Below are 57671 nucleotides of genomic sequence, written 5' to 3' on the forward strand. Positions count from 1 at the left end.
ATTTATGACGGAAGTCTAATGAATAATAACAAATAATCCATTTATAAAAATGCAATTTCACAAAAAAATATTACTAAAAGAACAAATAATCAGTATGGTAAATAGTATCTCTTCACAATTTTAAGTTATCATCATTCCAAATTTACTTTTACTAATTCCATGAACATTCTTTCTATTTTTCGCTACACTCCTGAAAATACAATAAAAACAATAGCAAAAATAATTGCAAAGCTTGTAAACACTAAAAAAACAAGCGGTATGCTGTGGAAAACACGTATTAATCTTTCTATTTGCTACCCTCATTTATCTGATGAAGAACTCGAAATTTTAGCGAAGAAAAGCGTGATCAACCAATGTATAAACTATGCAGAATCTTTGAAGTGTTGGGCAATGCCAACAGATTGGAATATTAAACAAATTAAAAAGGTCCGCGGTCTAGATATTCTTAAAGATGCTTTGGCGGACCCTACAGGTGCTTTGATTATTACTCCACATTTAGGAAATTGGGAAATCATGAACCCGTGGGTACATCAATATGGCACACCAACCATTATGTACAAACCCATTAAAAATAAGACCATTGAAAATTTTGTACTCTCCTCTAGAGAGCGGCTCAATACCACTATGGTACCAACAGATGCTTCTGGGGTTAAAGCTTTATTTAAAAATTTAAAACAAGGGGGATTCAGCGTTATCCTCCCCGATCATGTTCCCGATCCTTCCGGGGGGATTGTTGCTCCATTTTTTGGAATTAATACACTTACAAGTACACTAGCCCCTAAATTAGCTCAAAAAACTAAGTGCCGATTGATTTCAATGGTATGTATACGTTCGCAAAGTGATGATGGATACAACATCTATATTAATGATGCAGGCTTACAATACCCAAAACTTTATGACCCAGATGCATACACTTCAACCGCCACTATGAATAAAGTAGTAGAAAACCTAGTTAATCAATTCCCTGAACACTATATGTGGGGATATAAACGCTTTAGAGGCTCAAAAGAAACTGAAAAACTGTACACTTTATAGTTAGGACCGTATATTTTTATCTAAGACCTTTAAAGCGCTTGTAAATTTTAAATAAAAATTTAACTTTGAGTATGCAATTTAATATAGAACTACTACTTACATAGAAATTAGTACACGTCGTTGTATAAAAGTTTCTATTTTTTCTTTTATGTTCCAATACAGAATATGCATGTTGAGCTTTTATAAAACTATGATCAATTTTCCCACCACTTTTATGTAGTAAATGGAAATCAATTACATAATTTTTATATCCCAAATAATTTGCATTTCTACAAATATCTAATCCATATAGATGGAATCCTTCCAAACCAAAGCTTGTGGATAGACTCACAGATCTATTTAAAACTAAAAAATTTTCATCAAGACTAACTACTTCTTCTGGAAAATTTCCAATTTTTGAATTATAACCATGAGGATCAGTAATTCTTAAAATTATTTCTCCATTTTCTTTTTTTCCAGCATTTCCAATTACTGCCCAATTAGGATCTTGTAGCTCCAGCTCAGCTATACACTCATCCAATTTGTCGATATTATCGAATTTAAATACAATATCCTGATGACAAAAAATTAAATATTTACCACGAACATTTTTAAAAGCTTGATTTATTCCACTAAACCCATCTTCGGAATTTTGGCCTATATTATCAATATAAAAATACTCCACATCCTCCCGATCAAAACCAGCTAATTTTGCACTTTGTATCATTTCCAAATATTCTTCAAAATTAGTAACTAAGGTACAGAAACTATACTTTTTTATAAAAGTACAAGTAGAGTCAAGTTTAGAGTAATGTGGTGTCACCTAGTAATCCCATGTATCGTATTTATAAATTTCAACTTCATCTTTATTAAATCATTAAAATATATTAATTATCTAATGATTTAATTCCTAAATATTAGATAACTCATTTAATAACAGATAAAATTTTCTTTCTCAATGAATTAAAACGGAACATATTTATCTTTCGCATAATAGATTCAATCAAACCAATTCCATATTTTGGACGTAAAAAGTTTTTTAAAATATTTATTCTTATCTCAACCTCATCTATTTTTTCAAAGTTTTGACATTCCCATACATCAAAATCATGTTTCACATCACTTAAATAAAACTTTTTTTCTATTTTATTTAAGTGGTTAACAACAAAGTCATTACGATTATATTTATATGAAATTGCTTTATATGTTGGATTCAAACACAGATAAACAGATAAAAGCCTTTCAAAAACAAATGGATAAAAACAGGCCTCCGATAAATCATATTGAGCATCATTAAAAATTTTAGTTTTCAAATTTTCATTTTCGTCAATTGTTTTCTCTAGCCTCTTAAGAAAGCATATAAAATTATCTATAAATTCTTTTTTTCCAACCCAATAATTACAATAGACTACCTGACTCTCAGTTTGGCGAGATAAAGAACTTGCTTTAAAATCTATACCAGATTTTTCAAACAATTCATCTACTATATTCAATATACCAGGATGATTAAGCTCCGACTGCTCCCACATATTCATATACTTATAAACCAACATAGGAAATGGGTTAAATAAGTAAACATCATACCCTTGATTATCGCTAATAAAGTCTTTTACCTGGTGAATTTTCAACCCTACTTTCTGCTCAAACTTTGGTGAAAATAAACCAAAATAATCATCATTATTTGCATGAACAATAAGCTCATCATAAAAGCGTATTAAATGTGCAGTTTCACGTTTTAAAAACTCAGGATTTTCCCGACAATCAAAAGTTAATAAACCTGAAGCATCTTTTGCAGCAGTGTTTTCATCATATTGGATTTGATATAAATTAATGTTCATTTCTTCTAATCTTGAATTTTGCTATCTAACTATTTGTAACCCTAATATAATACTTAGCTAATGTACAGTTTGATTTTTCAACCAATGAAACTTTCTATTCTTATTGTTAATTACAATACCGAAAAATTTATCTTAAATTTTTTAAATGATTTACATCAACAGACACTTGATCCAAGTATCTATGAAATTGTCATTGTTAATAATGTACAAAATAATATCTTAGAAAAAACTATTAACGACTCAGGATTAAAAAAGTCACTGAATATTAATTTAGTTCAATCCGAAAACAACATTGGCTTTGGTTGTGCCATGAACCTAGCTGCAAAAAATGCACAAGGTCAACATTTGCTCATCGCAAACCCTGACCTAAGAATGATGCAAAATGATTATCTAGAATCTCTACTACAACATACTAAATCAAACAAAGATTACGGTCTTATTACAACCCAGCTTATAAATGATGACCAAGAAGATAAATCTGAATTTTACGATTTCGAATTCCACGAGACATTTGGTTTTACAGATAAAATAGCTTGGTTTAGTGGAGCACTATTGCTAATCCGCACAGATACTATGAAAAAAATTCAAGGCTTTGACCCTGATTTTTTCATGTACTGTGAAGATGAAGATTTATGCTTACGCGTAAAAAAACTTGGCTTAAAACTTATAAAAGTTAATGATTTAAAAATGTATCACAAAGGTGGTTCTAGCGAGCCTTATCAAAACTATGATTTCTTTTATCGTTGGTATCGCTCTCAAATTTTATTCGCCTACAAACATTTTTCAAAGGATCAATTTGATCAACTAATTGAAAAACTTAACAAGAAATCAATTTGGAAATCCGCTTTATATAAAATTCTTAAAGTATTACTACCAACAAAACGTCATAAATTCCAATACGCTCAATGGTCTGCAATGAAAGATGTAACAAACAGAACTTTGAACGAATCTGTGGAATGGTTATACTTTAAATTATAATTGAATCATTATTCTATTGGGAAATCACTTGAAAGCTTACGATATTACGCTTTGCTTAACTATTGGCAAACGACCAGAATTACTTCGTCAAACATTAAATAGTTTGCTTTCAAAAGCTCAATTTAAGCAAATTATTGCAATAAATGATTTTCGTGATGAAGAAACCAATCAAGTTTTTAAAGAACTTTGCCCTGATGGATTACTCATCACCCTCCCCAATCAAGTTGGTCATCATAAAGCAGTAGATGAAATGTACTCAAAAGTTCAAACAGAATACATATTTCACTGTGAAGATGACTGGCTATTTGACCAATCTATCGAATTTGAAAAATATTTTGAAATACTTAAAGAAAATCCTAAAGCAACACAAGTATGCTTTCGCAAATGGACTGATTTTCCCTTTTCAGAAGAGCAAAAATCAAAAATTCAATTTATTAAGTCTTCACCACTGAACTTAGCAAGATTTGATAGCATGCATGATCAATGGCATGGCTTTACTTTCAATCCACATCTTGCCTCTATTGAATTATGGAAAAGCATGCCAAAGGGCTTTAGCGAGTTTAAAAAAGAACGGCACGTTTCACGTTGGCTTCGCGCACAACAACGTTACGTCCTATTTCTTGAAAATGGTATTTGCCACCATATTGGGGAAGATGATAGCGTTGCAAATGCTTCGAAAAAATCTTGGTTTGCAAAATGGAAAGGTAAAATTTTCGGTTAATTAAAATTTATTCGGATCAACCAAAATTTCTCTCTTCACTCCAAATCCTAAGTATTGCAATTGACGAAGACCTAAATTAATTTGGGTCTTTATTCTCCTCATTTTGAATTGTGATTTCTCATTTGTAGTTAAATCAAAATTCAATTTATTCTTTACTTGTGCAATCACAGACTCATGAATATATTTACATGGGACTTTATATTCAGGGCACTTGTCACTTTGTAATAATGCTGCAGGTTCAATTTGATAAGCTTTTAATTCATAACAACTATGAATAAACTCATCAGATAAGCCAATGGCACGTTTACCCATAAAATCTAATAAAATTTTAGCTCCAGTCGGATATAACACATACCCTCCCGTCCCACTTCGATCGATATAAATTTCAAGAAGGTTGTAGTTATTATTAGCCAGAGAATATGTCGATTTTTTTGCAACTGTTTTCTTTCGACCATGTACTTCTAAATTCACATAATCTAATTCTTTGAGTTGCATTAAATCATTTAAAATATTTTTGAAATCTTTAACTAAAATTGCATCATCTTCTAAAACAACACAAGGTTCATTATGCTCAACAATATAATCCCATGCTTTTTTATGGCTTAAGAAGCAAGCTAGTTCAGACTGTTTCAAAGGACGCTGACCACCAAAGGCTATACGCTTATATTCCTCCTCTGAAAAATCATTAATTGATATAGCTGGTAAACGCTCGAACTCCAAACCTAAATCTTTAAATTGAGCTTGTTGTTGAGCTAAACGATCTTTTGATTGATCTAAATTAATTAATAAAACTTTCATCTTTTATTCAATCTTTAAGTCGAACAAATTTTATTTTTTAAAGCTTTCAATTTATTACCCCACATTCTTTTTTGACGTGGCCAACGCTTACCTACACGCTGTCTAACTGCTGTTGAATTTACTTTAACAGCATCAATATCACTTTCAGCACCATTTGGTTGAACTAATGGAGGATAAATTGAATATCCTTTACTTAAATCTGTTAACCAACTTTGTAAAGCAACATCAATAGGCGCATTAATTTGAATCAAATCATGCTGAAATGCTTGAGCACCCTCTCGCGACCAAACCAACCCTAAAGTTAATACAGGGAAGTAATAGGCTTTTAAAAGCTGATGTTGCTCAATTTGATGCATCTGTTTGCTTAACTTGCGCTTAGTACTACCAATATTAATGAGGTACCAACCTTTTTGATTTTGCTCTAGCCATTGTACTGTCTTCTTAACTGTCGCAACTAAATCAGAAATCACTTCAAGATCATCTTCAACAACAATGACAAAGTCATAATCAGAAGCTAAAAACTCAGATACACATCGTTTATGGCTTAAATAGCACCCGATTTCAGCACCTAATAAATCACGGCCCATAAGCGCATTCGCTTGTGAACTATTATAAGATTCATACGTTTTAACATCTAACTTACGGCCATCAACAGCTGAAATACGTTCAAACTCAATATTATGCTTTTTTAACTCGGCTGATGCTTGCGCTAAACGATCAGTACTTGAGTCTAAATTAATTAAATAAACACCTAGTTTCATTTTTAATTCCATTTAGACCAATTATTGCCAAGCATCTTTAATCCACTGCGAAGGCAGCACGTAACGATACCATTTACCACCACCGCCATTAATTGCATCAGGTGGATTAATTTCACCATGAAATACAATAACCTTTACACCTTCTGGTTTTACAGGTGGCTTAAAAAACGCCATTGGAATTTTTTGTAAGCAGTGATATTTGTAACTTTTACACCAACTATCAGGCCAATACGTTTGCTTACCCTCTTTATCTACATACCAAGATAAATAAGCTTGTTCATTGCGGAATTTCTCGCGTATTTCATCGAAATTTTCACGAAAATACGGAAGTAACCCCGGGAAAGCACCCAACTTAAAACGATAAACAGAACTATTACCTGTAATACGCCAAGGACGTTTCCAATCGTGGATAATTAAAAAATCACCGGGATAAGTGAAAAACTCATCCATATTGTCTACAATCACAACATCTAAATCGAGGAATAATGCATTCCCTTTTAAACCATACAAATCCGGCTCAAATGTAGAAAGTTTATTCCAACCACGTTCAGGACTGCCTTCAGGTAATGCAAGTGGTGGAATTGGGAAGCATTGAACTTCAGGATTAATTCCTTCTGTTCTATCCGTCAAACAGACCATTTTAAAGTCAACAGTCGTGTGACGCTTTACCATGTTGTACAAACGATTGACGTATTCAGAACCATATTTAGTTCCCCACTTCATGCACAACACAATATTTTGATCTTGTTGTTCTGTTGTACTTATAACATCATCATTTTCATGTAAAGACATGCTTATAAACATCCACCTATCTAGTGCTAAACATCATATCACAGTCTTTTCGCGTTTTTATTTTTGAAATAAGAAAACCAGATTACCTATCAAATTTTCTAGAATAAAAAAGGACTCTTCCGAGTCCTTTTTTATTCTGTTTAAACTTATTTTACGTAAGTTAACCAGTGGGCATATTTAGGGTCTTTGCCTTGAACAGCATCAAAATAAGCTTTTTGAATTTGTGTTGTGATTGGACCACGTACACCTTCGCCAATTTGACGGTCGTCATATTCACGAATAGGTGTTACTTCTGCAGCAGTACCTGTAAAGAATGCTTCATCGGCAATGTAGAACTCATCACGAGTAATACGGCGCTCTACAACATCATAACCAAGATCTTTTGCAATTGTGATAATAGTTTGACGTGTAATACCGTCTAATGCACCACCAGCAACATCTGGTGTATGAATCACACCATCACGTACCATAAATACGTTTTCACCAGAACCTTGGCACACATAACCTTGTGGATCTAAAAGCATTGCTTCATCGTAACCTGAATGAGCAACTTCTTGATGCGCAAGAATAGATAATGTGTAGTTACCAGATGCTTTTGCTTTACACATTGTCACGTTAGGATGATGGTGTGTAAATGATGAAGTTTTAACACGAATACCCTTCGCCATTGCTTCTTCACCAAGGTAAGCACCCCAGCTCCAAGCAGCAACAACAGAGTGAATTGTGTTATCTGTTGCAGCAATACCTAGCTTTTCCGAACCAATAAAAATAATTGGACGTAAGTAGCAAGATGCTAATTTATTTTCACGAACAACGTCGATTTGCGCTTGTTCTAATGCCGCTTGATCAAATGGAACTTTCATTTGATAAATTTTTGCAGAATTTAATAAACGCTTAGTGTGTTCTTTTAAACGGAAAATAGCCGTTCCATTCGGGGTTTCATAAGCACGGACACCTTCAAACACACCCATGCTGTAATGCAAAGTATGTGTTAATACGTGAGTTTTCGCCTCACGCCAATCTACTAATTGTCCATCTTGCCAAATAAAACCATCACGATCAGCCAAATTCATGAAACACACTCCAAATTTTTATACACAGTCATTTTTATCCAACGCTATATTTGCAGTTGGATCAATTAATCTTTGCCACAATTTGCAAACGACCTTTCGGGTATCAAGCCAGTCCGCAGCATTCACTTGCATGGATTGATTTGCAAGGGCTAAACGGTGACTCTCGGCGCGTTCACTTAGATAAGCTTGAATCAATGCTGTCGCATCGTCACTGGATAAGTAACTTGTTTTTGCGGCATCCTCAAGGATTCGTACGTTGTCGGAGTAATGGGCGAGATCTGGATTCGACCCACTCCATGCCAATACAGCATACTGTGCCATAAATTCAATATCAACGATACCACCTGCATCCTGTTTTAAATGAAAAATTCCATCTTTTTTTTGCTCTTTAGATGATCCAAGATGGTCTTTCATTTTTTCACGCATTTTTAAAACTTCAGCACGCACATTTTCTTCATTTCGCTCGCGTGTCAAAATATCACAGCGTAATATCTCAAATTTTTCTCTTAAACTTTGTTCGCCTGCAATTGATCTTGCGCGTACCAATGCCTGATGCTCCCACACCCAAGCACTTTTATTTTGATATTGTTCAAATGCTTTTAGACTTGTAACCAACAAGCCTGCTTCACCCGAAGGACGTAAACGAGTATCGACCTCATAAACACGCCCATCCAAAGTTTGTGTTGTCATGAGTGAAACAAACTTCTGTGCAACTCGCATCGCAAATTCAAAGCCACTAATTTGCTTTTGACCATCTGTATCTGCTTGTTCATCCATATAATGAATAAAGACTAAATCTAAATCTGAACCATAACCAAGTTCAATTCCGCCTACTTTTCCATAACCAATCACAGCAAATGCAAGATGATCTAAAGAACAACGTTGTCCATCTAAACATAATGGATAACCATGTTTTTTCGCAGTAATTTGATAAGCCAAATGCAATGTTGCATTAACAGAAACTTCTGCAATATCAGTTAATGCATCTGATACTTTCATAAGCGGACTTTCAGCAAGTACATCACTTGCAGCCACTGTCAGCACATTCGACTTTTTAAATAAACGCAGTACTCGCATTTGATCTTCAACCTGATCAATTTCAATACGTAGTAATTGCTGACGCAAAGAATCTTCCAAGTCTTTACGTTTTGGTAATTCAAAATCCATCGATAAAAATTCATCAAGAAGCACAGGATAATGTGTTAGTTCCTCACAAATCCAAGGACTTACTGTTGCCATTTTAACTAGACGCTGTAGCGCACCTTTACTTTCAATGAGCATGACCAAATAAACTGTTCGACGCATTACAGATTCAACCAAAGGCATTAAGCGAACCAAAGCCATTTGCGGTTTATCGGATTGTAAAATAGCTTCAATTAAGTGAGGCCAAAACATTTTTAAGCGCTGAACAGCTTTTGCAGGAAGTTTTTTCAAAGCATGCCCATGCCAAAATTCATAGACTAAATTCTTGGCATTTTCATCTAAAACTTCATCTAATTGTTTTTCAATTTGAGCAAAGCTTTCAACTAAAGGATCTACTTCTTTTTCTTTAATTAAGTGCTCAAATTGATAAATGACTTTTGAACGCTTTGAATTTAAGACATGAAGAAAATCTTCCCAAGATGAATAACCTAAGGTTTCAATCATTCGGGCACGTTGATCAGGCTCTGTTGGTAAAGATTGTGTTTGTTGATCGTTTAAAGCTTGAATCGCATGTTCTACACGGCGCAAAAATAAATAAGCATCTTCAAGCTCTGCAACAGCTTGCTCATCAAGTAAACCAACCTCACCTAAATGATGCAGACTCACTAAACATTGACGATCTTGCAGTTCTAGTTTCGATCCACCATAAATAAGCTGAAAAACCTGAACAATAAATTCAACTTCGCGAATTCCGCCTGCACCAAGCTTAATATCATCTTCAATATTACGACGCTGAACTTCGCGTTCAATCATCGCTTTCATTTCGCGCATGGCTTCAAAAGCTGTGTAATCGACATACTTGCGGAACACGAACGGACGTGTCATGGCAAGCAAATCATCGCCATCTTCACCACCTGTCACAATACGTGCTTTAATCCACGCATAGCGCTCCCATTCACGACCATGTTGGCTCAAATATTTTTCTAAAGCGACATGACTAATTGCAAGTGCAGAGCCATCGCCCCAAGGGCGTAAGCGCATATCAACACGGAATACAAATCCATCTGCGGTAATGTGATCGAGCAAATAAATTAATTTTTGCCCCCACAAAATACAAAATTGCTGAACATCAATACATTTACGACCATTGGTTTCGCCTTGCTCATCAAAGGCAAATATCAAATCAATATCACTTGATAAGTTAAGTTCTTGAGCACCATGTTTCCCCATCGCAATTACAATAAGGTCTTGAACTTTCCCACCATAACCAATTGGTTCGCCATGTTTAGCAATCAATGCTGTTCGAGCATAATTTTTAGCAGCACAAACAGCTAAATCTGCAAAGTCTGACAGTTCTTGAGTCAGTTGTTTAACATTGGTTAGTTGGTTTGCATCTTGCCAAATCCAGCGAAACATAAGACGTGCGCGTAAAATACGAATTACGCGCATCCACTGATTTTCATCTGTTATTTCATTTAAAGATTCATCGACAATATTGGCAATTTGCGTGCGACTTAAAGGCTTGAAAAATGCATCAAAAGCATAATCATTTTCTATTAATTCTTTATGCTTTTCTAAAACGAGTTCAGCATATTGACTTGCGCGTAATGTTTTATGCAGTTGTTCCGAGTTCATTCCCAAACCTGAAGCCTTATATTTTTATTATTTATAGCAGTACTCGAAGCAAATTGGGAAAATAATTGGTTGAATATTTATTTTTATTCTTTGAGCTTTATGCCGCCAAAGCAGATTTTTTATTTTTAGGCAAAGATACTTTAAATGTTGTTCCTACACCCTCTTTTGAAGACACAGAAATTGCTCCATGATTTAAATCGACAAAGCGCTTGCATAATACCAATCCTAAACCCGTGCCTTTTTCACCTGAAGTTCCACGAATACTCACTGTGAAATTAGGGTCAAATATATTCTGCATTTGCTTTTCATTCATACCCAGCCCCGTATCTTGAACATAAATATGAACATATTGTTCATCTTCATCAGCACTCATAATGACTTTGCCATTGCCATCGGTATACGTGAATTTTAATGCGTTAGATACCAAGTTTTGAATAACTGATGTGATCATATTGATATCTGCATACACTTTTAAGTGTGGCGATACTTGACTAATAATTTCAATATTTTTCTTAGCAGCTAAACTTGCAAGAACATTTTGAACAATGGTTGTTAATTGTGTTAAATCGAAACAAATTGGGTGATAAACAAAACGCCCACCTTCTGCCATTGCCCACTGCAATAAATTTTCTAATAAGTTGTAAGTAGACTGTGACGTTTCCAATAAATATTCAGAAATATCTTGAACACCGTTTTCATCTAAAGTATTTCGCTCATGCGCCAATACATCTGCAAAGCCCATTAGACCATGAAATGGTGCTCTTAAATCATGTGCAATAATTTGGAAAAATTTCGTTTTACTCGCATTTAATGCAGATTGTTGCTCACACATTTCTTTAAGCTCTGCATTTTCAAGGCGTAACTTAATAATATTCACTAAACTTTGTACAAACTCTAAAACTATTTCTAATTGTTTATTTTCAATAATATCTGAACGCTCATCATATAAAACCACATGACCAATAGATCGCCCTTCGTACTTTAAACTCATGGTTACAAAGCGTTTATGCTCTACACCACGCACTAAAATATATTCTGAAACTTCTTTATAATTAGGATGATTTTCATCTATATAGGCTTGATCTAAAAAAAAGTGCTCATACTCTTCATGTGGTTGCGCCAAAAATGCATGGCATTTACCATCAGATTCAAGCCAACCATAAGGCTCATATTTAAAAACTAAAATCCCAAAATCCATTTGCAGCATACCGCATGCAAATTTCAAAAATTTAACAATTTGATTTTCTTCAGATAAAATACCCAAAAGCAGAGACAAACGACATGCGCCAAGCTGTTCAGTTTTTTCGCCTATTTCTAGTAATTCTAATTTCATACAGGCCCTACAGTCTCTTATGGATGTCCGAATCACTGCTACGATATTCACGAATAAAAAATAACAAAATATTACACATTTAACAAGACAAATGAGAAGATAACCATAAAAATGAAGAGTAAAGCACAGTTAAATAAACTAGATTTGTAATTTTATTTAATTATCAAAATAATCATTTTGATTAACGCTTATATAAATTTTAGTTTGTGAAAACTATAAGAAAGTTTGAATGAATAGTTTCGCTTAAAATAACACACCAAATGAATAATTTATCAATCTTTAATCTTCAAAACCACTTATTTCAGACAATAAAAAAAGGCTCTAAGTCTTAATGTGCTTAGAGCCTTTTTAGGTAGATGGTCCCGAGGGTCGGACTCGAACCGACACATCATCTCTGATAGTGGATTTTGAATCCACCGCGTCTACCAATTTCACCACCTCGGGATGCGGCTATATTACTCCGTTTCAAAAACTTGTCAACGCAAGTTTAAAACAATTGTATATTTTTAAATCAGTCTTATTTTTTTTGACTTATAATCACTCAATATCATCTATAAAACTTAAAAAAGCATATACTAAGCACAGTTTTAATATATGTGTTTGCTCTAATTAATCATGCAACTTTCCGACTTTAATTTCGATCTCCCAGATGAGCTTATTGCTCGCTATCCACTTGAAACTCGTAGTGCTTCTCGTCTTTTGCACTTAGATGCACAAGGTCAACATCACGACCTACATTTTACCAATATTCTAGATTTACTAGAGCCTGGTGATTTGCTAGTTCTTAATGACACAAAAGTAATGAAAGCACGCTTAAAAGGTAAACGAGCAAGTGGCGGTGCAGTTGAAGTTTTAGTCGAACGCATGCAAACACCTTTTGTTGCACATTGCCACATTAAAGCAAGTAATTCACCTAAAGCAGGTGCAGAATTATTTATTGGTGTAGATGAAGTTAAAGTGACTGTAACAGGTCGTCACGAAAATCTATTTATTGTTGAATTTTCTCAACCTATTTTAGATGTGCTCGATAAATACGGAAAACTTCCAATTCCACCATATTTTAATCGTGAAGCTGAAGACATTGATACAGCACGCTATCAAACTGTTTTTAATGATCCTACAAAACTTGCAAGTGTTGCAGCACCAACAGCAAGCCTACACTTCGATGAAGAGCTTTTAAGTCAACTTGAAGCAAAAGGCATTAATAAAACATTTGTGACTTTGCATGTAGGTGCAGGCACGTTCTTACCTGTTCGTACTAATGACATTGAAAACCATATTATGCATAGCGAATGGTGTGATGTATCAGATACATCAATGCAACTTATTAAAGAAACCAAAGCTCGCGGTAATAAAGTGATTGCTGTAGGTACAACAGCAACTCGTGCAACAGAAAGTGCGGCTCAAGCAAATGGCGGTGAGTTAAAAGGTTGGACTGGCGATACTCAAATCTTCATTTACCCAGGTTATGAATTTAAAGTAGTTGATCGTTTAATTACAAACTTCCATTTACCAGAATCTACCTTATTAATGTTGGTTTCTGCACTTTCAACGCAAGAAAACATTTTGAAGGCATATCATCATGCTGTGGCAGAAAAATACCGTTTCTTTAGTTATGGCGATGCCATGCTAGTTGATTCCACAGCAACGAAGTAGTTCTAATTATGCCTATAGATAGTGTTAGACACTCAATCCACATTCGCAGAAAAAAGAATGCGGTTGTTTTTAACAATATTGATAGGCTTAAAGAATTAGGTCGTCAAGCACGTAGCCATCAAGACATACTTGATGGCTTACACCCTTGGAATGCAAATCACACATTAAAGTTTGATAATAAACTGCCCCTCTTATTAGGTATTTTAGGCGCAATATTATCTCTTGCCATTTTTATATCACCCTCAAACATATGGGCACAGTTTTGTTTATTTGCAGGATGTTCGGCAATTTTTTGGTCATATATTACCTATGAAGATAACGAAGAGATTCAAAGCGTCACTTCATATTTAGAAAAAACCATAATTGCAAAAAAATATCAGCTCGAATTTAACAGACCGCCTCCATATCTTGGGCATACAATTAATGCTCATTTATTTACAGTATATTTAAAAAATCTTTTCCCTATTTTTAACCGTGGCTATCATTCGAATAATATAGATTCCTATGCCTCAACAACTTGGATTGATCATCAAGGTATTGAGCGCTCTGTTCTCATTTTTTCATATAGTTACGTAACCGAAGCTATAGAAAAACAACAACATGGTGTGACTCTAAAAACAACTGAAATTGAAAAAAGGCTTTGGGGTGCTTTCATTTTTAATATCGATATTCAGGGATTAGCAGTCACATCTATCTCTAAAAAATTTAACTATCCTTATTTGCATGAATGGCAAAGTAACTATATTGCAGCAAATAGAAAAATCGATTTCTTTGGCACAAGCGACATGCATTTAGCAAAAACACTAACGCCTGTGCTTACGCTAAAGCTTGCTAACTTTTTTAATCATCAAAATGGCGAATTGCTCTTTCACCCAGATAAAAATGTAATGTGTTTTATGGGCGCGAAAAATCTATTCCAAATTTCTAAAAATGATAAAACTGTTGAAGATATCTCTGCTTTACGTGGTCATTTACGTACATTTAAATTACCGCATTTAGAGCAACTACAACGTGATTTAATGCTCTTCTTAACTAAAGATTAAAACAAGGAATATATTATGGGGATGATTATTGTTTTATTGGTTCTAATTACAATAACTGTAGCTATTATTATGATTAGAAATAATATTGTAAGACATCATAATGCTTCAATTCGGGCTTGGTCAGATGTAGCAACATACGAACGTCAAAAAATAAAAGTATTAGATGATTTAGCACCTCTAGTTGAACAATATTCTAGCTTTGAAAAAGGCACTTTAGAAAAAGTAACTGAATTACGTCAAAACATTTTGAACCTCAACTTAAATACAAGTGATGTCTCTCAATTACAACGTGTTGAAAGCTTAAGTAAAGAATTAATGCGTAACTTAAATGTTGTTGTCGAAAATTATCCTGAATTAAAAGCCAATGAACTTTATCTAAAAATGATGAGTGAAATTGAAGAACAAAATGACAATGTTTCTGCTGCTATTACCATCTTCAATAGAAATGTTGAGCTGTTCAATAATCATATTCAAATTTTCCCAAACAATATTATTAACACTGCAACACTTGGGAAAAAGAAGCTTCGCCCATTTAGAGATAATCAAGCTTCTCAAAGTTTCGATTATCGTCCAAATTTTTAACAAGCCACATTTATTTCAATAAATGGTTTATGACAGTAACTTTAGATTTTCATAAACAAAAATTACAGAGTTAAAACTCGATAAAGCTAGCGTTTCATACAAGAATCTAGGAAAATATTGGACTTTTAGCACATTTAATCAGCGAACTGTTTTTTCGCCATGATTTGGACATTTTATGAAGTTTGAAAAATTAGGGCAGTCGGGCCGCGCTCGACGTGGTCGTTTGACCCTAGAGCATGGTGTTGTTGAAACACCAATGTTTATGCCTGTTGGAACTTACGGTACCGTAAAAGGTATGCTCCCACGAGATATTGAGGAAATTAAATCTCAAGTTATTCTTGGCAATACCTTTCACTTATATTTACGCCCTGGTTTAGATGTAATCCGTGAACACGGCGGCTTACACGGTTTCATGAAATGGAATAAACCTATTCTTACGGATTCAGGCGGCTTCCAAGTGTTTAGTCTTGGCGCTATGCGTAAAATTAAAGAAGATGGCGTAACGTTCCGCTCTCCTATTGATGGTTCAAAAGTTTTCCTTTCACCAGAAATTTCAATGGATATTCAACATACATTGAATTCTGACATTGTAATGATTTTTGATGAATGTACGCCTTATCCTGCAACTCGTGAAGAAGCGCAAAAATCTTTGCAACTTTCTTTACGTTGGGCAAAGCGTTGTAAAACTCAACATCACGATGTACTGAAAAACCGTAATGCCCTATTTGGTATTATTCAAGGTGGTATGTACGAAGATCTTCGTGAAGAATCACTTAAAGGTTTGCTCGACATCGACTTTGATGGCTATGCAATTGGTGGTCTTTCAGTAGGCGAACCTAAAGAAGAAATGATTAAAGTATTGGATTATCTTCCTGAGCAAATGCCAGCAGATAAGCCTCGTTACTTAATGGGTGTAGGAAAACCTGAAGATATCGTAGAAGCTGTGCGTCGTGGTGTCGACATGTTCGACTGCGTAATGCCAACGCGTAATGCCCGTAATGGTCATTATTTTGTGACTGATGGTTTGGTTCGTATTCGTAATGCGAAATATCGTCATGATCAAAGCCCGCTTGATGCACATTGCGATTGCTACACATGCACCAACTTCACTCGTTCGTATTTATTCCATTTAGAAAAATGCGGTGAAATGCTTGCCTCTATGTTAGGGACGATTCATAACTTACGTTATTATTTGCGCCTTACAGAAGCAATGCGTGATGCTTTAGATAACGGTACATTTGATGAGTTTGTAGCAGATTTTTATGCTCGTCGTGGCTTAGAAGTTCCACCTTGTCCGCAAGATTAATATTTCAGTGTTTGCGCTGAAGAAAAAGACAAGGTAAATTGCTTACAAGTTAATTTATTATCATGTAGTTAATTACAGTTTTTTAATTTAGGAAAATCAAATGAGTCTTTTCATTTCTACTGCTCATGCAGCGGGCGAAGCTGCACAACAACCTAGCTTAATTGCTAACTTAGGTATGATTGCTGTATTCGTTGCAATCTTTTACTTCTTAATCTGGCGTCCTCAATCTAAACGTGCAAAAGAACACCGCGCGTTAGTTGAAAGCTTAGGTGTTGGAAGTGAGGTTGTATTTGCTGGTGGTCTTATGGGTAAAGTCCTTAAGATTGAAGGCGACTTCGCTGTTATTGAATTGAGCCGTGGTGTTGAAGTGAAAATTCAACGTGCAAGCGTGATTTCAGTTCTTCCTGAAGGCACATTAAATAATCTTTAATCAAAAATTAGTCGTGCGATTCGCACGACTTTTTTCATTTTAAGAAGAAAATAAATGCGTTACCCAGCATGGAAATATCTACTAATTCTATTTGTTCTTGTGATTAGTACATTATATGCCCTGCCAAGTTTGTATCCAGATGAACCTGCTGTTCAAATTTCTGGTGCCAAAGCTGGTACCCAAATTGATCAAAGCATCATACAAAAAGCAGAGCAAATTTTAAAAAGCGAAAAAATTGCCAGCCATGACAATAGTTTCACCAATAACGCGGCATTGTTACGTTTAGATTCATCTGAAGCACAATTAAAAGCAAAGGATGCATTACGTCGTGGTCTTGGTGACAATTATGTTGTTGCTCTTAACCTCGCGCCTACAACTCCAGAATGGCTTCAAAAAATTGGTGCGAAACCAATGAAGTTAGGTCTAGATTTACGTGGTGGTGTTCATTTCTTACTTGAAGTAGATATGGATAAAGCCATCAGCCAGCGCATGGAAACGTCATCAACTGATTTACGTCGTCAATTCCGTGATAATAAAATTAAGTTCAACAGCCTTTCGCTGAATAATAATGTCATCACAGTTCAATTCGCAGATAATTCAGATCGCGATGCAGCTGCAGATTTCTTACGCAGAAATGGCAATGAATATACGCAACAAGCTGTTGCGACGACTGACGGTTCAACTTTACGTCTTACTTATACAGATGTACGTAAACAAGAAATTCAGTCTTATGCAGTGAACCAAAACTTAACAACGTTACGTAATCGTATTAACGAGTTAGGTGTTGCAGAAGCACTTGTTCAAACCCAAGGTAGCAACCGTATTGTGGTTGAATTACCGGGTGTGCAAGATACTGCTGAAGCAAAACGTGTATTAGGTCGTACTGCAAACTTAGAATTCCGTTTGGTATCTGACTTAAATGATCAACACATCGACCCATATACAGGTCAATTGAAAGATCAAGCACCTCCAGGTACTGAAGCGTTTGCTTTCCAATCATTGGATAGCGGTCGTCAATTATTGCTTAACCGTAGCCGTATTTTAACAGGTGAACGTGTTCAAAATGCATCTTCAGGCTTTAGCCAAGATTCAGGCGGAGCAGAAGTTAACATCACCCTAGATTCTGCGGGTGGTAAGTTAATGTCAGATGCGACACGTAATGCTGTCGGCAAACGTATGGCTGTTTTGTTCATTGAGAACAAACAAAAAATTAGCTATGTTCAAGATCCTACAACTGGCGCACAAACTGAAGTACGTACGCCATATACAGAATCTGTCGTGATTAATGCTGCAACTGTTCAAGCAGTATTAGGTTCACAGTTCCGTATTACAGGTCTAGATTCTCCTCAAGAAGCAGGCGAACTTGCATTGATGTTACGTGCAGGTGCTTTAGCTGCACCAATGTACTTCGTTGAAGAACGTGTTATTGGACCAAGCTTGGGTCAAGAAAACATCGATAAAGGTGTTCTTTCTACGCAAATTGGTTTCTTACTTGTTGCTATTTGGATGGTGGTTTTCTTCCGTCTATTTGGTTTAATTGCAAACTTTGCGCTTGTACTTAACCTTGCCATGATTTTAACGGTTATGTCTTGGATTGGTGCTTCCCTCACCCTACCAGGTATTGCAGGTATTGTGATTACCATTGGTATGGCGGTCGATGCCAACGTACTGATTTGTGAGCGAATACGAGAAGAAATGAAGTGGGGTGCATCGCCAAAACAAGCCATTGTGGCAGGTTATGACCGAGCATATAACACCATTTTCGATTCTAACTTAACGACATTCCTTGTTGCGTTTATCCTATTTGCAATCGGCTCTGGTCCAATTAAAGGATTTGCCGTGACTTTAATGATTGGTATTATTTGCTCAATGTTTACTGCAATTACAGTAACACGTGCAATTGTCCAAATCATTTATGGCAAAAAACGTAACTTGAAAAAGTTGAGCATTTAGGAGATCGATGATGACTGATAATACTCAACTAGATTCAAAAAAATACGGCCGCCCTGAAGAAGAACGTATTATTCCATTTATGAAAGTTGCGATGCCTATGGCATTAATCTCAATTCTCATTACAGTGGCAAGTATCTTCTTTATTGCAACCAAAGGTCTAAACCTTGGCTTAGACTTTACAGGCGGTATTGCTGCCGAACTGAACTATGCTAAACCTGTACAAGCGACTGATGTTTCTACTGCCCTAGCAAAATCTGGTTTCCGTGATCCTGTTGTACAAACACTAGGTTCAAACCGTGACTTGATGGTGCGTATGCCAGTGCAATCAGAAATGAGCGCAGAAGACCTAACCAATGTCATCAACAAAGCGGTACAACTTCCTGATAATGCTGCTGTTGTGCATAAAATTGATGTTGTAGGTGGTCAAGTTGGTAATGAGCTTTATATTCGTTCTGCTGGAGCGGTCGCTTTAGCTTTATTACTGATGTTGGTTTACGTTACTGTTCGATTCGAATTTAAACTTGCGATGGGTGCAGTACTTTCATTGTTCCACGATATTGTGGTGACTTTGGGTATTTTCGCTATGATGCAGTGGCCATTTGACCTTACTGTTCTTGCGGCATTACTTGCGATTATTGGCTTCTCTCTCAACGATAACATCGTTGTATCTGACCGTATTCGTGAAAACTTCCGCAAAATTCGTGGCGCTTCACCATTAGAAATTATCAATATTGCATTGACTGAAACCTTACGTCGTACCATTCACACTTCTATGACCTTATTGCTTGTTGTTATTGCAATGATGTTGATGGGTGGTGATGGTCTAAAATGGTTCTCTGTTGCCATGTTTGTGGGTGTCTTTGTAGGTACATATTCATCTATCTACATTGGTACAGCATTCGCCTTATGGCGTGGCATTAACCGTCAAGATTTCATTGTGCAAGTTAAACCAGAGTTTGATGAAGAAGAAGTTCAATAATCTATTCTTTTTAGAACTCAATAAAAAGCCCATCACATGATGGGCTTTTTTAATGCTGATGAATGTGTATTTGAGGTAAATTAAAACCTTTACAGGACTGCTCTGATCGCCAAGCAACCGTTAACACAAGATGAGCAAGCTGATAATTTTGATAAGCAAACGTCCCTATTTCAGGGTGATAACACATCCCGCCATTTTGTTCAGCATGAACTTGTGTATCGAACTCATTTAAATTAATTCGAATACCTAAACCGGCTGCTTTAAGTACAGCTTCTTTGGTTGTCCAAACCTTAAACCAGTATTCTTTTTCTTGTTCTAAACTATTCCAAATCGCTAATTCATTCGAATGAAAAGCATGCTTTGCCAATGCCTCAAAACGTACTTTTCGATCTAAATCTTCAACATCTACCCCTACATCTTGAATGGAATGGCTGAATGCCAAAGCATAATTTTTTTGGCTGTGACTATGATTAAAGTTTAATTCTGGATAATTTTTTAAATAAGGTTTACCAAACTCTGTCGATATAACATCTTCATTTTGAATTTCAGTATTTAATTGATGAGATAAATATTGATTACGCTGAACGTAAATTTGCTCTTTTTTATAATAGTTATAAGAGCGAATATCTGCAAAATTGGTTTTATCTAATGGAGCAAGCTGAGCCAATGAATGCACATGAATGGTGATCAATTTATGTTTATTCATTTGCCCAACTCAGCTTTCAACTTAGAATTTTACGATGTCGCCTTTTAATGCAACACCCGCAATTGCTGTACCTTTATGGCATTCATACGTTGTTGTACTTTTTGACGTGTTCGCTTTGTAATAACTGACAAGATTGGTTACAGCATTTGCACCGCGTGATTTTGCTGTATTTTGGAATTGAATCAGTGCTGAACGCAATGCATGATCACATGCATTTTCAGCAGATTTCGCAAAACCATTGGTCTTTTTATTTGTCACTAAGCCACGGTCAATCACTTTACCACCAGAGCGTGTGCCTGCTAAATAGAACTTTACAGAACCATCTAAAGTTCCATCAGCCACTGCTCGATCAACCGCTTCTTTAAAGTTAAAGTTATGTGCTTCATCTGCTGCTTGCGCTGAAGATATCCCAACCAAACTTAAGATTGTTGCAAGATAGATATTTTTTAAAGACATGATATTTCCCTCTAATTTTTTATTTTCAATCATCAACGTGCTTTCGCCAATTGAACATATACATATTTATCTAATCTTAATTTCCAAGCCATCGCATTCTTATGAATGACATCGCCTCTTTGATTTAGGTTTCGACTATCTGTAATTTGTGAATAAACTTGGCTACCGTTAATGAAATATGTCACTTGTAAATAATGACGACCATGAGTAAAACCTGCCGTCACTTTATTTTGATCGGACTTTTCAACATACCAACCTGCTCGTGTATTTCGTTCAACAGCAGCTCTAATATTTTGTTCAATATCTGATGCTGTTAAATTTCCACGCGCAATCATTTGCTTTTGTGGATATGCAGATATTCTAACTGCATGACTACACCCAACTAGAGTCAATATACTTAGCCCACAAACCATTGTCAAAATGGCTTTATTTAATTTCATTGTATGCCCCCACACACATGTTTATAATCACTTTTTAAAAATTAAAGATGTATTAATTCCGCCAAAGGCAAAGTTGTTGCTCATAATTATATTGGCTTGCATTTTTCGTGCTTCCCCAACGATATAATCTAAATCGCCACATGCTTCATCAACTTCATCTAAATTTAAGGTTGGCGTAAATTCATTACGTAACATCATTTCAATACTGAGCCATGCTTCAAGCGCACCACAAGCACCTAAAGTATGTCCAAAATAACTTTTTAATGAGCTAATTGGTTTTTTACCTAAAATTCGAGCTGTAGCTTGAGATTCTGCAATATCACCTTGGTCTGTAGATGTACCGTGTGCATTCACATAATCAATTTGGTCTGCTGTAACTTGTGCATCTTTTAATGCTAATTGCATACAACGTCCCATCATTTCTGAATCTGGACGTGTTACATGTTGACCATCTGTATTGCTACCATAACCAATAATTTCTGCATAAATTTTTGCACCACGTGCTTTAGCATATTCATATTCTTCTAGAATTAAACAACCTGCGCCTTCACCAACCACTAAACCATCACGGTTTTTTTCAAAAGGTCTTGGTGTTTTTTCAGGATGATCATTCTGCGCACTTGTCGCAAGTAGTACATCAAATACAGCCGAACCAGCGGCACTCAGCTCTTCAGCACCGCCTGCAAGCATCACTTTTTGTTTGCCATACTTAATGGCTTCGTATGCCTGACCAATTGCCATTGAACCTGAAGTACATGCACTTGATGTTGGTAAAGTTAAACCTTTTAAACCGAAATACACCGTCATATTCACAGCACTTGTATGTGACATCATGCGAATATAAGTTGTCGCATTGAGTTGATTCATGTTGTTTTCTAACAACATTGCACCAAATTCACGAACAGCATTGACACTACCTGCCGATGAACCATAAGCCACACCAGCTTCACCACTTTTTAAAATTGGGTCATTTAGTAAGCCTGCATTTTCCAATGCTTTTTCAGCACAAATCACTGACATCAGCGCAACACGCCCCATCCCTCGTGTGATTTTACGATTAAAATGACTTGGCACAGTAAATGATTCTACAGGACCACCTAATTTACTGCGTAAGTCTGAATAAACTTCCCAATCGGGCATATAGCGAATACCACTTTTGCCTTGATGGAATTGTTCAAAAATTTGATCTGCAGTTTCACCTAAAGATGTGATTCCCGACATTCCTGTAACAACAACGCGCTTCATTAGATTAATCCCCCATTCACTGAAATGACTTGGCGAGTGATATAACTTGCATCATCGCTACATAAAAATTTAACCACTTTAGCCACTTCTTCCACTTGCCCCATTCTTTGCAGTGGGATCATTTTTAAAGCATGTTCTTTGACTTCTTCTGTCACCATTTCGGTTTCAATTAAACCTGGTGCAACACAATTGACTGTAATTTTTCTTTTTGCTAATTCAAGCGCTAAAGCTTTTGTTGCGCCAATTAAACCTGCTTTTGCAGCGCTATAATTTACTTGACCTCTATTTCCCATGATTCCCGAAACAGAAGATAAAGTCACAATACGACCACCTTGTTTCAAACGAATCATTGGCATAACAAGTGGTTTTAATACATTATAAAAACCATGTAGAGATGTATCTACCACATGATCCCAATCTTCATCTGTTAATGTAGGAAAGGCACCATCACGTGTCAGCCCTGCATTTAATACAACACCATAAAATGCGCCATGGTCTGCAACATCTTGTTCTAATATTTGAATAATATTTTCACGATCATTTACATCAAACATTAATACATGGCTATTTTGCCCAAGTGATTTTACTTCTTCTGCAACTTGTTCTGCTTCTTGTTGTCTTGATCTTGCATGTACGGTGACATCAAAACCTGATTTAGCCAATTCAATTGCAATTGCCTTCCCAATACCACGGCTTGATCCTGTCACTAAAATTCTTTTATTCACGTTAACTTCCCAATAATTTGATCAATTTCTTGTGGTTCATAAACACTTAACATTGCATTAATTTGATGTTCTTTATAGTCAATTTTACATTGAAATTGCCCCAAACCTTCATGTAAATAAGTTTGTTCTATATGGATTCGAATCACATCATCCAAAGCAAAAAAAGGTACAGGAAGTTGCATTTTCCGTGTACCCAATAAAAAACCTATTTTAGGATTTGAACCCTTTTGACTGCCTTGAAATCCTGCATAAGCACTGACTGTTTGCGCCATGATTTCAATACTTGTCCACGTTGGTAAACCTTCAGGCTCACAAAACATTAACTCTGGTGTAATACGTAATTCCGCAGTCGCTTGAGTCTCATTTGCCTCTATCAGATGATCAACAAAAACCATCGGCTTTTCATGCGGAATAAACTTTACTGCATCCATCATTTAAAACTTGTCCCCAAAATCACACTAATATTGCTACCGCCAAAAGCGAATGAATTGCTCATTACATATTGAATAGGTTTTTCTAGACTTACATCTAAAACATAATTTTGATCATCTAAATCGGGATCCAAAACACCTGAATGATGTAAAGGCAACCATGTTTGATCGAGTAGAACTTGTTGACAAATATAAGCTTCAATCGCACCTGCCGCACCTAAGCAATGTCCTGTTTTATGCTTAGTACTACTGAGTGGCACATCAATATTTTCAAAAACACGACGAACAGCTTTAATTTCCATGGCATCGTTTTGCGGTGTAGATGTGCCATGCATATTTAAATAGCCAATATCAGAGGCTTTTAAGTTCGCCATATCCAAGGCTTTTTGCATCGCTTCTGCGGCACCTTTACCTTCAGGATGCGGTGCTGAAATATGCCAAGCATCCATAGACTCGCCCGCCGCTAAAAACAGAACAGGTGCTTGATCTTTAGATATTAAAAACAATGCTGCTGCTTCACCAATATTAATTCCATCTCTGTTTTTACCACAGGGTTGGCAAATATCATGTGACAAGCTTTCTAAGCAATTAAAACCATTTAAAGTCAGCTGACAAAGTGTATCTACACCGCCAACAAGCACAGCATCGACCAAGCCTGCGTTAATTAAACGCTGACCTGCCGCCATCGCTTTTGCACTCGAAGAGCATGCTGTAGAAATAGTATAAGCAGGTCCACCCCAACCTAAATATTGTTGTAGATCTTTCGCTAAACTGCCCATTTCTTGTTTTTTATGAACAACTTCAACATCTTCTTTATGGCGAAAATGCTGTTTCAATGTTGCTTCGTTATCGGCAATACCTGAAGTGGACGTTCCAATCACAACACCTAAACGAACTTTAGAAAACTGTTTTGTATATTCACGTACATTCGACTCAATTTTTTGCAATGCTGTCAGTGCAAATCTTAAATTTCGTGAATCTGAATTTTTCAAACTTTCTGGAACATCGCCAACAAGCTCAGATGTATAAGCTCCCACCCACACTTTTTTTTCAGCAATATATTCTGAGCATTGGGTAAATGTATTCACTTGTGTCGTCAATGCTAGCTTCATTTGCTCAGTATTTTCACCTACAGCAGATAAGCCCACACTAAATTGAATACCTACAGCAGGATGATCTACACCAATTTTATTGTGCATCTGAATCCCCATCATTTTCCAAGCTTTCATCTATTGAGCTAATTACCATTTGATATGGCACTTGTACATTATTTAACGCAATAGAATCTGCTTGTTTTACAATCTCTAAAACAGCATGTTGCTGAATAAATACTTTTTGTGTTGAATCTTGAGTTTCAACACGAATTTGTTCACCTTGCAACTTAGCAAAATTGGGATATGTCGCATAAAGAAGATCACGTACAACATATTCAAATGGCAATAACTTCATTTGATTAATACGCTGTTGTACCTCAACCTTTTTACCGTCAAAACTTAATTTGAAAAGCTGTTGCCCCGTTAAACTTAAAGCAACCATTTCCAAGTTTTGCCCCTTTTGTTGTTGATATAACAAAAAGCTAAAACTGTGCTTATTCCATTCAACTTCAATTTGGTCTTGGCGTTGGTAAGATTGAGCCACCCAACTTGGCGTAACCAAACCTTGAGCAGATGGAATAAATGATTGGCAAGCACTACAAAGCAATGCGGTTGCCAACAAAGTTGCTATAAGTTTCAAACGAGGCTTGAAGTACATTTCTGTCCTTTTCTTTATTGATCTTCGCGACAATATTCAGCAATTGTGCTTAGACGTTTTTTCGCATTTTTGTAAATTGGGTTTGTTTCATCCCAAGCATATCCTGCCAATAATGATGCAATCATTCGACGAACTTTATCATCTTGATGGTTCGAGAATACAACATCTTGGAACTCACCCGTATACCAAGCCTCAACATATGCACGGAACACTTGAATACCTGCACGTAGCGGTTTTTCATATTGTTCCATCCAATCGATGTTTTCACCTTGAATATATTGATCTACCAAAGGCACAACCATACTTGATGATTTCAATGCAATGGTCACACCCGATGAAAACACAGGATCTAAGAACTCGCCTGCATTACCTAAAAGTGCATAGTTACGCTGCGCAAGATGTTTTACATTTGCAGAATAACCTACCAGCGTACGAACAGGCGTATCGAATTTAGCATTACGAAGAACATGAGAAAGCGCTTCATCATCGGCTAAAATACGGCGTTGTAGAGCAGCAACATCGTAATCTTGACTGCCATCGAAGCCATATTTTTCAAAGAAGTCTTCTTCTGCAACAATACCAAAAGATGATCGACCATCTGCAAATGGAATAAGCCAGTACCAAGCACGTGGGTCTTTTTCGTGAACTGTAATTAAGATTTTTTCACGATCAAAATCTGGATCATCTAAAATTCCATCTTCAATGTGAGTAAATACAGCTCGACGCACAGGAAAATCTGATGGGCTTTCTAAGTCTAAATGCTTCGGTAAAATACGACCAAAACCGCTTGCATCTAATAAAAATTTCGCTTTAATTTGGTAGGTTTCACCTTGCTCAGTTTTTACATCTAGAACAGGTTGCTCTCCATCAACATTAACTGCCAAAACTTCATGACCAAAACGAATATCTGTTCCCATCTTTTCAGCTTGTTGCGCTAAAAGATGGTCAAAACTAGCACGGCGTACTTGCCATGTTGTTCCTGGCCCTTCACTAAATTTTTGGGTGAAATCGTAGAAGCTTCGTTTTTTTCCTTTTAAAAAGGCTGCGCCATTTTTAAATTGAAAAGCACATTCCTCTACATGCTCTCGCACGGTATCGAGTAATCCTGCTTCTTCCAAAAACACCATACATTGAGGTAGCAAAGACTCACCAATAGAAAACCTTGGAAAATGTTGCTTTTCAATAATGGTTACTTGATATCCCTTCTGCTTCAACAATGCTGCTGCTGAACTTCCTGAAGGCCCCGCCCCAATAATTAATACATCTGTTATTTGCATTGTGCTCATGCACTATTTCTCCACACCATCAGTTCTTTGACTGATATTGCTGAACTACAACATGTTTATCATCGGATGATGTAAACAATGTTGCGTAAATGAAAGCGAAAATTACACCAAGTAAAGCTGTTAAACCAAAGCAATGAATCGCATACGTTTGGCTAAATGAAAGCAAACCAAAACTAAAAAATGTCGACATCATACAAAGAAACAATGCCATACCCACCACTTGTGGATGATCATGTCCATGTCGATAAAAAATCGCATAATCCACGCCAATTCCCATAATGAGGAACGTGCCCATAATACTGAATAAGTTTATTTCAACACCTAGCCATACTTGAATGGCAAATGTCGTCATAAGTGCCATTGTCACAGGTAATACCAAAGGCAAAACCGATTTTTTGCCATAAATAAAACCAAGACCAAGCATTAATAAAATAATGGCTAAACCAAGTAACCACTGCGCTTGAATACGGTGTTCTTTAAATAATTCAGAGAGCTGATTCACAGGTTGAAGCAATTGCACATTTGCATTGACTAGCGTCTTGAGAGCTTGATTATTCTGAACGCCTTGCAACATCACCAAACGCTCTGTAGAACTCATTTGCAAAAATGCGAGTGGATGATCTGCAAAGATTTTATCTGTAAGTAAAGGCTGCTGTTTTAACTGATTCTGCCATGCCAAAAGATCGTTTGGATCTAACTGCATTGCTTGTGCATATTCAGTTAATGTTCCACGTGGAATCTGTTCTAAAAGTTGAATATTGTGCTGTTGTTGTTGAGTCGATGGTAGCCATTGACCTAAAGCTTGGAAACCATCTAATTTTCCAGAATTTTTAAGTTCTTCAAGTTTCAACAATAAATCTTGTTCATTTTTTTCAAGTTCTTGTGATGTTTTTCCACTGACAACAAAGTAATCGCTGCCTTGTTGTTGCATAAAACGATCACGAACATATTGATCTTCCTGTTTAAGTTTTTGATCCATACTTTGCAAATTGCGAATATCGTCATTGCTTTTCAGGAAAAATAAACTCGTTGTAGTTACCACTAAAATGACAAGAATTAAACCATAACGAAGTGGGTTATTGGCTTGTACAAAGCTACGAATTTTTCCAATAAAACTTAAGGTTCGAATTGCAGGTTCTGCATTTAAGGCAGGCAATCTTGGCAATAATAAAATACTGGTAATCCATGCAGCGGTTAAACCCACCATAGAAAATACAGCAATTTGTCTAAAGCCCGAAAATGGCGTAAAGCTTAGAACTACATACGCAAATAATGTTGTTAATAAGCCTACAAATAAACTTGGTAAAACAGGTTTTAAAACGCTAAATCCATCAATATGTCGATGCTGAGATTGCATTGCCATAAAATAAAATGAAAAGTCGACACAAACGCCTATTAAGCTTGCGCCAAAGACCAAAGTCATTAGATGGATTTCATCAAACACTAAATAAGTTGCAGCAAATGCAACCAAACATCCTGTTCCTACTGCCACCATTTCGGTCAACATTGGACGCACAGATCGAAAGCCAAACCAAACCAGTAAAAGAATGCCTAGTGTTGAACCGACACCAATCGTTGAAATTTCTTCTTGCGCTGAATTTGTTCCAAATTGGGCAAACATGAGCGTGCCTGTCCAATGTGGTTGCACCTGATATTGTTTTATTTTCAGGTTTAATTCATCAATAAAATGAGCTGTTTTTTCTTGGTATTCAATATTGTAAGGACTGTTTTTTAACTCTAAAACCAAAAGACGTGAAATGCCTTTTTCATCTCGTATTGTGGCAAAACCATCTTCCAGTTGAATATCTGTTTGGGTTTGCAATGCAGATAAACCCATCGCATAGCGTGGGAAAAAGAGTAATGGATCTTGCTTTAAAAGCTCTGCGGTAATGGGCATACCTGGGCTCATCATTTGCAACATACTTTGTTCGGTAAGTGCCTGATAGTCCTTTTGCTCGAGTAATGTTTTATCGCTTTCGTTTAATAAGCCAACCTTATGCTGATATAAAGCTTTAGCAAATTTTTCATTATCAAGCTGAGGCTTTAAAGGATGAAACAAATCACTTTGTTTGACTTCAGCTTGAATTTCCTGAGTGACATGATTTAAAGATGCATCATCTTTTGCATCAAGCACGAGAAAAATTTTGTCATTCAGCTTTTCACTTACATATTGCTGTGCTTTTTCTAAACGCTCATCTTGGTGCGTTTCGGGTAGTAGTGCAAAGATATTGGTTTGAATATGAATATCTTTATTTAACCATGCCACACCAAGCATAATGGCAATAATGCTCAGAATAATCAGCCAAGCGGCTGTACACTTATTTTGCCAATTGGAAAAGTGCATTTTCAGCTGCCGTTAAAGTTTGAGGTTGAGCCGTTTGCTGACTAAAACGAATGGTCGTGCTGTTATTAGCTTGCTCTTGAATCACAATACGGTCTACATAACGTTGACCTTGTGCATCCACTTTTACAAAAAGCTTTTTAAATAAACCACTTTTTGGCGTTAAGGAAACATTCCATTTTGTTGGTGTGTAACTTGCAGAAACCACATTAAAGTTTTTCGCCAAAGCTGTTTCATTACCCGACATCAACTGTAAAAACATCGTTGCTATAGAACCATAAGGCGTTTTATCGACTTCAATTTGGCTATAAGTACGTTGCGTTTTTTGCACAAGCTTTTTAGGTGTAACAATTAAATCTGCTTTTACAGGACTTTGAATTTGCCAAAGTACACCGCTATCTTTAGTAAAAACCACCGTACCTTTAGAGATGTAGGTTTTATTTAAAGATGCTAACTTTTTATGTTGTTCGAAATTAGCACGTATAACAGATGTTGCTGAAAGTTGACTAAAAATTTGTTTAAGTTCTGCATTTTGTGCATAAGTAGCTGTACTGAATAAAGCAAATACACTGAATATTGCAGTGATCAACATTTTCATAAGGCGATTACCTTTCATATTCATTTTATTGACCATCCTTAAATTCAGACCACGCTTTTAAGCAATCGAATAAAACTTGTGGAGATTGATAACACATTTCACGTGACTTCATATCTACCGCAACTTGTGATGTATAACCTTTGGTAAGGCGCTTACCCGATTCAGCATCAAAAATTTGATATTCAATTTTCAAACGGTTTTCCCATTCTTTTAAAATGGCGCGAACACGAATTTTTTGCTCAAATTCAATACCATGTGCATAACGAACATGACTTTCAATAACGGGCCATGCATACCCAGAATCACGCATTTGGTTGTAGTTATAGTGAAATTGATCGAGCAATTTACATCGAGCAATTTCAAAATACTTCAAATAATGCCCGTGCCAAACCACATTCATGGTATCTACATCATGAAATGGCACTTCAATAATTACATCGGCATGCATAGCAAATTCCTATTTTGAAACAGTCTTATGAATTGAATACTTGATTTAACAAATCTAAGTTTTCAAAACGATCTACAAGACCTTGCAGTTCATTCTGTAATGGTCGATCTTCTTCCACATAATTGAATGTTTGAAGAACCCACTGTTTAAATGCTGTTAATACATCGCTTAAATCTGTATCGACACCTTTGAGTTTAATCGCTTGAACACTTGCACAACTTAAAGCAGCAATCACCTGTTCTGTTAAAACAATCACACGCGCTGCATCACGTGCTGCAATAGTTCCCATGCTCACTTTATCTTGATTGTGACACTCTGTTGAGCGAGAAAAAATTGATGCCGCAAGTGTTTGTTTTAGTGCTTCAGCCGTCCAAGCAGACACACCAATTTGAACTGCTTTAAAACCATGATTTAACGGTAAACGATCGGCAGTTGAACCCGTTAAATTACGTGGTAAACCATTATTCATTTTATAGTCGACTAACTGTGCAAGCTGACGATCCATCAAATCTGCAATATTGGCAATCATAATTTTTAAACTATCCATGGCTTGAGCAATATGCCCGCCATAGAAATGACCACCATGTAAAACACGTAAATTAACAGGATCAATTAATGGATTATCATTACTTGAGTTCAATTCATTTTCGATGAACTGACGTAGCCATGTTTTTGAATCTTCAAATACGCCAATAATATGAGGTGCACAGCGTAATGAATAACGATCTTGTAAACGTGAATTTTGATGTTCTGTTTGCACTTCGCTGTTTAACCAATCACGTAATTGAGCCGCAATATTTTGCTGTCCTACATGTGGCTTTTGCGCAAATAAGACTTCATCAAAATGACTCGGGTTCCCTTCTAAAGCCAAAACATTGAGCGCAGTAATACAGGTACTTGCTAATGCAATTTGTTCTGCTTTTTTATAATTCAAACATGCGATTGCAGTCATCACGGCTGTGCCATTCATGAGTGCTAAACCTTCTTTCGGGCGCATCACATGAGCTTCAATACCCTTTTCTGCATACACTTGTGCAATAGGTACAATTTGACCTTGGTAATACACATCACGCTCGCCAACTAAAGCACCTGCAATATAAGACAATGGCGTTAAATCACCACTCGCTCCTACAGAACCTTCCGATGGAATCACAGGGATTACATTTTCATTAAGCATCCACGCTAAACGCTCAAGTAATGCATGAGATACACCAGAATAACCACGTGCCAATGAACACAAGCGCGTTACAACTACAGCACGTGCAGTCACTAAATCTAAATTTTGACCTAAACCACAACCATGGAAACGAGATAAGTGCAAAGGAAGTTCATTCACTTGATGTGCAGGAATTTCGACCAAGCATGAATCGCCATAACCTGTTGTTACGCCATAAATTACGCCTTCATCTTTTAAAAGCTGATCTAAAAAATCTGCACCACGCTGAATAAGTTCGCGCCATTCAACCGATGAAGGTAATGTCACTTTCATTTCTTGACGAGCAACAGCAACAACTTCCTCAATTGAAAGTGGCTTTTCTCCTATCACTAATACTTGCATTATTTCTTATTCCAAAAATTATAAAAATTAAACCATTGGTATGGAGCGCGTAAGCAATGTTTTTCCAACAGAACAACGTATTGACGCATTGTTTTTTGCATGTCTTCCATGCGTGTTTTTCTTGAAAACTGTAATTGATCTGTCATTTTATAAATATGCACTTCAAATTGCTGACAAGTACGATAACAAAACACTGCTAATACAGGAACTTTGAGTAAGCTGGCTAAAATCCATGCACCTTGAGGCCAATCTGCATCCTCGCCTAAAAACTCAACAGTTTGTACACGATTCGACTGCACAGGTATGCGATCTGCAGCCACAATAATCCATTCGCCTTGAGCTAATTTTTCTTGTAGTACTAGAGCTGTATCTACGCCTAACTCATCGACAGGAACTAAATTTACATCTGCATGTGAGTTCAATTTTTTAATAAATTGATTAAATTTCGTGGCATGTTTTTGGTAAACCAAAATATTAATTTTTTGCGGATTTTCAGACTTTATTGCGCGTAAAAGCTCAATATTTCCAAAATGAGAAACAACAATCACCGCCCCTTTTTGATATTGCTCGCGAATTTTCTCATGACCAAAAAGCTTTAACTCTGTTTCTGGAATATGCCCCAACCAGCCTTCTATTTTATCTAAAATACATTCTGCAAATTGCATTAAATGTGTATAGGTATTGGTTTGCGTAGGTGGTGATTTAAAAGGTGAGGCCTCACCTGAAAATTCATGTAGTTTCGTTAAGTAATTTAAAGAAGCTTGACGCGCAGTTTTGGAAAATAGCCAATACCAAAAAATCACAAATAAAAGTACAACACGACACAACCAACGCCCGCCTAATCGATAAAAGCCCAGCATAAGCATGAGCGGCAACATTCCGCCACGTTCTTTAATATTGCTCCATTTTTTCTGATCTAATGAGCTCATATTAATTTTTCACTTTAAAATATATAAGTTTTGGTAAGCGGATGAGCATGCCTGCAAAAAGTCGCGAATGTGCTTTAGTTAAACCAATATTATCTCGTAAAGCATTGAAGTGTGAAATGCCATCTTCAGGGTAGATAACATGTGTTGGTACATTTATGAAAGGTACATTTTCCCACTTCAAACGAACCAATATTTCAGTATCAAAACCCATTCTAGGTTGAAATTTTGCTTTATTTAAAACAGCAACAGTACTATCTAATGGATAAATACGAAAACCGCACATGCTATCTTTTATCTCAAAAGATAAGCTATTAATCCAAACCCATATATGGGTCGCATAACGTCCATATAGGCGTTTCTTTGGCACAGAAGCATCGAAAACTGGCTTGCCAATAATCATCGCTGATGGATTATTTTTTGATGCATCTAAAAATTTTGATATATCCTTCCAAGCATGCTGACCGTCGGAATCAAGTTGTAAGGCATGGCTATAACCAAGCTCCTTCGCTTTTAACAAGCCAGTGATTACAGCTTGCCCTTTGCCCTGATTGACTTCATGTTCAACCAATTCAACCCATGGGTTTTTACCCGAAATATCACGTAATAACGTAGTGCATTCAATATCACTACCATCATTTACCATAATAATTGGCAATTGAAATTCATTTAGATATTGAACCAAAGCTTCTAAATAATTCGGATGGTTATACACTGGAATCACAAAACAATGTTTCATATCAGCCACCTCTTTTTAATTTTTTTCAGTATTCATCGCAAATAATAAACGACCTGTTGCTATCGTTTTATCTTCCATCGACATTTCAAAATGCACTTTATGCAATTTGCGACTTAGCTTTAAATACAATACAGAATATGGACAAATAAGATCTTGAAACTTCAACTGTTCAAAACCATTACACCATTCAAAATCTTTCCAAATTTGTTTCGCAAAGTGCTGAACAAAGCCAATCTGCCCCACACCTGGAAAAATTGGATAGTGAGGAAAATGTCCTTTAAAACACTCTAGTTCTGGATTAAATTCGAGTTTAAAAGTCATGCCCAATTCATGCTGATGTTGTTCTAGAACCACAGGTAATAACATGGGTTGAAAGAATGACTTTAAATATTGCTTGTTCAGTTTCGACTGAGCATTTTGTGGTAACTGAGTAATAAAACGCCATTGCCTAGGAATTGCTATCGTTTCTAATTTATCTTTTAATTGCGTTTTTAAAGCTTTCACAAAAGAAGATTTCGTCGATTTTTCTAGAAATTCACGCGCATCATGATTAAGAACAACAACACACGCTAACATTTGGCGATGCTCTTTTTCAACCACCAAAACATGGCATTGCTGAACAGCATCTAATTCTAAAATTTTAAGTTCAATCGCATCTAAACTCAGACGTTTTTCTTCAAGTTTCACAATACGATCTAAACGACCAAGTAATTTAAATGAACTTTTAAAGTCGTTTTCCACAGCAAGCTCAATTTTATCACCTGTCAAAATCCAATCATGGGTACATGCATGGTTGGTTTTTACTTCAAGCTCATTGTACTCAGTCATTCGTACATCTACATTTTTAAATGGTATCCAAAGTGCATCATCTTCTTGGCGATACGCAATACCACCTGTTTCAGAACTACCAAAAACTTCTGTGATTGGTCTGTTTAAATAAGGGCGTACACCTGAATCTAATTTCCCACCAGAAGAATATAGGGTTATACAATCTTGTAAAATGACATCTTTTGTCCAACGTTTTAATAAGGCAGGACTTGAAACAACATAGTTTTTAATATTTAAAGAGACTATTTTCTTTTGAATATCAGCAATATCTTCTGGAAATGCGACTTGATTATTATAAAAACTACGACCACTTGCTAGTGGCCAAAGTAATTTGAACAATAAGCCATAAATATGTTGATGACTTACCGTTGCAATTGCAATTGCATATTCAGGCAACTCAAAACTTTCATCTAAACCTTTAACTTCATTGAATAGTTGTGCCAAATTACGTGGAATTTTTTTTGGCTGACCCGTAGAACCCGATGTATAGAAGTAAACTTGTGACTGCTCTAAAAATGCTTGATCAAAATTTAAAGTAACTTGATTGTGTTCAAGCTTATATTCTTGTCTTTCTAAGAAATAAATATCTTGTTCAGCAAGTTCTTTTTCTAAATCACTGATTCGATTTGGAGGAAGTAAAATATCTTTTTTAGCATTTAATGCTGCAAAGAATAAAACTAAAAATTCGTAACTGTCTTGTTCCCAAAGTGCCCATGTTTTCTCTGACAACTGCTCTATATGTAGTTTTTGCTGCTCAACATCTTTCCAGAAATTTGCAAATGTAATCGCACTTAAATCTGACTTTAAACAAAGTACATTTTGTGAATTTAGATGATTCTCAAAGTGACAAGACATAACAATCCGTTTCTATTTTGGCTTAATTCTATTTCTGCGCTTGATGCAACTTCTGTTGACGTTTACGCAGTAAATATTCCCCAAGCAATAAAATTCCCATCAAAATATAGGAAATAAAACCGTTGTATAACACCCAAATTTTTGTAGATGCTAACAATACTGTCATTAAAGCAATGACAGCATTTACAACAAAGAAGCCACACCAAATAAAAGTAACTTTCCGAGTCCAAATAACCCCTTCTAAAGGTAAATCTGGCTCTGCCAAACGTGCAAAGCGTTCTATCATTGATGGTGGCTTAATGAGTGTTGTGGCAAAAATAATAAATGCCCCCACACTCATAAAAACTGGATAAAGCTTTAACCAAGCATGATCTTTAAGCAATAAGCTCAAACCGCCACATAAAATAGCAAATCCAGTTAAAGGCCATAGCAAAGCATTTCCTTTACTAAATAAACGAATTAGGCCAAATACAATCAACAGGCAACTCACCCAGATATATTGACCATTTGCTAAGCTATAACCTACTAAAAAGGGATAGAGAATCAAACCGATTGCGACAATCCCTTTTATAAGAAAACTCATTCAGATGTCATATTCTGAATAACAGTCACAACATCCTGAATGGTACGGACGTTTTTAAAGTCCTCAGGATTCACTTGCTTACCTGTTAACTCTTTAATTTTTACAACTAAATCAATTGCATCAATGCTATCCACATCAAGGTCTGTTGCAAGGTTTGAATTTAATTGAATATCTTCAGGAGCAATTTCAAATAGTTCTTCCATCCACTCGCGTAGTTTTTCGAGTACTTGTTCTTGAGTAAGCATGAATGCCCCTTATGCCGTTTGTTGCGTTTCAACCAAAGTAACTAAACTTTGAATTGACTTAAAATATTGCTTAGTTTCAGTAGATTCAGCACTCAAATGAATGTTGTAACGCTTCTTTAAAGCTAAACCTAGCTCTAATGCGTCAATAGAATCTAAACCCAACCCATTCCCAAACAATGGTGCTTCTGTCTCGATATCTTGAACAGTAATATCTTCAAGTGCGAGAACATCAATAATCATTTGCTTTAATTCATCAGCAAGATTGTTCATTTTAAGATAACTCTTGGTAAAAAAATTGATGAAAATAATGATTTAAAAGACGTACGTTTTTAGGATTAATACTTGTGTCTTCTAAAACATCCTGAATATTAAAGGCATCTAAAACCTTTATTTTGACATGAAACGGTTCCGATGGAATATGATACCACTTTTCATTTTTTGTCAGTGTGGATGGCGAACATGTAATTAAAACTGGTCGTATCGGCACATTTGCACGTAATGCAATATTTGCTGCGCCACGTTGAAATTCATTAAGCACTTCATCTTTTTCAGTTCTTGTTCCCTCAGGGAAAATCACCAATGAAGGAGCCTGATTCTTCGATAATCTATCGACACAATCTTGAATAAATTGCTCAGAACCCGCATTCAAAATATAACCCGCACCTTGTACTGGTCCACGCGTAAAGGGATTTGACCACAGTGCCTGCTTCACCACGCAATTTGCTTGATCCATCAAACCAATCAACATTACAACATCGATAAGCGTTGGATGATTTGCGATAATTAATTCTTGATGACTATTTTCTAACTTTTCCAAACCCTCAACTTCATAAGACATTAGCCCTAGTTTAACCATCATATTGGTAAAACCTTTAAAGGTATGCTTGATTAGTTTTTGAGTCCGTACTTTTCTTAATTCTTCATTTTTAGTTGTCAATTTAACAATAGGTGAAACAACACCACCAATAGCAGCACCGCCTACACCAAAGCTCACAAAGCTAAGACCTGTTGCGCCAACTCGCCATATATAATTCGACTTTTGCTTAATATTTTTTATGCTTAATATTTTTGCCATGCGAATAACTTCATCTCACTGGCATTTTGCCAAAAATTATAAAAATCTTGTGCTTCCAAAGCGGCACAGTGTACAAGCTCTCTCTCTGATAAATTCAAAGAAATATTATGATCATCTAAAGAGAATATTGCCGATAGTGAAAGTGCCTCAAAATTTTGTTGCTCATTATAAACATTCGGAAGTGGTTCATCATAATAAACGATCAACACTTTTGCATTGGCTTGATGGGTTGTTTTCAACCAAGAATATGCTTCAATGACTGCATCTGCCCAAGTTCCTGCTAAGCTGGTAGATAAAGTGGCATCTTCACATAAAATTGAATATAAGCCTGCAATCGCATTATGAACTGAAGTAGAAAATTGTGTTGGTGATGGTGTTTCGTCGTTTAAAACATCTTCCAAAATTTTAAATGTTTTATGTTCATCACCATATTGCGAAACCCACACAATATAATCGACGTTATTATTTTCTAATGATTCTATCGCATTATTTAATGCAAGTTTGGCAATAAAGGATAAACGGCGGCGCTGCATCGCTGGAATTCTTGCTAAGCCCTGAAACGTAGAGTCCGATTGACTTATATTCAGCTGAGTTAAATTCAATCTGACCATATCTACTTTATCCCTACTCACAGATACAACATCCAGCATTATTTGCTAATCTTCAGCCAAGCAATTATATCACCTGTCAAAAAAAATCTACAAAAAATATATTGCTTATAAATTTTTCTTTATACCAGTGAACTTTCAAGTAAATATCTTTACTGACATCAATAAAAAAGCCTGCATAAAAGATAATGCAGGCTTTAAAAAAAAATATGATTAACTCCCCTGAACTAAGCGACGTGCGCTAATAATCCCAGGTTGTTGCTCTAAACGAGCCAATAATTTAGATAACTGAGCCAGACCTTTTACTTCAATCAATAATTTCATATTGGCAATACCATCTGCCTCTGAAATGGTATTTACCTGACGAATATTAATTTGATCCGAGAAAATCACCTGTGTTAAATCTTTCAACAACCCTCGTCGATCGTAAGCTTCAACCACTATTTGTACGCTTTGACCACGTGTAGGCTGCATCTCCCAATCGGCTTCAACAGCACGTTCGGGTTCTTGACCAATCATGCGAATATAATCTTGGCAGGCTACTTTATGAATACTCACACCACGGTTTAAAGTAATATAACCCGCAATGGATTCACCATGTACAGGCTGACAACATTGCGCAACATGTAACTCCACATTATCTAAACCATCAATCAAAATTCCATGTGCAGATAAAGTATGACTTGCACGTGGATTCAACGTCGGTTTTAGAACTAGTTCAGGCTCATCCTGATCTAGATGCATGTGACGATTCACCTGATTAATTAAGGCATGTAAACTAATGTCACCATTCACCAATGCAATCAGAATATCTTCACCCAATTTCACATTAAAATGATTGCAATAATCACTTAAATCGATACTTTTAGGATGAATTGCAAGACGCGCCAACTCTTTATTTAAAAGGTCACGTCCTACTTCTAAATTCTTACTTCTATCCTGCTGACGGAACCAATGACGTAGCTTGTCACGTGCACGTGCCGTTTTAATATAACCCAGAGAGTTCACCAGCCAATCACGATTTGGCTCACGATCTTTTTTGGTTAAAATTTCAACTTGCTCACCTGTTTTAAGTGCGTAAGTTAAAGGTACATAACGTTGGTTTACACGTGCTGCATAACATTTATTACCTACTTCTGTATGAACATGATAAGCAAAATCTAAAACGGTAGAGCCACGTGGCAATTCTTTAATATCACCATCACGGCTAAAGACATATATTTTTTCGAAATCTTCAAATTCTTGAATTTGATCAAAGTTTTCCTCATCTTTTTCATCTTTATGCGCACTAGCATCAGTACGTTCTTGATAATGCTCAAGTACAGAACGTAAAGAATGTAAACGATGATTAAAGGAATGATCTGTCGCTTTCGCACCTTCTTTATAGTTAAAGTGCGAACACACACCAAGCTCAGCTTCTTCATGCATGCTCGTTGTACGAATTTGCACTTCTAAAGATTTGTTTTCAGCAATCACAGCCGTATGTAATGAGCGATAACCGTTGGCTTTTGGGTTGGTAATGTAATCATCAAATTGATGCGGAATATGACGCCAAATTTGATGAACAATCCCTAAACTGTGGTAACACTCTGGTACAGACTTAACCAAAACACGCAATGCACGAATATCATAAAGCTGATCGAAACTGAGGTTTTTACTTTTCATTTTTCGATAAATCGAATAAATGTGTTTCACTCGTCCGTTAATTTCAGCTTCAATTTTATGATCAGCCAATTCATTTTTAAGCTTATCAATCACAAATTGAATATATTGCTCACGCTCTAAACGCTTTTCATTTAAAAGTGTCGCAATTTCTTTATAACGATCTGGTGCTAAATAGCGAAAAGCTAAATCTTCAAGCTCCCACTTTAACTGCGCAATACCTAAACGGTGCGCAAGTGGTGCATAAATGGTTAGAATCTCTCGCGCAACACGTTCTTGACGCTCTTTCGATGAATGAGCCAATTCACGCAATGCATAGGTACGTTCAGCAAGCTTAATGAGTACAACACGAACATCTTCCGTTACGGAAATAAGCATTTTATAAATGCCTGTTAAATGCTCACGCTGATTATTATTAAAATGATCTTCTAAACGCTTATTTTTTTCAATAAGGTCTGACAAGCGCCCCATTGCTAAAGTGCCTTTCACCAAAGCAAAAACAGGCTCACCAAACAAACTACGAATTTCATCTATAGAGACAAGCCCTTCTCGAATACTTCGATAAAGGAAAGCAGCAGAAAGCGTGTCTTCATCGGCATGTAAATGAGCAAGAATATCTGCCATTTCAATACCCGCATAAAGCGTATTTGAACGATGTTTGACCGTCGTTTCTAATTCTTTTTGTAAAATGTAGTTTGCAACTTCTTCGAGTCGCTTGAGTGCAGCCCCATCTAATATGCCACGTACACGATTTAACCACTCGGTAATATCTTGTCGTGCTTGTTCGGCATGTTCTACAGTCGTTTCCTCAGACAATTCATTAAAATGTCCGGGAAGCTGTTCACGTACTGTGACCATACCTTTCTCCTACCTCTATATATTTCATTATTTGTTAATCGTTTATTACGAGTTCTTTCTCAAACAAAGCAATGGATTCAACATGTCCTGTATGTGTAAACATGTCCATAACACCTGCTGTTTTCAATGTATACCCATGCTGTTGCAACACTTTTGCATCCCTTGCGAGTGTCGCTGGATTACACGATACATAAACGATTTTTTTTGCACCAAACTTAGGCACATAACTCATCACCTCTTCCGCACCTGAGCGAGGCGGGTCAATCAATAATGCATCAAAACCTTGATTTGCCCAAGAATGATGCGAAAAATCTTTTGTTAAATCTTGTGAATAAAACTCAACATTGTCTAAACCGTTGCGTTTGGCATTTTCTGCACCACGCTGAACCATATCATCTGAACCTTCAACTGCAATCACTTTACCTGTCGCACCAACACTGCGCGCCAAAGGTAATGAAAAATTACCCAGTCCACAAAATAGATCGAGAACTCGTTCACCACCTTGGAATTGAAGCAATTCACATGCCATCTTCACCATTTGTGGGTTAATTGTTGAGTTTACTTGCGTAAAATCTAGGGGATGAAAAGCAAATTTAATGTCGAAATCATTCAAACTATAGTGCAAACGCATTGCTGCTTGTGCATCATCAACTCGATGAACCGATTCAGCACCTTCTGGCTGCAAATACAATTGCCACTGTTTATGTAACGTAAATTCCTTTAATACGTTGACATCAGCATCACATAATTTATCCGTATGACGAACCAATAGCGCAATTTCTGTATCACCCATGGCTAATTCTACATGACCAATATCAGCTTTGCCTCTTAGACTTTGGAGTAACTGCTTCAAACTTGTTAAAGAACCGAATTGCTTATCTAGCACCAAACAGCGGTCAATATTGGTTAAATGATTACTTGCTCGCTCACGAAAACCAACAACAAGCTTATCTTTGCTTGGAATATAGCGTACGCCTATACGTGCTTTTCGACGGTAGTCTTCACGTAAAGAACGCAATGGTGCTAACCATTCCTTAGGTTGAATTCCTGCGAAGTGCTCTAAATGCGACTTTAATACATTCTGCTTAAGAAAAATTTGTTCATCTTCTTGAATATGTTGCATATTACAGCCACCACATATGCCATAGTGTGGACATTGTGGCTCTGCACGTATTGCCGATGGTTCACTGAGTAACTCAATAAAATCGGCTTCTTCTAATTTTTTAACTTCACGCGTAATTCTTGCTTTTACTGTTTCACCTGGTAAAGCAGACCCAATAAACACTTTTTTTCCGTGCTTTTCTACAGGATGATCGGGATGTGAACCATAGTGTGCTATACCACGCCCCTCGTGTGATAGTGACTCAACCTGAAATGTATAAATGGCTTGTTGAGTAGTACGAGGTTTGGCTCTATGTTTCATGTGTACCTAATCTATGGGAGATGGGAAATCGGAGGAAGTAAATTCCGTATGCTGTGCGGTTTCACGCCAGACTTCTAAAAATTCTGCATGTTGCGGTTGTAACTGTAAATATTGAATGGTGCTTTGAATCCACAAACGGTGATCTTCAACGTTCAATTGTCCTTTTAACAAAAGCCAACGAATGTAAATCAGCCATGTATTTAGCACATCACCCTCACAATAGCTGGTTAACTTCAGCCATTGCTTAGTTTGAACATATTCAGGCACATGATAGCCCGAATCGCCACGCTTACCCGGAAAACCAAGTAAATGTGCCATATCATCAAGTTTCTGAAAATTACGACCATTAAACATTGCCATAACGTCCATTAAATCGACATGACGCTGGTGGTATCTGTTCTGATAGTTATTATAACGTTTTTGGCTGTCAATTTCGCCCTGATCGAACAAACTTGGTGCAGATAAACCATGATACATCGCACGGAATAAAATCACAGGAATATCAAACTGCGAACCATTCCAACTCACTAAGGTTGGATGACGTTTATCGAAAATAGATAAAAATTTTCTTAAAATTTCTGCTTCTGAATATTGTTCACGGCTAAATGAAAACATTTTCATTGCGCCAAGTTCATCAATCCATAAACCCGAAATACACACAATTTCGTGCAAAGCCAATCGCTGAAAATCCGTGCCTGTTTCTTGACGACGTAACTTTTTTAAAGCTTGATCAATATCAGCTTCAGGTAAATCTAGATGATACAAATGCGCACCCGATTTAAGATCGGTTAGAGTTTCTATATCAAAAATTAAAACAGGTAAGCGCATTTTTATCTCAAGTTTATTATTCAGGATCTACCACAGAGAATAACCCAGTAGACAAGTAGCGGTCACCTCGGTCACACATAATACACACAATCACGGCATCAGGATTTTCTTCTGCCAATTGAATAGATGCCCATACCGCACCGCCAGAAGATGTTCCTGCACTAATCCCTTCTTTACGCGCCAATTGACGTGCTGTTTTTTCCGCTTCAATTTGCGGAATATCCATAATACGGTCAATACGGCTACGATCAAAAATAGTCGGTAAATATTCTTCAGGCCAACGACGAATACCCGCAATATTTGAGCCTTCTGAGGGTTGTAAGCCTACAATTTGAATCTCTTTATTTTTTTCTTTTAGGTATTTAGAAATACCCATAATTGTACCTGTGGTCCCCATTGCACTGACGAAATGGGTAATTTTACCGCCAGTTTGTTCCCAAATTTCTGGGCCTGTCGTTAAGTAATGTGCTTCTACGTTATCTGGATTACCAAACTGGTTTAAAACTAGACCTTTGCCTTCTTTTTCCATTTGAAGTGCAAGATCACGTGCTTCTTCCATGTTTTCAGATTCAATCAGCTCCGCACCGTAAGCACGCATTGCATCTTTACGTTCTTGGCTTGAACTTGCAGGCATAATGAGTTTCATATTATAGCCACGCATGGCTGCAACCATGGCTAAAGCAATCCCCGTATTACCACTTGTTGCTTCAATTAACGTATCACCCGGTTTAATTTGTCCACGCTTTTCAGCTTGCATAATCATATTATATGCAGGACGATCTTTTACCGAACCAGCAGGGTTATTGCCTTCGAGCTTCGCTAATACTGTTGCTTGAGTGTGATTTGCAAGTCGCTGTAAACGCACTAAAGGCGTTTTGCCTACATAGTGGTCTAACAAAAATTCGTCTGCTTGAAAATCTGGAGATGTATTACTCATTGTTTGCACCTATATCGAGGTGCGCATATTGTATGAAAAAAACAGTTTTACTGCACTCTTTTAACTACTTTTTTAATAAACATGAATAAATAACAAACCCTTATGCCATTTAATTCTGTATATAAATATCCTTATTATTTATCAGGTATTATATTTTTGAATTTTTCATTCACTTTTTATTCACAGATGAAAAGATGAACTGCCGAAAAAAAAGCATGCTAAACTCAATCGCATAAAGAAAAACTTGATCTAAACATGTCAAATATCAACAAAAAGTTATTTAAGCGACTTCATTTAAATCATGCTTATGGGCAGCTTATCGCGCTCATTTTTGTTCCTATTACAATTTTGGCATGTGTAGGCGCGGCTCTTGTTTTGTCTGAAACATCAAATGCGGCTAAATCTCAACAAAAACAAATGGCTTTGGCTATTTTAACGCGCAATGAAGTTGCGGCTGAAACATTTTTATCTCAGCTGAATAGTCCAGAATTAGCACCTATTCAATCTCAGTTTTTCATGCAAAGTATTATGGATGAAAAGCATGTTGTTCGAGCCGCGATTGTAAATTCCAACAATAAAATTTTACTCAGTCGTGGCTATCAGCAACAAACACCTTGGCTAGATATTGTTAAAAAATCTGAGTTCATTGGACCAGTCAAAGCGAATGGCAACCATATTTATGGTTTAGAGATTAAAAATCCAGACAATAATAAAGCATGGCTTATGATTGAAGTCGACAATCAGCCCTTACAAATTGCACGCTATCGGGTTTTGATTGTTTTAGTTGCCACGGGGTTAACCACTTTATTGTTACTTTTATTGTGTTTGAATTTTTATTCACGACGTTGGATTGCCCCAATGTATGAAATTCGCATGCAACTGCAACGTTTAAATGCCGATACGCTCGATCAGCATATGATTATTAACAGCACGGGTGAATTACGCTTATTACAACGTGATATTGCCAATGTGGTTAAACGTTTACATTTTAGTTTTCTCGAATTAAAAGAACACACAGAACAAACTGAAGACGATTTAAGAAGAACACTCGATACATTAGAAGTTCAAAACATTACCTATCGTCAAGCACGTGACCAAGCCATTTCTGCCAATCAATCTAAGTCTGTTTTTCTTGCCAATATTAGCCATGAATTACGTACACCACTCAATAGTATTGATGGTTTTATTCATTTGCTCTTACGCCAGAAAAGCTTAAGTAATGAACAAAAACTTTATCTACAAACCATTCGTAAATCATCTGCACATTTACTTGCGCTAATTAATGATGTTTTAGATTTCTCTAAAATTGATGCAGGCAAACTTGAACTTGAAACAGCCCCTTTCGATTTAGAAGAAGCCATTTATGATGTGATGGATATGCTGTCACCACTTGCTGCGCAAAAGCATATCAATATGGCATTTTACTTTGCCAATGATTTACCAACACATGTGACTGGCGATGCTCTTCGCTTTAAGCAAATTTTAACGAATCTAATTTCCAATGCCATTAAGTTCACGCCAGATGGTGAAATTATTGTTCGCGCACGTATTGAACATGATGATATTGGACAATGTCTTGTTCATTTTAGCGTTCAAGATAGTGGCATCGGCTTAAGCGGAACAGATCGTAAACGCCTGTTTGAATCTTTCTCTCAAGGTGATGCATCTGTAACACGTCAATTTGGCGGAACAGGTTTAGGTCTAGCCATTTCAAAACAACTTGTACATTTAATGCAAGGGCAAATTGGCTTCGAAGATAATCAAGAACGCGCACCAACAGATAAAGGCTCAACTTTCTGGTTTACCGCAATGTTGGGTACAAATGATGATGAAATTACAGTTCATCCAAGTTTTGAAAATACCCAAGTTTTATCATTCATGGCACACCCTGCAACTGCCAATATTCTGCGTCATTATTTAGAAGATTATAAAGTGAGTCATATTGAAGCGACTTCAATTATTGATTTATTTAGTCGCCTCAATTTACTGTCTAAAAACATTGAAAACACATGGTTAATCTTTGATCATAATGGTGACACAGAAGCATTATTAAAAGAAATTCGCTCTCGATACCAAGGAAAAATTGGTATTTACGGCTATCAAATGTCTTTAGAGCCAGACTTGCTCAATCAATATCGTGCGTTACCACTGTATCAACCTTTAAGTCGTTCGGCTTTGGCTCACTTACTTAACAATGAAAATACCTTTGAGGAACTTGAAACAGAAGAGTTTAACGGACAAGGCTTACATGTTTTAGCTGTTGATGACCATCTTCCCAACCTCATTGTTTTAGAGGCACTGTTAGGTGAAATGAATGTCAAAGTAACCAAAGCACTTAGTGGTCAAGAAGCACTTGGCATTCTTGAGCAAAACTTTGAAGATAATAAGAAAGCCTTCGATTTAGTCTTTATGGACATTCAAATGCCTGTCATGTCTGGGGTAGATACAACACGTGCAATTCGCTCATTAGAATCGACTTTAGAAAATCATAAACGCTTACCTATTATTGCCTTAACCGCTCATGCACTTGCAGACGAAAAACAAAAGCTACTCAAAGTTGGCATGGATGATTACGTAACCAAGCCTATTCAAATGGAACAAATTATTCAAATTCTTACGGATTGGACTTCACCGAATTTTAGTAGTAAAGCATCACTGACAGAAAAGATTAGTCCTATTGAGACACTCGATCCACAAGTTCTAAATTGGCAACAAAGTATTCAACTTGCAGCAAACAAAGAAGATTTAGCCATCGATTTATTAAAGATGTTGGTCGATAGCTTTGCTGTTGAGCTTAAAGAGATTGAACAGCTCATAGACATGGAAGATTTTCCACAACTTGAACATGTTCTACATCGATTACATGGTGCAACACGTTATATCGGCACACCTAATTTACAAGATATAACAGGTTCATTTGAGCACTTTGTTTCTACTTTAAGAAAAGAACGTCGAAAGGCTGATGAACAATTTACGCAAGAAGTCATGCTTAAGTTTCATGCATTAAAAGATGTCATTCATCAAGTTGAAATTGCAGCCAAACAAGTTCTAGGACGTTTCAATGCATAAAATTTTGATACAACCAATACCACTAAAGTTGATTCTGTCTATGCTATGACGTGACTGCGCTGTCATGTATCTTATATAGGCACATGCTATGCTCATTCACGAAGCAAAATAAGAGTTTTTGAAATGGCATTACTTCGAATAGAAAAAGACAATGGAATTGCAACGGTTTATTTAAACCGCCCAGACAAACGTAATGCAATGAGCTTTGCATTATTAAAAGAGCTTGTAAGCACTGCTGAAAAATTTAAAAAAGACCGCTCACTTCGCTGTGTCATTTTAACAGGCGAAGCGCAGGTATTTAGCGCAGGTATAGATCTTGCCGATTTAAACAACCCAAAAAATAAAGCCTTTGCTGCTTGGGAACTTATAAAACCGGGTCAAAGCCTATTTCAAAAAGCATTCCTTATTTGGCAAGAACTTCCTATTCCTGTCATTAGCGCCATAGAAGGTTTTTGCTTTGGGGCTGGTATGCAACTTGCGTTAGCTTCAGATATTCGAGTAGCACATCCAAAAACCCAAATGTCGATTATGGAAAGCCGTTGGGGTTTAGTTCCAGACATGGGTTTAAGTCGTTCATTAAAAGGATTAATTCGCCTAGATTTAGCCAAAGAATTGACTTTAACCGCGCGTATTTTCGATGCTGAATATGCCCAAAGCATCGGTTTAGTCACGCATTTAGATGAGTCCCCCTTAACACACGCACAAGCCATTGCAAAAGAAATGATTCAACGCTCACCTGATGCTTTAACTGCATCTAAACGCGTACTTGATGCTATGGAACATCAACCATCTAAATCTTTACGTTTGGAAAAAATTTGGCAACTCAAATTACTTTTGGGTAAAAACAGCCAAATTGCACGAAAGAAAGATAAAAGGCCTGAACTTGAATTTTTACCTCGCCAATATAAATAATGGATTAGATACAAAGGATTTGCCATGAGTTTTAACCACCAAACTAAAGTTGCATTTTTAGGGATGGGATTAATGGGAAGTCGCATGGCATCTCGTTTATTAAATGCAGGCTTTCAAGTTGCTGTTTGGAATAGAACATCAGCCGCATGTGATTCACTTGTGGTACAAGGTGCAACAAAACTAGACTTAAAAGATATAGGACAATATCCAATTGTTCTTTCTTGCCTTGCAGATGATTTTGCCGTTCAAGCTGTTATTGACCAAATTGAAGAGTATTTACAACCCAAACAAGTGATTGTGGATTTCTCAAGTTTATCTGTGGATAAAACTCAATCGTTAGCAAAACAAGTACAAGCTAAACAAACAACGTGGATTGATTCCCCTGTTTCAGGTGGAACAATGGGGGCTGAACAAGGAACATTGGTCATTTTTGCAGGTGGCAATGCTCAAGTTATTCAAAATCTTTCAATTATTTATGATGTACTTTCACAACGTGTTACTCGTATGGGGGATACAGGTACAGGTCAAGCAACCAAAATTTGCAATCAACTGATTGTGGCAGCAAATAGTACTTTAATTGCTGAAGCTGTTGCCCTTGCATCATTATCTGGTGTAGATACAAGCTTACTTGCCCCTGCTCTTGCAGGCGGCTTTGCAGACTCAAAACCTTTCCAAATTTTAGCACCGCGTATGGCAACACATACTTTTGAACCCGTGCAATGGAAAGTTCAAACATTGTCTAAAGATTTAAATAATGCGGTAAAACTTGCTGAGCAATTTAACTTAGAGATTCCTGTGGCAACACATGCACTATCTCAATTGAAAGATCATCAAAATAATGGTTTCTCTGAAGCAGATTTAGCCACAGTTATTCAACACGTTGAAGCAAAATAAAAAACATCAATTAAGGAAAAATCATATGTCTAAACTCGCAGTTAATATCTCTATGATTTTCACTGAAGTTCCGCTAATTGAGCGTTTTGCTTTAGCAAAAGAACACGGTTTTAAACATGTCGAAATTCAATTTCCTTATGAACTCAGTATTGAAGATATTCAAGATCAGTTAAAACAGCACGATTTAAATATTTGCCTAATTAATGTTCCTGCAGGAGATTTAATGCAAGGAGGTAATGGTTTAGCAGGTATCCCCGGCAAAGAAAATGAATTCCATCAAGCTTTAAAACTTGCCATTGAATATGCAACGGCACTTCAAGTTCCAAGTATCAATATTTTGGCAGGCAAACAGCCATTAGATGCCGACCTTTTACCCTGCTTGAATACACTTGCAAGCAATTTAAAACTCGCATGTCATCTGTTTGCTGAACATCAAATTCAGCCCGTTTTTGAAATGATTAATGGCACAGATATGCCAAGGTTTTTAGTACAAAATATTGCCCAAGCACAAGAAATTCTTGAGGCTATTCAAAACCCAAAATTAAAAATGCAATTCGATTGCTACCATATGGCAATGATGGGTGAAAATGTTTTAGAAGCTTTACAAGAAAATATCGAAAACATTGGTCATATTCAATTTGCCGACTGTCCAAATAGACATGAACCCGATACAGCCAATATCACTTATGCAGAAATTTTCAACTGGCTAAAACAAAGTCATTACACAGGTTTTATTGCCGCAGAATACAGACCTTTACAAAGTTCTACACTTTCTTTTGCATGGAAAAATAAATATTTTGCTTAGAGCTTTAAGCCCAAAAATAGTTTTGATTGAATTTTAGCTAAAAAACAGCTATATTAGATCATGCATAATTGTCAGGAAAATATACCTTCTATGAATTTAGAACCATCGCCCGGCGCTTCTAATTCTCACGATCTCGCAATGAATTCTCAAAGTAAAGACGTACAAGCTTGCTTGAAAGTTGTACGCGAAGCTCTCCTAGATGTAAAAGCAAAAGAAATTGTTGAACTTGATATCAGCCTTATTAGCAACGTAGCAGATGCTATTGTTATTGCTAGTGGCACATCAACTCGTCATGTTAAATCACTTGCAAACAACGTAGCTGAAGAAGCACGTAAAGCTGGTTTCCGCCCGCTTGGTGTTGAAGGTGAACGTGATGCTGAGTGGATTCTTGTTGATCTTGGATTTGTTGTTGTGCATTTAATGCTTCCAACAGCACGTAAATTCTATGATCTAGAAAACTTATGGCGCGCTACTCCAGAATCTGTAGCATAAGTTTCATATAGCAAATAAAAAAGCGGCTCAATGGCCGCTTTTTTATTGCCTGATTTTTATAGCAAAGAACTCATTTCTACATTTGGATAAGTCTGCTTAATTTTTTCTTTCAGCTGCGCATAAACATGATCTGCTTTGGGCGGACCATAATATTCACAATATACTTCATATAATGCCGTAATAAACTTTGCATACATTTCCGTAGGAATGAAATCTAAGAAAACTTTTTCATTGACTTGAGAATTGGTCAAAATTTCAAAATTTTCATTAATTAATATATTTTGTACATCTATATTAAATTCACCAAAAGTTTTTAAATGAACCGTTTTACAGACCTCTTGAACAAAATACATAAATGCTTCATAGGTTTGCTTAGATAAAGTGACATTGTTTAAAGCTGAAGATTTCACAGGATTCATCAGCACTTCTTTTTCAATTATTGCTAATTCACCTAAAACTTTCTTCAAAATGTCTTTTTTAAAGAAGCGCAACTCATCTGTATTGCATATTTCGGTCAGAAACTTATTGAGAACAAAAGGAGGTTGATTACCGTATTCATCTTCCCAATAACTTAAAACTCTTTGCAATGAAGTTTCGTTCATATAAGCACTTAGCCCACGACCTATTGCTTCTCTTTTTTGTTTAATGCTCAATAATTCGCTCGACATTTTTCAGCTCCTTAATGGCGTTTATTTATATGGTCTGTTTCAAACGTCACATCTTTTTGAAACTCGGGATAAGATAATTCTGCATGTTCTGTATAGTCTAAGCCGCGTTGTTCATGCTGCTTATCTACACGTAAGCCACCTAGCACGCTATTTAAAATTTTAAATACGATATATGCAACACCAAAACCCCAAGCAAATGCAGACACCACGCCCAAAGCTTGAACAATTAAAATATCTGAATTAAACATGTTATTTTCTAAGAACAATCCTGCTGCAATAGTCCCCCAAGCACCACAAAAACCATGAACTGTAACTGCATCTACAACATCATCTAAGCGTAATTTTTCCATTAAATATGGCATTGTGCTGACCACTAACCCTGCACAAGCACCTGTAATAACAGCAAATAACGGTGTCATCGATGCACAACCTGCGGTAATAGCAACAAGTCCACCTAAAGATGCATTAATGGTTGTTTTCATTAAAATGGCTTTACCACGCACTAATGCATAAATCATATAAGTTACGGCTGCGGCACATGCTGCCAAGTGTGTATTTAATGCAATACGACCAATGCTCACATTGGCATTAATGGTTGAGCCTGCGTTAAAACCAAACCATGCAAGCCATAAAATAAAACCACCCAATGCCACCAAAGGCATGTTATGTCCTGCTAAATAGTGACTTTGCCCATTTTTACCAAAACGGCCTAAACGTGGACCTAAAACTATAATTCCTGCAAAAGCGACCCATCCCCCCATTGAATGCACTACTGTTGATCCTGCAAAATCAATAAAGCCGAGTTGCTTTAACCACCCCTCACCGTTGAATAAGCCACCCCATGCCCAGCTACCAAAAATTGGATAAATAAAGCCAGATACCACAGCAGCACTCACGACATAAGCAACAAAGTGAATCCGCTCTGCCATTGCACCACTTGCAATTGTGGTTGCTGTTGCAGCAAACATCATTTGAAAGAAGAGTAAATTCCAGTTCCAATCATCTAAATCATTTGGAGCAAAATGGCTGAATCCAAACCATCCTGTACCATTCACACCAAACATTAAACCAAAACCAACTAACCAGAAAACTAAGCCACCAAGGCAAGCATCCATATAGTTTTTCATTAAAACATTCACTGTATTTTTACTTCGTACAGAGCCACTTTCTACAAGTGCAAAGCCTGCCTGCATAAAGAATACTAAAATCCCCCCCAAGATCACCCAAACACTATCAAGTGAAATTCGTATTTCTTGAATGTTTTTTGCTGTTGTTAGCGTTTCGTCAGCCCAAGCAGTTGAACACATTGCTAAAAGTAGCAATGCCAAATAGTTTATTTTTTTCATGCACAATCCCCCAAGATTGAAGCATAAAATTGCAACAACTGTGCCAAGTTATTCGGCTATTTTTCACTCTCATTAAAGTCATAAATTCATGCACTATTTTAGTGTTTTTATGATGATGTCTTTTCTTTACCCAAAGTTTTTATTCAAAATTTCACAAAATTATTCTCAAGATATGCACTATTTAAAATCACATTTATTTTTGCGCATCAATAATATGCAGCTTATCTATTTCACCTTTTAATCTAAGCTTTTTAAGCTCAAATCATCTTCATAAAAAAAATTAAATACTAAAACTTGTTTTAATTAACCCAAATAAAAAACCACCTCGAAAGGTGGTTTTTATGCTCCAAATTCCCCTCTTTATAAAAGAAGGGCTGGAAAGATTTTCGGATTAGTGACCATTGCCATTAATGGCTTTTGTCATATCTTCAACAACTTTTTTCGCATCACCAAAAATCATCATGGTTTTATCATTATAGAACAAGTCGTTATCTAAACCCGCATAACCTGTTGCCATAGAACGCTTGATCACCATAATTGTGCGTGCTTTATGTGCTTCCAAAATTGGCATGCCATAAATTGGGGAGCTTGGATCGTCTTTTGCCGCAGGGTTTACAACGTCATTTGCACCAATCACAAGCACCACATCTGTTGCAGGAAAATCAGAGTTGATTTCATCCATCTCCAAGATGTCTTCATAAGGGACGTCTGCTTCTGCAAGTAATACGTTCATATGACCCGGCATACGACCTGCCACTGGGTGAATGGCAAAACGAACAGTTACACCCTGCTCTTTTAAGATGTTCGCTAGTTCTTTTACCGCATTTTGTGCACGACCTTGCGCCATACCATAACCTGGTACAATCACAACGCTGTCAGCATTTGACATTAAGAAACCTGCATCATCTGCTGAACCTGAACGATGGTTGCGTGGTGCTTTATCTCCTACTGCAACTACAGGTGCAGCACCGCCCATCGCACCACCAAATAATACATTGATGATTGAACGGTTCATCGCTTTACACATGATGTAAGACAGAATCGCACCTGAAGAACCCACAAGCGAACCTGCAACGATCAACATATTGTTTTCTAATGTGAAACCAATACCTGCTGCGGCCCAACCTGAAAATGAATTGAGAAGTGAGACAACCACAGGCATATCACCACCACCTACAGGTGCAATCCAAACCCAACCAAATGCAAGTGCAAGACCTGTCATTGCCCAGAAAGAAGTCATATTTCCTGTTAAAAAGAAATGTACACCAAAGCCGAGCATTGCAATGAAGATTAATGCTTGAACAGGTTTAACCCATACACCTGAAATGGTTTTTGCCCATTTTTTTGCTGCTAATTTACCGTATGCAAATACAGAAGCAGTAAAAGTAATTGCACCCACAAAACATCCTACGAATAATTCAAACAAATGAACTTTGCTCATTTCGTGGAAATTCACACCATTCGCTTGTAGTAAACCAACATCTAATTCAGCTAATTTATTGTTGTGAATAATGGCTGCAACAGCAATAAGCACCGCAGCTAAACCAACCAATGAATGCATTAACGCAACTGTTTCTGGCATTTGTGTCATTGGAACAGTACGTGCGCGAGCAATACCTACAATTGCACCTAGTACCATTGCACCAATAATCATCCAAACCACAGGGTTTTCAGCCACAAAAAATGTGGTGAGCACAGCAATTGCCATTGCAATCATGCCATAGCGATTTCCTGCAATAGCAGTTTTAGGACCAGATAAACCACGTAAAGTTAAGATAAAAAGTACGGCGCCAATCAGATAAAACCAATCTGCATAGTCTCGAATAAAATCCATGTCTTAACCCTCTTTTTTCTTTTGCTTTGGTTTAAACATTTCAAGCATTCGCGCAGTTACCGCAAAGCCACCGAAAATATTGATGCTTGCTAAGAAAACAGCAATTGCGCCTAAAACACTGACTACATTAATTGTTTGGAAATCGACACTACCTTCCACACCAACCATAGGCAAGCCAACCGTTTGAATCATGGCCCCCACAATTATGATTGATGAAAGTGCATTTGTTACAGCCATTAAAGGCGTATGTAATGCAGGTGTAACACCCCAAACCACGTAGTAACCAACAAAAATGGCTAAGACAAAAATTGTAATAGTTTCAACCATGAAAATTCTCCTTAACCACGTTTGAACAGCAATTCGCTGCCATGAGTCACGAGTAATGCTTTTTGAATTTCATCTTCTTGATTAATGACAAAGTTTTTTTCTGCATCAAAAAGTGTTTCAACAAAATTGTAAACATTACGTGCGTATAGCGCAGATGCTTCCGTTGCAACAGTTGCAGGAATATTAGGAACACCTAAAATTTTCACGCCATTTTCTGTAACAGTTGTTTCACCACAAACTGAACCTTCTACATTGCCACCTGTTTCAACAGCCATATCTAAAATGACTGAACCTGGTTTCATTTTGGCAACGGTTTCCGCTTGAATTAATCGAGGTGCATCACGACCCGGTAAAAGCGCAGTGGTAATCACGATATCTGCATTAGAGACAGCCTTATCGACAATTGCAGCTTGATCACGAATATATTCTTCACCCGGCATCCAGCCATAACCATTTTTTGCAGCATCTGCAGCTTTTTGTTGTTCTTCGGCAGACATTGGAACGTCTAACCATTTACCGCCTAAAGATTCCACTTGGTCTTTTGCCGTTGGGCGTAAATCTGTTGCTTCAACAATCGCACCTAAGCGTTTTGCCGTTGCAATGGCTTGTAAGCCTGCAACGCCCACGCCCATAATGACCACGCGCGCAGGTTTTACTGTACCTGCTGCAGTCATGAGCATGGGGAACATACGTTGATATTCTGTAGCAGCCAAAAGCACAGACTTATAACCAGATAAGTTTGCTTGAGATGACAACACATCCATGTTTTGCGCACGAGATAATGTTCGAGGCAACAGCTCTAATGCAAAAGCAGAAACTTGTTTCGCTGCAAATTGATCCAATTCTGTATTACGGTAAGGATCAAACATTGCAACAACAGTTGAGTGTGGCGCTAACTTTTGAATTTCGTCACCTTTAGGCGCACGAACTTTCAAAATAATCTGACTGCCTGTATAGGCATCATCTACAATTTTTGCCCCAACTTGTTCAAAAGCACTATTAATATATGCTGCTTTCACACCTGCATTTCGTTCAATAACGACTGAATGTCCTGCACCAATCAACTTTTTTACAGTCTCTGGCGTAGCGGCAATTCGGTTTTCACCGACAATCGTTTCTGCTGGAATTCCTATCTGCATGAGCATCCCTCAAGCTAATTTTCCTTTAGTAAACACTGCAAATATGCAGCATTCCCCACAAGATATAATTTCTTTGCTTTTTTGGATTCTAATGAAAGTTTTTTAAATTACTACCTACTATTTATTTAATAAATATAGGAAATTTGAACTGACAATTCATAAAAAAAATAATGCTATTTTATAAACAACATGCATTTACTGAAGTGAAAATCTTATTTTTTATGTACTATTTTCAACCATTTTTACATTTAAGATATGAAGATTAACGGAATACGATGCTTATTTTTTTAGCTTAAAATTTAGACTGGAATTTCTGACAGAAAAGATCAACTTTTCAATAATTTTTTATTCTTTAAAATTTCTAACAACGATAGCCTTTTTATAGGTTTTTGTAGCACAATTTTTAATGGCATTGACTTAACTGACATTGTTTTATTTTTAAACAACACAAAAGAAATAGATTTAATTCAGTTTAATTTTGCATTATTAAATTCATAAAATTAAGAAGTATTTCTATAGTTAAAAGACAATGAAATTCAATTTATATTCCACACATCTAATGATTTAATGCTTTTGATAAATCTAAATGTTTCAAAAAATATATATTTAATCATTTAGACAATTTATAACGTTTCATTTATTGCACTCTTTTTGTGCACTCATAATTCCTAGAAAGATTTCATGCTTAACGTTTCATTCCAAGATGTTCTTGGTTCCATCATTATTTTGCATTTAACCTATTTTCAATAAGTCTTTATACTGCCTATAGCCATCTACCCTCCCTAAAATGTGCAGTACCCAATGAATTTATCTTTTACCAAAACGCAAGTCGGTACTATTTTTGCCGTTACAGCTGCATTTTTATTTAGTACCAAAGCAATCTTCATTAAACAAGCCTATGAACTTTCACCACTTGTTGATGGTACGGTTTTAATGGCTTTAAGAATGCTGAGTTCATTGCCTTTCTTTTTACTTTTAGTTTGGTTGAATCGTTCGCACAATAAAAATATTGCAGCTAAAGATTGGGGAATTTTAATTATTGCAGGCTTAATTGGTTATTACCTTTCAAGTTGGCTCGATTTTGCAGGACTGATGTACATTAGCGCCTCGCTTGAACGAATTATCTTATTTTTATATCCAACATTGACGGTTATTGCGACAAGCTTTATTTATAAGAAACCATTAAGTGCGAAAAGTATTTTTGCCATTGCTCTAAGTTATGGTGGTACTGTCATTGTGATGTTACAAGAGCAAAGTAATGTGCCACACGAAGGTAATTTTTGGTTAGGTGCAAGTTTAGTGTTCGCAAGTGCCATCAGCTTTGCAACTTACTTATTACTCACTCCACGCTTAATTAGTAAATTTGGCTCTTGGAACTTCAGTGGTTTGGCTTTAAGCATTGCCTGCATTGGGATGTTGACACACTATTATATTGCAACGCCCGATCCTATTGGCTTACTTATAGCCTTACCATCAAGTGTGATTTGGTATGGTATCGCCTTAGGCTTATTGGTCACGGTTTTACCGACTATTTTAGTCGCTCAAAGTATTGCCAGATTGGGCGCATCCCAAACAGCAATGATTGCTTCAATTGGTCCTATCCTCACCATTATCTTAGCAACATTATTTTTAGGTGAAAGCTTAAATACTATTCAATGGATTGGATGTGCTTTAAATATTATTGGCGTGCTTATGATTACTTTAGCCAAGAAAAAACTTGCATAAATACAATAAAGATCTCGTGTTATTTATGCAATTATACGGTACCCAATTAAGCTGATTCGCACTTTGCACAATCCGCTAAAATCTATTGAGTTAAATGCACACTCGGTAAATACCATGTTCGTTTGTCTTTAAGGAAAAAGAATGCAGTCTAAAATTGATATTAGCCAAGATAAAGCCTTACTTTGGTTAATGGCTATAGCGTGTGGACTGTGTGCGGGAGCGAACTATTACAGCCAGCCACTCATTAACTCAATACACGAATACTTTCAAGCACCTATTGATCAAGTTGCGCTCACTGTTACCTTTGCGCAAGTATCTTATGCATTAGGCTTACTTTTTATTGTGCCTGTAGGCGACATTGTAAATAAAACCAAGTTCATTCCACTATTGATGTTCATGGCATCTATCGGGCTTTTTTTATGCGCATTTTCAGTAAATCTTCCCATGTTATGGGTAGGTACAATTATGGCTGGACTATTTTCTGTTGCAGCCCAAGTCCTTATTCCATTTGCGACAATGAGCGTTGCACCTAAAAAAATTGGCGAAGTTGTTGGCCTACTCATGAGCGGTTTACTTGTTGGTATTTTACTCTCAACAAGTTTATCTGGACTACTTTCTAATTTATTTCATTGGAATGTGATTTATCTAGTCAGTGCCGTGCTCATGTTAATTATTGCGGTATTACTATCAACTCGTTTACCACAATTGCCCATTACAAAAATGAGCTATGGCAAAATTTTTAGTTCCATGCTCGATTTATTAAAACAGGAGCCTCGTTTAATTTTTCGTTCTTGTGTGGGTGGTTTTGCCTTTGCAGCGATGAGCGTATTGTTTTCAACCATTGCATTGTTGCTTAAATCATCCTTTGGCTT

55 protein-coding genes and 1 tRNA gene (1 of these 56 running past the window's edge) are annotated in these 57671 nt (G+C 36.6%); 17 read left to right on the top strand and 39 right to left on the bottom strand.

The features are described from left to right. Nucleotides 1-159 precede the first annotated feature (159 nt). On the top strand, nucleotides 160-1035 hold the full coding sequence (locus tag A6M14_RS09045) for a lysophospholipid acyltransferase family protein (RefSeq protein ID WP_152874624.1): 876 nt from the start codon (nucleotides 160-162) through the stop codon (nucleotides 1033-1035). A 16-nt stretch (nucleotides 1036-1051) separates the two neighbouring features. On the opposite strand, the gene A6M14_RS09050 is transcribed toward A6M14_RS09045, so the two are convergent. Together A6M14_RS09050 and A6M14_RS09055 are read right to left on the bottom strand one after the other, a co-directional pair. After that, the gene (locus A6M14_RS09050) at nucleotides 1052-1837 is read right to left on the bottom strand and encodes a glycosyltransferase (RefSeq protein WP_152874625.1); all 786 of its coding nucleotides are present in this window, start codon (nucleotides 1835-1837) and stop codon (nucleotides 1052-1054) included. A 103-nt stretch (nucleotides 1838-1940) separates the two neighbouring features. Then, nucleotides 1941-2852, bottom strand: coding sequence for a hypothetical protein (locus tag A6M14_RS09055; protein ID WP_152874626.1), 912 nt, complete (start codon nucleotides 2850-2852; stop codon nucleotides 1941-1943). An 84-nt stretch (nucleotides 2853-2936) separates the two neighbouring features. Between A6M14_RS09055 and A6M14_RS09060 the strand changes: the two genes are divergently transcribed. Both A6M14_RS09060 and A6M14_RS09065 read left to right on the top strand, forming a co-directional pair. Continuing rightward, nucleotides 2937-3830, top strand: a complete 894-nt coding sequence (locus tag A6M14_RS09060) for a glycosyltransferase family 2 protein (RefSeq protein WP_152874627.1) — start codon at nucleotides 2937-2939, stop codon at nucleotides 3828-3830. A gap of 28 nt (nucleotides 3831-3858) precedes the next feature. Then, nucleotides 3859-4551 (top strand): glycosyltransferase, encoded by a 693-nt coding sequence (locus tag A6M14_RS09065; protein ID WP_152874628.1) that lies wholly within the window; start codon nucleotides 3859-3861, stop codon nucleotides 4549-4551. Here A6M14_RS09065 and A6M14_RS09070 read toward each other — a convergent pair whose 3' ends face one another. The 7 genes from A6M14_RS09070 to A6M14_RS09100 form a co-directional block, all read right to left on the bottom strand. Next, nucleotides 4552-5349: a glycosyltransferase family 25 protein gene (locus A6M14_RS09070; protein WP_152874629.1), complete on the bottom strand. Its 798-nt coding sequence runs from the start codon at nucleotides 5347-5349 to the stop codon at nucleotides 4552-4554. Nucleotides 5350-5363: 14 nt separating this feature from the next. Further along, nucleotides 5364-6110 (bottom strand): glycosyltransferase family 25 protein, encoded by a 747-nt coding sequence (locus A6M14_RS09075; protein ID WP_171500269.1) that lies wholly within the window; start codon nucleotides 6108-6110, stop codon nucleotides 5364-5366. A 21-nt stretch (nucleotides 6111-6131) separates the two neighbouring features. Next, nucleotides 6132-6902, bottom strand: a complete 771-nt coding sequence (locus A6M14_RS09080; RefSeq protein WP_152874631.1) for a glycosyltransferase — start codon at nucleotides 6900-6902, stop codon at nucleotides 6132-6134. 146 nt (nucleotides 6903-7048) lie between these two features. Then, nucleotides 7049-7975 (bottom strand): branched-chain amino acid transaminase, encoded by a 927-nt coding sequence (locus tag A6M14_RS09085; RefSeq protein ID WP_152874632.1) that lies wholly within the window; start codon nucleotides 7973-7975, stop codon nucleotides 7049-7051. 18 nt (nucleotides 7976-7993) lie between these two features. Next, a complete protein-coding gene (gene glnE / locus A6M14_RS09090) occupies nucleotides 7994-10753 on the bottom strand; it encodes a bifunctional [glutamate--ammonia ligase]-adenylyl-L-tyrosine phosphorylase/[glutamate--ammonia-ligase] adenylyltransferase (protein ID WP_152874633.1) in 2760 nt (919 codons plus the stop codon). A 97-nt stretch (nucleotides 10754-10850) separates the two neighbouring features. Beyond that, nucleotides 10851-12086, bottom strand: a complete 1236-nt coding sequence (locus tag A6M14_RS09095) for a sensor histidine kinase (protein WP_152874634.1) — start codon at nucleotides 12084-12086, stop codon at nucleotides 10851-10853. 357 nt (nucleotides 12087-12443) lie between these two features. After that, nucleotides 12444-12530 (bottom strand) — tRNA-Leu (locus A6M14_RS09100). Nucleotides 12531-12701: 171 nt separating this feature from the next. Here A6M14_RS09100 and queA point away from each other — a divergent pair. The 7 genes from queA (at nucleotide 12702) to secF (ending at nucleotide 20035) form a co-directional block, all read left to right on the top strand. After that, nucleotides 12702-13742 (top strand): tRNA preQ1(34) S-adenosylmethionine ribosyltransferase-isomerase QueA, encoded by a 1041-nt coding sequence (queA, locus tag A6M14_RS09105; RefSeq protein WP_152874635.1) that lies wholly within the window; start codon nucleotides 12702-12704, stop codon nucleotides 13740-13742. 8 nt (nucleotides 13743-13750) lie between these two features. After that, nucleotides 13751-14785 carry a hypothetical protein gene (locus A6M14_RS09110; protein ID WP_152874636.1) on the top strand — a complete coding sequence of 345 codons (1035 nt, stop codon included), beginning with the start codon at nucleotides 13751-13753 and terminating at the stop codon, nucleotides 14783-14785. A gap of 15 nt (nucleotides 14786-14800) precedes the next feature. Beyond that, a complete protein-coding gene (locus A6M14_RS09115; RefSeq protein WP_152874637.1) occupies nucleotides 14801-15367 on the top strand; it encodes a LemA family protein in 567 nt (188 codons plus the stop codon). A gap of 175 nt (nucleotides 15368-15542) precedes the next feature. Beyond that, nucleotides 15543-16673 (top strand): tRNA guanosine(34) transglycosylase Tgt, encoded by a 1131-nt coding sequence (gene tgt / locus A6M14_RS09120; protein WP_152874638.1) that lies wholly within the window; start codon nucleotides 15543-15545, stop codon nucleotides 16671-16673. A gap of 100 nt (nucleotides 16674-16773) precedes the next feature. Beyond that, nucleotides 16774-17103 (top strand): preprotein translocase subunit YajC, encoded by a 330-nt coding sequence (yajC, locus tag A6M14_RS09125; protein WP_152874639.1) that lies wholly within the window; start codon nucleotides 16774-16776, stop codon nucleotides 17101-17103. A 54-nt stretch (nucleotides 17104-17157) separates the two neighbouring features. Continuing rightward, complete coding sequence (secD, locus tag A6M14_RS09130) at nucleotides 17158-19056, top strand: protein translocase subunit SecD (protein WP_152874640.1); 1899 nt, start codon at nucleotides 17158-17160, stop codon at nucleotides 19054-19056. Between the two features lie 7 nt (nucleotides 19057-19063). After that, entirely contained in the window at nucleotides 19064-20035 is a 972-nt protein-coding gene (gene secF / locus A6M14_RS09135) for a protein translocase subunit SecF (RefSeq protein ID WP_171500270.1), read from the top strand. A 49-nt stretch (nucleotides 20036-20084) separates the two neighbouring features. Here secF and A6M14_RS09140 read toward each other — a convergent pair whose 3' ends face one another. From A6M14_RS09140 to cysM, 25 genes are all read right to left on the bottom strand, one after another. Next, entirely contained in the window at nucleotides 20085-20741 is a 657-nt protein-coding gene (locus A6M14_RS09140; protein ID WP_152874642.1) for a 4'-phosphopantetheinyl transferase family protein, read from the bottom strand. A 21-nt stretch (nucleotides 20742-20762) separates the two neighbouring features. Beyond that, on the bottom strand, nucleotides 20763-21197 hold the full coding sequence (locus A6M14_RS09145) for an excinuclease (RefSeq protein WP_152874643.1): 435 nt from the start codon (nucleotides 21195-21197) through the stop codon (nucleotides 20763-20765). 32 nt (nucleotides 21198-21229) lie between these two features. Continuing rightward, nucleotides 21230-21637, bottom strand: a complete 408-nt coding sequence (locus A6M14_RS09150) for a hypothetical protein (protein WP_152874644.1) — start codon at nucleotides 21635-21637, stop codon at nucleotides 21230-21232. 27 nt (nucleotides 21638-21664) lie between these two features. After that, entirely contained in the window at nucleotides 21665-22882 is a 1218-nt protein-coding gene (locus A6M14_RS09155; RefSeq protein WP_152874645.1) for a beta-ketoacyl-ACP synthase, read from the bottom strand. Continuing rightward, the gene (locus A6M14_RS09160) at nucleotides 22882-23607 is read right to left on the bottom strand and encodes a 3-ketoacyl-ACP reductase FabG2 (protein WP_188110885.1); all 726 of its coding nucleotides are present in this window, start codon (nucleotides 23605-23607) and stop codon (nucleotides 22882-22884) included. The genes A6M14_RS09155 and A6M14_RS09160 overlap by 1 nt, the downstream gene beginning before the upstream one ends. Next, nucleotides 23604-24041: a hotdog family protein gene (locus A6M14_RS09165; protein WP_152874646.1), complete on the bottom strand. Its 438-nt coding sequence runs from the start codon at nucleotides 24039-24041 to the stop codon at nucleotides 23604-23606. The genes A6M14_RS09160 and A6M14_RS09165 overlap by 4 nt, the downstream gene beginning before the upstream one ends. Next, nucleotides 24038-25237 (bottom strand): beta-ketoacyl-[acyl-carrier-protein] synthase family protein, encoded by a 1200-nt coding sequence (locus A6M14_RS09170; RefSeq protein WP_152874647.1) that lies wholly within the window; start codon nucleotides 25235-25237, stop codon nucleotides 24038-24040. The genes A6M14_RS09165 and A6M14_RS09170 overlap by 4 nt, the downstream gene beginning before the upstream one ends. Then, nucleotides 25227-25790, bottom strand: a complete 564-nt coding sequence (locus tag A6M14_RS09175; RefSeq protein WP_152874648.1) for a DUF3261 domain-containing protein — start codon at nucleotides 25788-25790, stop codon at nucleotides 25227-25229. Before A6M14_RS09175 ends, A6M14_RS09170 begins: the two co-directional genes overlap by 11 nt. Before the next feature lie 14 nt (nucleotides 25791-25804). Continuing rightward, nucleotides 25805-27076 (bottom strand): NAD(P)/FAD-dependent oxidoreductase, encoded by a 1272-nt coding sequence (locus A6M14_RS09180; RefSeq protein WP_152874649.1) that lies wholly within the window; start codon nucleotides 27074-27076, stop codon nucleotides 25805-25807. A 19-nt stretch (nucleotides 27077-27095) separates the two neighbouring features. Beyond that, complete coding sequence (locus A6M14_RS09185; RefSeq protein ID WP_152874650.1) at nucleotides 27096-29420, bottom strand: MMPL family transporter; 2325 nt, start codon at nucleotides 29418-29420, stop codon at nucleotides 27096-27098. Beyond that, nucleotides 29395-30015: a LolA family protein gene (locus A6M14_RS09190; RefSeq protein WP_378226806.1), complete on the bottom strand. Its 621-nt coding sequence runs from the start codon at nucleotides 30013-30015 to the stop codon at nucleotides 29395-29397. The genes A6M14_RS09185 and A6M14_RS09190 overlap by 26 nt, the downstream gene beginning before the upstream one ends. Before the next feature lie 25 nt (nucleotides 30016-30040). Beyond that, complete coding sequence (locus tag A6M14_RS09195) at nucleotides 30041-30463, bottom strand: acyl-CoA thioesterase (protein WP_152874651.1); 423 nt, start codon at nucleotides 30461-30463, stop codon at nucleotides 30041-30043. Between the two features lie 25 nt (nucleotides 30464-30488). Then, nucleotides 30489-32021, bottom strand: coding sequence for an HAL/PAL/TAL family ammonia-lyase (locus A6M14_RS09200; protein ID WP_152874652.1), 1533 nt, complete (start codon nucleotides 32019-32021; stop codon nucleotides 30489-30491). Beyond that, nucleotides 32021-32950, bottom strand: a complete 930-nt coding sequence (locus A6M14_RS09205; RefSeq protein ID WP_152874653.1) for an LpxL/LpxP family acyltransferase — start codon at nucleotides 32948-32950, stop codon at nucleotides 32021-32023. Before A6M14_RS09205 ends, A6M14_RS09200 begins: the two co-directional genes overlap by 1 nt. A 1-nt stretch (nucleotide 32951) precedes the next feature. Next, nucleotides 32952-33686, bottom strand: coding sequence for a glycosyltransferase family 2 protein (locus tag A6M14_RS09210; protein ID WP_152874654.1), 735 nt, complete (start codon nucleotides 33684-33686; stop codon nucleotides 32952-32954). 15 nt (nucleotides 33687-33701) lie between these two features. Further along, complete coding sequence (locus A6M14_RS09215; protein WP_152874655.1) at nucleotides 33702-35369, bottom strand: ApeI family dehydratase; 1668 nt, start codon at nucleotides 35367-35369, stop codon at nucleotides 33702-33704. A 28-nt stretch (nucleotides 35370-35397) separates the two neighbouring features. After that, nucleotides 35398-35952 (bottom strand): COG4648 family protein, encoded by a 555-nt coding sequence (locus A6M14_RS09220; protein WP_152874656.1) that lies wholly within the window; start codon nucleotides 35950-35952, stop codon nucleotides 35398-35400. Continuing rightward, on the bottom strand, nucleotides 35949-36197 hold the full coding sequence (locus A6M14_RS09225) for an acyl carrier protein (protein WP_152874657.1): 249 nt from the start codon (nucleotides 36195-36197) through the stop codon (nucleotides 35949-35951). The genes A6M14_RS09220 and A6M14_RS09225 overlap by 4 nt, the downstream gene beginning before the upstream one ends. Before the next feature lie 9 nt (nucleotides 36198-36206). Beyond that, nucleotides 36207-36467 carry a phosphopantetheine-binding protein gene (locus tag A6M14_RS09230; protein WP_152874658.1) on the bottom strand — a complete coding sequence of 87 codons (261 nt, stop codon included), beginning with the start codon at nucleotides 36465-36467 and terminating at the stop codon, nucleotides 36207-36209. A 1-nt stretch (nucleotide 36468) separates the two neighbouring features. Then, nucleotides 36469-37263, bottom strand: coding sequence for a 1-acyl-sn-glycerol-3-phosphate acyltransferase (locus tag A6M14_RS09235; RefSeq protein ID WP_188110888.1), 795 nt, complete (start codon nucleotides 37261-37263; stop codon nucleotides 36469-36471). Then, a complete protein-coding gene (locus A6M14_RS09240) occupies nucleotides 37257-37883 on the bottom strand; it encodes a beta-ketoacyl synthase chain length factor (RefSeq protein ID WP_152874734.1) in 627 nt (208 codons plus the stop codon). Before A6M14_RS09240 ends, A6M14_RS09235 begins: the two co-directional genes overlap by 7 nt. A gap of 210 nt (nucleotides 37884-38093) precedes the next feature. Continuing rightward, nucleotides 38094-40400, bottom strand: coding sequence for a RelA/SpoT family protein (locus A6M14_RS09245; RefSeq protein ID WP_152874660.1), 2307 nt, complete (start codon nucleotides 40398-40400; stop codon nucleotides 38094-38096). 34 nt (nucleotides 40401-40434) lie between these two features. Continuing rightward, on the bottom strand, nucleotides 40435-41823 hold the full coding sequence (gene rlmD, locus A6M14_RS09250) for a 23S rRNA (uracil(1939)-C(5))-methyltransferase RlmD (protein ID WP_152874661.1): 1389 nt from the start codon (nucleotides 41821-41823) through the stop codon (nucleotides 40435-40437). Between the two features lie 6 nt (nucleotides 41824-41829). Beyond that, entirely contained in the window at nucleotides 41830-42651 is an 822-nt protein-coding gene (locus tag A6M14_RS09255) for a 3'-5' exonuclease (protein WP_152874662.1), read from the bottom strand. Between the two features lie 16 nt (nucleotides 42652-42667). Then, complete coding sequence (gene cysM, locus A6M14_RS09260; RefSeq protein ID WP_152874663.1) at nucleotides 42668-43588, bottom strand: cysteine synthase CysM; 921 nt, start codon at nucleotides 43586-43588, stop codon at nucleotides 42668-42670. A gap of 255 nt (nucleotides 43589-43843) precedes the next feature. Here cysM and A6M14_RS09265 point away from each other — a divergent pair, with 255 nt between their 5' ends. From A6M14_RS09265 to rsfS, 5 genes are all read left to right on the top strand, one after another. Then, on the top strand, nucleotides 43844-46657 hold the full coding sequence (locus tag A6M14_RS09265; protein WP_152874664.1) for a GacS-like sensor histidine kinase: 2814 nt from the start codon (nucleotides 43844-43846) through the stop codon (nucleotides 46655-46657). Between the two features lie 123 nt (nucleotides 46658-46780). Then, nucleotides 46781-47569 carry a crotonase/enoyl-CoA hydratase family protein gene (locus A6M14_RS09270; RefSeq protein WP_152874665.1) on the top strand — a complete coding sequence of 263 codons (789 nt, stop codon included), beginning with the start codon at nucleotides 46781-46783 and terminating at the stop codon, nucleotides 47567-47569. A 24-nt stretch (nucleotides 47570-47593) separates the two neighbouring features. After that, nucleotides 47594-48463 (top strand): NAD(P)-dependent oxidoreductase, encoded by an 870-nt coding sequence (locus A6M14_RS09275; RefSeq protein ID WP_152874666.1) that lies wholly within the window; start codon nucleotides 47594-47596, stop codon nucleotides 48461-48463. Between the two features lie 25 nt (nucleotides 48464-48488). Continuing rightward, nucleotides 48489-49268 carry a hydroxypyruvate isomerase family protein gene (locus tag A6M14_RS09280; protein ID WP_152874667.1) on the top strand — a complete coding sequence of 260 codons (780 nt, stop codon included), beginning with the start codon at nucleotides 48489-48491 and terminating at the stop codon, nucleotides 49266-49268. Nucleotides 49269-49358: 90 nt separating this feature from the next. Further along, complete coding sequence (rsfS, locus tag A6M14_RS09285) at nucleotides 49359-49760, top strand: ribosome silencing factor (protein ID WP_152874668.1); 402 nt, start codon at nucleotides 49359-49361, stop codon at nucleotides 49758-49760. Between the two features lie 56 nt (nucleotides 49761-49816). Here the strand turns inward: rsfS and A6M14_RS09290 are convergent, their stop codons facing one another. From A6M14_RS09290 to A6M14_RS09310, 5 genes are all read right to left on the bottom strand, one after another. Beyond that, the gene (locus A6M14_RS09290; RefSeq protein WP_152874669.1) at nucleotides 49817-50428 is read right to left on the bottom strand and encodes a hypothetical protein; all 612 of its coding nucleotides are present in this window, start codon (nucleotides 50426-50428) and stop codon (nucleotides 49817-49819) included. An 11-nt stretch (nucleotides 50429-50439) separates the two neighbouring features. After that, a complete protein-coding gene (locus A6M14_RS09295; protein WP_152874670.1) occupies nucleotides 50440-51774 on the bottom strand; it encodes an ammonium transporter in 1335 nt (444 codons plus the stop codon). A gap of 391 nt (nucleotides 51775-52165) precedes the next feature. Next, nucleotides 52166-53608 carry an NAD(P)(+) transhydrogenase (Re/Si-specific) subunit beta gene (locus A6M14_RS09300; RefSeq protein ID WP_152874671.1) on the bottom strand — a complete coding sequence of 481 codons (1443 nt, stop codon included), beginning with the start codon at nucleotides 53606-53608 and terminating at the stop codon, nucleotides 52166-52168. A gap of 3 nt (nucleotides 53609-53611) precedes the next feature. Continuing rightward, nucleotides 53612-53935 (bottom strand): proton-translocating transhydrogenase family protein, encoded by a 324-nt coding sequence (locus A6M14_RS09305; protein WP_004783638.1) that lies wholly within the window; start codon nucleotides 53933-53935, stop codon nucleotides 53612-53614. A gap of 11 nt (nucleotides 53936-53946) precedes the next feature. After that, nucleotides 53947-55074, bottom strand: coding sequence for a Re/Si-specific NAD(P)(+) transhydrogenase subunit alpha (locus tag A6M14_RS09310; protein ID WP_152874672.1), 1128 nt, complete (start codon nucleotides 55072-55074; stop codon nucleotides 53947-53949). 801 nt (nucleotides 55075-55875) lie between these two features. Between A6M14_RS09310 and A6M14_RS09320 the strand changes: the two genes are divergently transcribed. Continuing rightward, entirely contained in the window at nucleotides 55876-56799 is a 924-nt protein-coding gene (locus A6M14_RS09320; RefSeq protein ID WP_152874673.1) for a DMT family transporter, read from the top strand. A 141-nt stretch (nucleotides 56800-56940) separates the two neighbouring features. Beyond that, a protein-coding gene (locus tag A6M14_RS09325) for an MFS transporter (protein ID WP_152874674.1) crosses the window boundary here: on the top strand, nucleotides 56941-57671 show its 5' portion. The gene runs 451 nt beyond the window's last position; only the first 731 of its 1182 coding nucleotides appear in the window; its start codon is at nucleotides 56941-56943; the stop codon falls past the right edge of the window.

The organism is Acinetobacter portensis, from assembly GCF_009372215.1.
Taxonomy (GTDB): Bacteria; Pseudomonadota; Gammaproteobacteria; order Pseudomonadales; family Moraxellaceae; genus Acinetobacter; species Acinetobacter portensis.

Excerpts from the sequence above, each read along its gene's own strand:
- A6M14_RS09245 (WP_152874660.1), bottom strand. The coding sequence starts at position 40,400 with ATGGTCACAGTACGTGAACAGCTTCCCGGACATTTTAATGAATTGTCT.
- A6M14_RS09300 (WP_152874671.1), bottom strand. The coding sequence starts at position 53,608 with ATGGATTTTATTCGAGACTATGCAGATTGGTTTTATCTGATTGGCGCC.
- A6M14_RS09205 (WP_152874653.1), bottom strand. The coding sequence starts at position 32,950 with ATGAGCTCATTAGATCAGAAAAAATGGAGCAATATTAAAGAACGTGGC.
- A6M14_RS09175 (WP_152874648.1), bottom strand. The coding sequence starts at position 25,790 with ATGTACTTCAAGCCTCGTTTGAAACTTATAGCAACTTTGTTGGCAACC.
- A6M14_RS09215 (WP_152874655.1), bottom strand. The coding sequence starts at position 35,369 with ATGTCTTGTCACTTTGAGAATCATCTAAATTCACAAAATGTACTTTGT.
- A6M14_RS09280 (WP_152874667.1), top strand. The coding sequence starts at position 48,489 with ATGTCTAAACTCGCAGTTAATATCTCTATGATTTTCACTGAAGTTCCG.
- rlmD (WP_152874661.1), bottom strand. The coding sequence starts at position 41,823 with ATGAAACATAGAGCCAAACCTCGTACTACTCAACAAGCCATTTATACA.
- A6M14_RS09295 (WP_152874670.1), bottom strand. The coding sequence starts at position 51,774 with ATGAAAAAAATAAACTATTTGGCATTGCTACTTTTAGCAATGTGTTCA.
- A6M14_RS09045 (WP_152874624.1), top strand. The coding sequence starts at position 160 with ATGAACATTCTTTCTATTTTTCGCTACACTCCTGAAAATACAATAAAA.
- A6M14_RS09195 (WP_152874651.1), bottom strand. The coding sequence starts at position 30,463 with ATGCATGCCGATGTAATTATTGAAGTGCCATTTCATGATGTAGATACC.
- A6M14_RS09085 (WP_152874632.1), bottom strand. The coding sequence starts at position 7,975 with ATGAATTTGGCTGATCGTGATGGTTTTATTTGGCAAGATGGACAATTA.
- A6M14_RS09060 (WP_152874627.1), top strand. The coding sequence starts at position 2,937 with ATGAAACTTTCTATTCTTATTGTTAATTACAATACCGAAAAATTTATC.
- A6M14_RS09140 (WP_152874642.1), bottom strand. The coding sequence starts at position 20,741 with ATGAATAAACATAAATTGATCACCATTCATGTGCATTCATTGGCTCAG.
- secF (WP_171500270.1), top strand. The coding sequence starts at position 19,064 with ATGATGACTGATAATACTCAACTAGATTCAAAAAAATACGGCCGCCCT.
- A6M14_RS09095 (WP_152874634.1), bottom strand. The coding sequence starts at position 12,086 with ATGAAATTAGAATTACTAGAAATAGGCGAAAAAACTGAACAGCTTGGC.
- A6M14_RS09200 (WP_152874652.1), bottom strand. The coding sequence starts at position 32,021 with ATGCAAGTATTAGTGATAGGAGAAAAGCCACTTTCAATTGAGGAAGTT.
- A6M14_RS09055 (WP_152874626.1), bottom strand. The coding sequence starts at position 2,852 with ATGAACATTAATTTATATCAAATCCAATATGATGAAAACACTGCTGCA.
- A6M14_RS09080 (WP_152874631.1), bottom strand. The coding sequence starts at position 6,902 with ATGTCTTTACATGAAAATGATGATGTTATAAGTACAACAGAACAACAA.
- A6M14_RS09305 (WP_004783638.1), bottom strand. The coding sequence starts at position 53,935 with ATGGTTGAAACTATTACAATTTTTGTCTTAGCCATTTTTGTTGGTTAC.
- A6M14_RS09190 (WP_378226806.1), bottom strand. The coding sequence starts at position 30,015 with ATGAAAATGTTGATCACTGCAATATTCAGTGTATTTGCTTTATTCAGT.
- A6M14_RS09310 (WP_152874672.1), bottom strand. The coding sequence starts at position 55,074 with ATGCAGATAGGAATTCCAGCAGAAACGATTGTCGGTGAAAACCGAATT.
- A6M14_RS09165 (WP_152874646.1), bottom strand. The coding sequence starts at position 24,041 with ATGATGGATGCAGTAAAGTTTATTCCGCATGAAAAGCCGATGGTTTTT.
- A6M14_RS09185 (WP_152874650.1), bottom strand. The coding sequence starts at position 29,420 with ATGCACTTTTCCAATTGGCAAAATAAGTGTACAGCCGCTTGGCTGATT.
- A6M14_RS09225 (WP_152874657.1), bottom strand. The coding sequence starts at position 36,197 with ATGCTTACTCAAGAACAAGTACTCGAAAAACTACGCGAGTGGATGGAA.
- A6M14_RS09180 (WP_152874649.1), bottom strand. The coding sequence starts at position 27,076 with ATGAGCACAATGCAAATAACAGATGTATTAATTATTGGGGCGGGGCCT.
- rsfS (WP_152874668.1), top strand. The coding sequence starts at position 49,359 with ATGAATTTAGAACCATCGCCCGGCGCTTCTAATTCTCACGATCTCGCA.
- cysM (WP_152874663.1), bottom strand. The coding sequence starts at position 43,588 with ATGAGTAATACATCTCCAGATTTTCAAGCAGACGAATTTTTGTTAGAC.
- A6M14_RS09230 (WP_152874658.1), bottom strand. The coding sequence starts at position 36,467 with ATGAACAATCTTGCTGATGAATTAAAGCAAATGATTATTGATGTTCTC.
- glnE (WP_152874633.1), bottom strand. The coding sequence starts at position 10,753 with ATGAACTCGGAACAACTGCATAAAACATTACGCGCAAGTCAATATGCT.
- A6M14_RS09155 (WP_152874645.1), bottom strand. The coding sequence starts at position 22,882 with ATGAAGCGCGTTGTTGTTACAGGAATGTCGGGAATCACATCTTTAGGT.
- tgt (WP_152874638.1), top strand. The coding sequence starts at position 15,543 with ATGAAGTTTGAAAAATTAGGGCAGTCGGGCCGCGCTCGACGTGGTCGT.
- secD (WP_152874640.1), top strand. The coding sequence starts at position 17,158 with ATGCGTTACCCAGCATGGAAATATCTACTAATTCTATTTGTTCTTGTG.
- A6M14_RS09145 (WP_152874643.1), bottom strand. The coding sequence starts at position 21,197 with ATGTCTTTAAAAAATATCTATCTTGCAACAATCTTAAGTTTGGTTGGG.
- A6M14_RS09270 (WP_152874665.1), top strand. The coding sequence starts at position 46,781 with ATGGCATTACTTCGAATAGAAAAAGACAATGGAATTGCAACGGTTTAT.
- A6M14_RS09150 (WP_152874644.1), bottom strand. The coding sequence starts at position 21,637 with ATGAAATTAAATAAAGCCATTTTGACAATGGTTTGTGGGCTAAGTATA.
- queA (WP_152874635.1), top strand. The coding sequence starts at position 12,702 with ATGCAACTTTCCGACTTTAATTTCGATCTCCCAGATGAGCTTATTGCT.
- A6M14_RS09275 (WP_152874666.1), top strand. The coding sequence starts at position 47,594 with ATGAGTTTTAACCACCAAACTAAAGTTGCATTTTTAGGGATGGGATTA.
- A6M14_RS09075 (WP_171500269.1), bottom strand. The coding sequence starts at position 6,110 with ATGAAACTAGGTGTTTATTTAATTAATTTAGACTCAAGTACTGATCGT.
- A6M14_RS09210 (WP_152874654.1), bottom strand. The coding sequence starts at position 33,686 with ATGAAACATTGTTTTGTGATTCCAGTGTATAACCATCCGAATTATTTA.
- A6M14_RS09070 (WP_152874629.1), bottom strand. The coding sequence starts at position 5,349 with ATGAAAGTTTTATTAATTAATTTAGATCAATCAAAAGATCGTTTAGCT.
- A6M14_RS09220 (WP_152874656.1), bottom strand. The coding sequence starts at position 35,952 with ATGAGTTTTCTTATAAAAGGGATTGTCGCAATCGGTTTGATTCTCTAT.
- A6M14_RS09110 (WP_152874636.1), top strand. The coding sequence starts at position 13,751 with ATGCCTATAGATAGTGTTAGACACTCAATCCACATTCGCAGAAAAAAG.
- A6M14_RS09240 (WP_152874734.1), bottom strand. The coding sequence starts at position 37,883 with ATGGTCAGATTGAATTTAACTCAGCTGAATATAAGTCAATCGGACTCT.
- A6M14_RS09115 (WP_152874637.1), top strand. The coding sequence starts at position 14,801 with ATGGGGATGATTATTGTTTTATTGGTTCTAATTACAATAACTGTAGCT.
- A6M14_RS09170 (WP_152874647.1), bottom strand. The coding sequence starts at position 25,237 with ATGCACAATAAAATTGGTGTAGATCATCCTGCTGTAGGTATTCAATTT.
- yajC (WP_152874639.1), top strand. The coding sequence starts at position 16,774 with ATGAGTCTTTTCATTTCTACTGCTCATGCAGCGGGCGAAGCTGCACAA.
- A6M14_RS09320 (WP_152874673.1), top strand. The coding sequence starts at position 55,876 with ATGAATTTATCTTTTACCAAAACGCAAGTCGGTACTATTTTTGCCGTT.
- A6M14_RS09265 (WP_152874664.1), top strand. The coding sequence starts at position 43,844 with ATGTCAAATATCAACAAAAAGTTATTTAAGCGACTTCATTTAAATCAT.
- A6M14_RS09255 (WP_152874662.1), bottom strand. The coding sequence starts at position 42,651 with ATGCGCTTACCTGTTTTAATTTTTGATATAGAAACTCTAACCGATCTT.
- A6M14_RS09290 (WP_152874669.1), bottom strand. The coding sequence starts at position 50,428 with ATGTCGAGCGAATTATTGAGCATTAAACAAAAAAGAGAAGCAATAGGT.